Here is a 57149-nt window from a genome sequence, read left to right as displayed (position 1 = left end):
TCGCCGTCGATCTGCAGCGCGCGACCTTCGAACACGCCGTGGCGATCCTGACCGGCCGGCCGCCCTCCGAGTTCAAGCTCCCGTTCTCGCCGCTGCCGGTTCGCCCGCCCGCTGTGCCGGTCGGCATCCCCTCCGACCTCCTAGAGCGCCGGCCGGACATCGCCGGGTCCGAGCGGCTGGTGCAGGCACAGAGCGAGCAGATCGGCGTGGCGGTCTCCGCCTTCTTCCCGACGGTCACGCTCTCGGCCTCCGGCGGCTTTTCCGGAGCGACCAGCAACGGCGTGTTCTCGGCGGCCAACCGCGTCTGGTCGATCGCGGCCAACGGCAGCCAGGTGTTCTTCGACGGCGGCGCCCGCGCCGCGGTGCTGCAAACGGCACGGGCCGCCTACGAGGCGGCGGTGGCCAATTACCGCCAGACGGTGCTGACCGCCTTCGGCGAGGTCGAGAACGGTCTGGCCGGCGTGCGCATCCTGGCGCGGCAGCAGGCGAAGCAGGACGAGGCCGTGGCTTCGGCGCGGCGCGCGGTCGAGATCGCGCTCAACGAGTACCGGGCCGGTACGCAGAACTACACCACCGTGGTGACCGCCCAGGCCCTGCAGATCAACAACGAGATCACCGCGCTGCAGATCCGCCTCAACCGCTTCACCACGGCCGTGGCGCTGATCCGGGCGCTGGGCGGCGGCTGGGATGCCCGCTCGCTGCCGACTGGCGAGGAATTGAAGGGCGTGCGCCTGCCGATCGACGGAGGCTCCGCCGTTCGCACCGACGAGTAGGGGAGAGGTCCAAACGGCGATCCGTCCGGCGCTGCGAGCAGGGCAGCTCAGCCGGAACAGGGATCGTCAGCCTCCTGTTGAAACCGGGACTCCAGCGGTCGGCCAGGCGCCGGCCGACAGACCCGGATGATCGATGCCCGACGCTCGCGTTCACGACACGCCCGATACGCCGCCGGCGCCGCCCTGCACCCTCGTGATCTTCGGAGCCGGCGGTGACCTTACGAAGCGTCTGCTGATGCCCGCCCTCTACAATCTCGCCGGCGGCGGGCTGCTCGACCAGAAGTTCTCCGTCCTCGGCGTCGATCACAACCCGCTCACCGACGACGGCTGGCGCGACGACCTGACGGGGACGATGGAGTCCTTCACCAAGGACACGTCCGCCGAATTCCACGCGGAGCGGATCGACCCGCGGTCCTGGGGCTTCATCCGCGAACGCCTGCACGTGATGCAGGGCGACTTTTCCCAGGAGGCCACCTTCAGGGATCTTGCCGGGCGTCTGACCGGAAACGTCGTCTTCTATCTCGCGGTCTCCGCCCGCTTCTTCGGGCCGATCGTCAAGGGCCTCGGCAAGGCGGGCCTGCTCAAGCAGGGCGACGGTGCCTTCCGCCGCGTCGTCATCGAGAAGCCGTTCGGCGTCGATCTCGCCTCCGCCAAGGCTCTCAACGAGACCATCCTGGCTCAGGGCGACGAGAGCCAGTTCTACCGGATCGATCACTTTCTCGGGAAGGAGACGGTCCAGAGCATCCTGGCGCTCCGCTTCGCCAACGCCTTGCTGGAGCCGATCTGGCGATCCGAGTACGTCGACCACGTCGAGATCACCGCCGCCGAGACGATCGGTGTCGAGGAGCGCGGCCGCTTCTACGAGCCGACGGGCGCGCTGCGCGACATGGTGCCCAATCACCTGTTCCAGCTTCTCACCATGGTGGCGATGGAGCCGCCGGGCTCGTTCGACGCCGAGGCCGTGCGCGACGAGAAGACCAGGCTTGTCACGGCGATCCGTCCGGTCTCGCCGCAGGACGCGGTGCGCGGCCAGTACGCGGCGGGCCGCGAGGAGGGGAAGGCCGTGCCGGCCTACCGCGACGAGCCGGACGTTGCGAAGGATTCGCGCACCGAGACCTACGTCGCCCTCAAGCTCGCGATCGACAATCCGCGCTGGTCCGGCGTGCCGTTCTACCTGCGCACCGGCAAGCGGTTGGCGGACCGGCACACGGCGATCACGGTGCATTTCAAGCCGGCGCCCTTCACGCTGTTCCGCGGGGCCGACGGCGATGAGCCCGCCTCGAACGTCATGCGCCTGAACATCGATCCGGAGCCCGGTTCCTTCACGGGCCTGAACGTGAAGCGGCCGGGGCCGCAGATGCATCTTGCCGCGATCGAGAGCGGCTTCCGCTACGCCGATTTCTTCGACCCGGCTCCCACCGTCGGCTACGAGACGCTGCTCTACGACTGCATGATGGGCGACCCGACCCTGTTCCAGCGCGCCGACACCATCGAGGCGAGCTGGGCCGCCGTCGATCCGCTGATCAAGGCCTGGAAGGACGCGCCGGTGTGCCTCTACCCGGCCGGCAGTCCGGGACCGAAGGAGGCGGAGGAGCTGTTGAGCCGGGACGGGCGCGCTTGGCTGCCGCTGGGGAAGAAGTAGGTCGTCACGCCGTCGTCGCGAGCGTCGGCGAGGCAATCCAGCGGCGCGATTGATCCGGACGGGTCGCGCGTTGGATTGCTTCGGCCTCGCCTCGCGAGGACGAAAGGAGCGTCAGCCCGCCTGCGCCTGCAGCTCGCGCAGGATCGCATCGCCCATCTCGGCGGTGCTGATCGGGGTCTGGCCCTCGCCGACGATGTCGCGGGTGCGGGCGCCGGCGGCCAGGGCGCGGGTAATCGCGCCCTCCACGAGGTCGGCGGCCTCGCCCAGACCGAAGGAATAGCGCAGGCACATGGCGAGCGAGCCGATCATCGCGATCGGGTTCGCGAAACCCTTGCCGGCGATGTCGGGCGCCGAGCCGTGGACCGGCTCGTAGAGCGCCTTGCGGGTGCCGCGGGCGTCGACCGCGCCCAGCGAAGCCGAGGGCAGCATGCCGAGCGAGCCGGTGAGCATCGCCGCGACGTCCGAGAGCACGTCGCCGAACAGGTTATCGGTCACCAGCACGTCGAACTGCTTGGGACGCCGCACGAGCTGCATGGCGCAGTTGTCCGCCAGAACGTGCTCGAGCTCGACCTGTGCGTAGTGCTCGGCATGGACCCGCGTGACGACCTCCTTCCACAGGACGCCGGTCTTCATCACGTTGTTCTTCTCCGCCGAAGCGACCCGGCCAGAGCGCTTCTGGGCGAGGTCGAAGGCGACGTGGGCGATCCGCTCGATCTCGGCGGTGGTGTAGACCTGCGTATCGACCGCCCGCTTCGAACCGTCGTCGAGCGTGGTGATCTCCTTCGGCTCGCCGAAATAGACGCCGCCGGTGAGCTCGCGCACGATCATGATGTCGAGGCCCTCGACCAGCTCGCGCTTGAGGGCCGAAGCGTCGGCGAGCGCGGGGTAGCAGATCGCGGGGCGCAGATTGGCGAACAGGCCGAGATCCTTGCGCAGGCGCAGCAGGCCGGCCTCGGGGCGGATGTCGTAGGGGACACCGTTCCACTTCGGCCCGCCGACCGCGCCGAGCAGGATCGCGTCGGCCGCGTCGGCGCGGGCCAGCGTTTCATCGGCGAGCGGCTTGCCGTGGACGTCGATGGCCGCCCCGCCGACGAGGTCGCGCTCGGTCTCGAAATCGGCCAGGCCGGCGCGCTTGAGCCAGCCGACCACCTTCTCGACCTCGGACATCACCTCGGGGCCGATGCCGTCGCCGGGCAGGAGCAGAAGCTTGTAGGTGGTCATGGGGCTGAAATCCGAGCTGATGGCACGCGCCACGTCGCCCGCGCTCTATCGGCGCGGCCCAGCCCCCGCAAGTCCGTCTCTGAGCCGGTGCGCTTGTCTTAGCCCGTCCGCTTGTCTCAGCCCGTCCGCTTGGCCGAGCGGAACGGGCGCAGCATCCACGCCATGCGCCCGACCTCGTCCTCGTCCACGCGCTTGCCGGACCGCACGGCGCGCTCGGGGGCGGAGGATCCGATCTCGTGGACGATCTGTCCGAGGAGGGGCGGGATCTCCTGACCGTACTCATCGAGGAGGACGGCAGCATCCAGCAGGGCCTGAACCTGATCGTCGGGAATCGGACGGCTCATGATCTGCGCGTCGAGTGCCTGATCGGCCAGCAACGTCGCGAGGCGGGAGACCTCCGACAGACCGGCCGGTGCCGAGAGACCGCTGCTCATCGATGGAATGCCCTCTCTATCGAACGGACTTCCAGGATAATCCGGCTTGGTGAGCCAATCCTTTCACCATGTTCGCTTCCCGCGTGCCGAAATCGACCTGATCGTGATGGGGACGTTCCGCCGGACTGCTTTCCGAGCGCGGTCCGGAAGGGCTAAGGTTCGGCCGTGCAGACACCACGCTTTTTCCACTCCGCCGCCCCAGAACGCGGTTCCCTCACGCCCGCGGCTCAGTCCGTTTCACGCGGGACGGCGATCGCCGCTGCGGCGTTGGCCATGCTCGCGGCGCTGGCCGGCCCCTCCTGGGCTGGCGCGCCCCGCGGTGGCAGCAGTGCCTGTTACGTCACCGGCGGCGGCGCCCTGGAGATCTGCCGCTCGGATGATGAGGCCGAGGGCGTCTACGCCGTCCCGCCGCCCTGCCGGTTCGTTCACGACGTGCAGATCATGCGGCTCAAGGATGCCGGCGCGCCGGGCCCGCTCCAAGTGATCTATCGGGCCGAGCCGCCGCGGGGCAGCGGTCGCCGCGGCGAGGATTCCTGCCCGACCGACCTTCGCGCCACCGATCCCGCCGCGGGCGGCGCCGTGCGCATCGGTCGGCAGATCGAAGCACTTGCCACGGTCCTGCCGCCGACCGATCCGCGCTTCTGGAGCGAGGGGCTCAAAGGCTCCGGTCCGACGCGGGCCGAGCAGCCGCGCCGCCGCAGCCGAGCCAGCCGGCAGGCCCGGAGAGAGGCCCGCCGGGCGGCGCGCGAGGCGCGGCAAGGGGACAGGCAGGCGGAGAAGATGACCTTCCGCGCCCAGGCGCCGACGCCGGAGGACGACCCGTCCGGCAACGCGATGATGGTGGCCGGGCGCGACTGGGCCGGCGACCCGTACTACGCCATCCTCGCCACCGCGACCGAACCTTCGGAGGAAGGGCGCCGCCGGGTGCTGGTCCAGGCGCGAACCTACGATTTCCAGAGCCTCGATCTGCGCGTCGAAGCCGATCCCGGCACCGAGTGGCGCCCATTCGGAGCACCGCCCGCGGAGGAAAGGGGGCGCCGCCGCGGGCGGGCGCGGCCCGCGGCGGCAAAGCCCGCACCGGTGCTCGACGACACCGGCAAGCCGATCGTCGGCAACTGCGCCGCGCCGGATTTCGAGGCGCGCGGCCTGACCGGTTCGATCAGCGTGGTCGATCGCGTCTACCACTACTTCTACACCGACGTGGTGCCCGCCGATTGCGAGGCGCCGCGGACCAAGCGGCGCATGGCTCTGTATCTGCGCACGAGCCGCGATCCGCTGGCGGAGCGCACATGGTCGGCGCCGGTCACGCTGATCGAGAGCCTGCCCGCCGAGACCGAGATCCGCGTCGCCAAGGCGCGCGGCATGGACCGCTGGGCCGTGGCCTACACCTGCTCGCGGCCGGTCACGGCCTCGGGCGGACCCGTCGCCGACATCTGCCTGCACTACACCGCCGACCTCTCGCCCGGCAGCATCACGGCCCTCGCGCTCTATGCGGAACCCGTGGCGGCTGGCCACTCGACGGCCTATCTCGGCCTTCGCTCCGGCGGCGATGCGCTCGGGCGCTTCACCCGTGACGGTTTCGGCTGGATGACAGACCGCTACGGCAACCTCGATGCACCCACGATCTACCCCGACAAGGGCGGCTTCCTGACTTGGCTCGACCGCCGCGCGCCGCGGATCGACGGCAGCGACACCTCCTCCCTCTACGGCCGGCCGGTCTTCTGGGCGACCTGGACCGTGCGGCCCCGCGCGGCCCAGCCCTGAACCGCTGACGATTTCGGCGGTAGATTCGACAGAGGGATGAGCGGCGCGTGCGCCGCCGTCGATGATGGGAGACCTCGGGCGGCCTTGGCCGGGTCGGACATCCCATCGGTGCGGGCGATGCGCGTCGAGAGAGGTCCTCGCAGGCACGTCAGGAGCAAGCCATGACGGTCACGACAGTCGAAGCCCTGGCCGAGCGGCGGGGCGCCGACGTGCTGGTGGAGGTGCTGCGCTCGGAGGGTGTGCGCTACGTCTTCGGCAATCCCGGCACGACCGAGCTGCCGCTGATCGACGCCCTGACGGACGCGCCCGACATCGCCTACGTGCTGGCGCTGCAGGAGGCGAGCGCAGTGGCCATGGCCGACGGCTACGCCCAAGGGGCGCGCCGGCCGGGCTTCCTCAACCTGCACACTGCCGGCGGCCTCGGCCACGGCATGGGCAACCTGCTCAATGCCCAGATCTCCGGCACCCCGCTGGTGGTGACGGCGGGCCAGCAGGATTCGCGGCACGTCATCACCGATCCGCTCCTGTTCGGCGACCTGACCACCATCGCCGCTCCGACGGTGAAGTGGGCGCGTGAGGTGACGAACGCCGACCAGCTCCCGGTGCTCCTGCGCCGCGCCTTCCACGATTGCGCCGCGGCGCCCTCGGGCCCCGTTTTCCTGTCGCTGCCGATGGACGTGATGGAGGCGAAGACCGCCGCGCCGCTCGGGGAGATCTCGGTCATCGACCACCGCGCCGTGGCCGGATCCCTCGACCGACTGGCAGACCATCTCGCGGCGATCGCGCCGGGACGACTCGCCCTGATCGCCGGCGACGAGGTCGATGCCAGCGACGCATCGGCCCAGGCGGTGCGGCTCGCCGACCTTCTCGCGGCGCCGGTCTACGGCTCGTCCTGGCCGGCGCATATCCCGTTCCCGACCGCCCACCCGCTCTGGATGGGCAACCTGCCGACCAAGGCGAGCGGCATCGCCGAGATCCTGGGCCGCTACGACGCGGTGTTCGCGCTCGGCGGCAAGTCGCTCATTACGGTGCTCTACACGGAAGGCTCGGCGGTGCCGCCGGGCACGGAGGTGTTCCAGCTCTCGGCCGATGCCCGCGACCTCGGCCGCACCTACGCCACGCGGCTCTCGACGGTGGGCAACGTTCGCGCCTCCCTCGACGTGCTGCTGCCGCTCCTGGAAACCCGCCTCGCGCCGCGGGCCGAGACCTATGCCCGTCTGCGCGGGGAGGCGGTCGCCGCCTACGATGCACGCCGGGCCGCCCTGGAGGCGCGGGCGGACGCCGCCTTCGCCGATCCCGTCATCCATCCCCTCGTCGCCGCCCGCGAGATCGCCCGCGCCGTCGGATCCGACATCGCCATCGTCGACGAAGCGCCCGCGACGCTCGGGCATCTGCGCACGATCCTGCACAGCACCTGGACGCGGCAATATTCCTCGATCCGTGGCGGCGTGCTCGGCTGGGGCATGCCGGCCTCGGTCGGCTTCTCCCTCGGGCTCGATCGGGCGCCCGTGGTCTGCATCGTCGGCGACGGCGCGGCGATGTACTCGCCCCAGGCGCTCTGGACCGCCGCGCACGAGCGGCTGCCGGTGACCTTTGTCGTCATCAACAACGCCGAGTACAACATCCTGAAGCAGTTCATGAAATCACAGACGCACTACGCCTCGGTGCGCGCGAACCGCTTCATCGCCATGGATCTGACCGAGCCGCGCATCGACTTTCTGGCGCTCGCCGCGTCGATGGGCGTGCCCTCGCGGCGGATCGAGCGGGCCGGGGACGTCGCCGGGGCGGTCGAGGCCGGCATCCGCTCGGGCGAGCCGAACCTTGTCGAAGTGGTCGTCAGCGCAGCGTGAGGGTCCGATGCCGCCGACCCTCGTCTTCGACACGGATTGCGTGCTCTGTGCCGCGACCGTGCGGATCGTGCTGACACACGAGCGCGACGATCGCCTGCACTTCATGGGCGCTTGGTCGCCCGAGGGGCTGGCGCTGGCGGCCCGCTACGGCTTCACCGCCGCGGATCTGAACGGCACCTTCCTACTGATCCAGGACGGCCGGGCGCTCACACGCTCCGATGCCGCGCTGGAAGTGGCGCGGCATCTCAGGGCGCCGTGGCGCTGGGTTAGGATGTTCGGCACCGTGCCGAAGCCGCTGCGCGACCGCCTCTACGGCCTCGTCGCGCGCTCCCGCTACCGCCTGTTCGGGCGGCGCCAGGATTGCGTCCGCGTGCCGCCGGACCAGAGGCATCGCTTCCACGGGGTGCAGTCGGCGGATCCGTCGCGCCCGTAGGGCATCGTCCCGAAAGGTGGTTGCCGGCTTTCGGGAAAAGACGATGCATCATCAATGCTCTAGGCGAAAAGATCAGGCCTTGCGCGCCACCGTGAAGCGGGCGGCGTCCTTGAGCACCTGCGCCCGCGAACCCCATGGGGCCACCGCCTCTTCGCACAGAGCCACGAGCCGGTCGCACTCCGCCCGCGCTCCGTCGAGGCCGAGTCGGTCGACCAGCGTCGCCTTGCCGGCATCCTTGTCCTTGCCGGTGGCCTTGCCCATCGCCTCCGGAGAGGCTTCGCGGTCGAGAATGTCGTCGGCGACCTGGAAGGCCTGACCCAGCGCCTTGCCGTAGCGCAGCAGCGCTGCCCGCTCGTCGGCATTCGCGCCGCCGACCAGCGCGCCGGCCTCGACGGAGAAGGCGAGGATCGCGCCGGTCTTCATCGCCTGCATGCGCAGGGTGTCGTCGATATCCATGCTGGCCGGGCCGAAACGGCCCTCGGCCGAGAGGTCGAGGAGCTGGCCGCCGACCATCCCGCCGAGTCCCGAGGCGCGGGCGAGCCCGAGCACTAGTTCCGCGCGGATCGCCGGATCGGGCTGCCAGCGCGGATCGGCCGTCACCTCGAAGGCCAACGTCTGGAGCGCGTCGCCGACGAGGATCGCAGTCGCCTCGTCGTAGGCCTTGTGGACGGTGGGCTTGCCGCGGCGCAGGTCGTCGTCGTCCATCGCCGGCAGGTCGTCGTGGACGAGGCTGTAGCAGTGAACGAGTTCGACGCCGGCACCGGCGGCGAGGGCGGCATCCTCGGCGCCGCCGAGCATCCGCGCGGTCTCGATGGCGAGGAAGGGGCGCAGGCGCTTGCCGCCGCCGAGCACAGCGTGGCGCATCGCCTCCATCAGTCGCGGCGGCCGGGCGATCTCGCCGGCCTGCAGGGTGGGGCCGAGCCGTTCGACGAGAAAGGTCTCGACGGTGTCGGCGACCTGAGCGAGCCTGTGGGTAAAGTCACCCGTGTAGGCGTCCGCCTTGACCGAGGGGTGGGAAGCCTGCGTTGAGGTCATCGGAAGGGGCCTGGATCGGGGAGGGGCGGACGCAAGGTGGCGGTGCCGGAGGAGAGTGACGCGGAACGGCACGGGCGCAACCTGCGCAGGATTCCGGCGTCGAAGCCCCTCGCGAGGGCCTCCGCGGCGCGCAATCCCACTTCGAGGCGTCGAACCGGGCTGCGGCGCGCCGCCACCCTGATCACCCTCGCTCCCATTGCCATTCTAGCCTTCACGCTCACGCTCGCGCTCGTCTATAGCGTGGCGACCCCGCCCTCAACCCTGATGCTCGGCCGATGGTTGACGCTCCAGAGCGTGCAGCGGGACAGCGTTCCCCTGGAGGCGATCGCCCCGGCCCTGGTTCAGGCCGTGATGGCGTCCGAGGATCAGCGCTTCTGCCTGCACAACGGCGTCGATTGGGGAGCGCTGCGCGAGGTCGTGGATGACGAGGAGGGCCCGAGCCGGGGCGCATCCACCATCACCATGCAGACGGTCAAGAACGTCTTTCTCTGGCCGGGCCGTTCCTACATCCGCAAGGGCCTGGAGATCCCGCTCGCGCTGATGGCCGATGCCGTCTGGGGCAAGCGACGGACGATGGAAATCTACCTCAACGTGGCCGAGTGGGGCGAGGGGATCTTCGGGGCCGAGGCCGCCGCCCGCCACTGGTTCCGCAAAAGCGCCCGCGACCTGACCCGAGGCGAGGCCGCGCTGCTCGCGGCTGCACTGCCGAACCCGATCCTGCGCAGTGCCGGCAAGCCGACCCGCGGCGTAAGGGCAATCGCCGGCCGCATTCAGAGCCGGATGGGGCAGGTGGACGGACTGATGGGGTGTTTGAAGCGCTGAGCGTCAGCCATCTTCCGCCTCGCACAGCCGCGTCACCGCCCGCTCATAGGCCTTCGCATCGAACTTTTTCAGGGAGTTCTCGCTCTGGTAGCGCACGCTGCCGAAGATCTTCCGGGTCTGCCATGGGCGGTCGTGCAGGCCGAATATCCAGGCGACGTTGGTGAAGGAGTTCGCGTCGCGCCCGTCGAGGAAGTAGCGGTTGTTGAGCCGCAGCGTCCGGGCGAAGGCCTCTTCCGGCGAGGGCGACCATTCGAGGATCTTCTTGCCCCAGTACATGCGCAGCTGGTTGTGCATATAGCCGGTCTCGCGCATCTCGCGCATGGCGACGTTCCAGTAATGGTCGTGGGTCTTCCCCTCCGCCAGTTCCTCCTCGGAGTAGAGCTTGGGGCGTGCATCGTCGGCATGCTCAGCGAGCGTCTTGCGGGCCCATTCCGGGACGGCGCGGGCGTAGTCGTCGTAGCCCTCCGTGTGGAAGACGTGGTTCATCGCGAGTTCGCGCCGGACGATCAGCTCCTCGAGATAGGCCGAGCGGTCATCACGGTCGCCGTCCTGGGCGGCGCGGATCGCGAGCGCGATCTCGACCGGCGAGATGTGCCCGAAATGCAGAAACGGGCTCATATGCGAGGCCGCCCCGGCCTCCGGCTTGTTGCGGCCGGCGCCGTAGCCGGCGAAAGCATCCTTCAGGAATCTCTCGAGGCGCCCGCGTGCCTCGGCGTAGCCGCCGCGGAACCGCTTCACCGGGCCGACCGTGGTGTCGAGCGTCAGCTTCGCGAGAAGCCTGTCCGGGTCCGAGAGGTCGAGGCCGCCTTTCAGCTTCAGCCTCTCGGGCAGATCCTCGGCCCGATGCTCGACCTTCCTCGGTGCCACCGGTTCGAGATACTCGTCCCACAGCCTTTGCAGCTTCGGGCGCAGGGTGCGCGCGGCGTATTCGTGCTTGGTCGAGGCGGTCTCGACCGGTACCACCACGTCGCCCTCGACCTGGACGATCCGGCACTTCGCCTTCCGTCCGATCTCGGCGTACCAGCTTTTCTGGATCGCGAGATAGCCGCGGTCGAGCACCAGAAGGGCTGCCTGTCCCGACAGGTCGATGGCGACCTCTGCGGGGGTCGCCCGCCGCAGGAGGAAGGCGATGCCGCGCGCGTCCAGAGCGGCCGCCGCGTCGGAAAGCCCCTGCAACAGGAAGGCGTAGTGCCGGGCATTGGCCTCGGGGAACCCGTTGGCTCCGTCGAGCAGGCCGAAACAGACGAGAAGCGGGAGGCGGAGGCGGTTGGCTTCCTCGATCGCCAGTTCCAGCGCCGGATTGAACGGGACGCGCATGGCTTGCTGCATCAGGTACAGCACGTAGTCCGCGCCCTCGCGCGGCGGCACGTCGTTCAGGACCCGGATGCGGGCCGGTTGGATCGTCATCGCTCGAAATCGCCCCGTCTGGACCTGTCCCGCCTGACTTCACCGGGGCAGCCCGCCGAATCGGTTCTGCGGAGTGACTCGGGCTCTGCCCGCCGAGACGCGAGGCGGATCGTGCGTTGGGGCAGGGAATGCGCGAGCGCAGCAAACGTTGCAGCGGCATCGCGCCGCCGCAGCCGACCGGCCCGGAGCAGGCTCGGCGGCCAAGCAGAAATCACGAGACGGTTCAGGGATCTGGCAGGCGGCGAAAGCAGGTTGTCCGGCGCCGTCTATTGCGACGCTTCCCGTGAGCACTGCATTCGGGCCGTGGGAGCGGATGCGGCATTTGAGTGACAGACCCGGTGCGACGTGTGCCTGCACACGCGCAAACGCGATCATTGCCGACCAAGCAGCTTGAAAAATTCCGGGTGAAGTTCAATTTGTGCATTGCGGGAACGCGGACGGCGTCCGCCTCCCGCTGCCCTCCTTGGGCGTTTCCTCCCTAGACTCCGGGCCGCTCTTCACGAGCGGCTTTTTTTTGTCCGAAGACCATGGCCGCTATCCGCGGGCGCGGGCGCGGATCATGAAGTTGTCGTAGGTGTACTCGGCCACCTGGAACCAGAGGTACTCCTCGTTCCGGAAGGTCTTCATTGCGTCGTAGATCCGCTTGAAGTCCGGGTTCTTGGCCGAGAGGTCAGCATAGACCTCGTTCGAGGCCTTGAGTGCCGCTTCCATGACGTCCTGAGGGAAGGGGCGCAACTGCGCACCACCCGAGACGAGCCGGCGCAGGGCCTGCGGATTGCGCGCGTCGTAGCGGGCCTGGACATCGGCGTTCACCTGGGCCGCCGCGCCTTGCAGGACGGCGCGGTAGGTCTTCGGCAGACCCTTCCAGGCCTCCGCGTTGATCCAGAAATGCAGGAGGGCGCCGCCCTCCCAGAAGCCGGGATAATGGTAGATCGGCGCGACTTTCTGGAGGCCGAGCTTCTCGTCGTCGTGCGGACCGATCCACTCGGCCGCATCGAGTGCCTTGCTCTCCAGCGCGGCGTAGATCTCCGGCCCCGGCGTCGCCTGCACCGCTGCGCCGAGCTTGGACAGGACCGTGCCGCCGAGCCCGGCGACGCGCAGCTTCAGCCCCTGGAGGTCGCCGACAGTCTTGATCTCCTTGCGGAACCAGCCGCCCATCTGCGCCCCGGTATTGCCGCCGGGCAGCGCCACCAATCCTTGCTTCGCGAAGATCTCGGCGAACAGTTCCGCCGCGCCGCCCTGGAGCCACCACGCGTTCTGGCCGCGCGCGTTGAGCCCGAACGGCATGGCGGAGGCCAGCGCGAAGGCGGGATTCTTGGCCATGCCGAAGCTCGCGGGTGCGTGGCCCATCTCGGCCTTGCCGCTGCCCACCGCGTCGAGCAGCCCGTCGGCGGGGGCCATTTCGCCCGCGGCCGAGACCTGGATCTGGAAACGCCCGTCGGTCGCCTCGGCGACCGCTCTCGCGAGACTCTCCGACGCGCCGAACAGGATGTCGAGGCTGCGCGCGTAGGCCGAGTTCAGGCGCCATCGCAATTCGGGCGCGGATTGCTGGGCTTGGGCGGGGCTCGCCAGCGCTCCGGCGGCACTCAACCCGGCGCCGAGTCCGGCGGTCAGCAGGGCGCGGCGCTGGAGCGGCTTCGGCTGGGGCATTGGCTGGGGCTTTGGCTGGGGCTTGGGCATGGATCTCCCGGCTCGTCCCGATAGGCTCGACCGCCCGTCCAGGGGCCGAGCGTTGCCTTACACGTGATGGGCGCGATCCGGAAACCGGGGCATGACCCGTCGCTTCCCGCGCGGCGCCGTGATAGCAGCCTCGGCGTGAACACCGAGAAACTCAGCCTCCACACCGTCTGCGGCCTCGACGAGCTCGTCGAGCATCAGGCCCGCGGCGTCAGCCACGTCCTGTCGATCCTCGATCCCGATCGGGCGGATCCGGAGGCGTTCGGCGCCTACGGCACCCATCGGCGCACGATCCTGCGCTTCCACGATGCCATCGAGCCGGCGCCGGGCATCGTCCTGCCGGAGCGCGCGGACATCGAGACGATCCTGGCCTTCGGGCGCGACGCCATCGCCGATGGCGGCGAGATCCACATCCTCGTCCATTGCCATGTCGGCATCTCGCGCTCGACCGCGGCGCTGGCGACCCTGTTCGCCGAGGCCGAACCCGAGACGCCGGCCGAGGACCTGATCGCCCGGCTCCACGCCCAGCGCGAGAAGGCGTGGCCGAATGCGCGGATGATCGCCTTCGCCGACGAGATGCTCGGACGCCAGGGTAGCCTCAGCGAGGCCGTGCGCCGCCTTCACGGCCTGCAACTGCGCAAGCGACCCCATCTCGATCAGGTGATGCGCGACCTCGGCCGCGGCGCTGAGGTCGACGCGGCGCTTCGCGACTGATCCTCGGCCGGGTGTCTCCCGCGAGGCGCGCGCCGTCGCGGCCGGAGGCGGAACGGCCGGTGCCCCGACGACCCCCCAGACACTCTCAGTTCGATTTGGCCGGGGTGAAGTTGCCGTCGCGCCAGACGTAGAGCACGTAGCCCTGGGCGGTGATGTCGCCCTTGGCGTCGAAGCCGACGGAACCGAGCACGAGGTCGAACCGCTCGCTGTGCAGCGCCTTGGCGATCGCGGCGGGTTCGGTGCTGCGGGCGAAGTTGCCGGCCTCCACCAGCGCCTGGAGCGCGGCGTAGCCGTAGATCATGGAGCCGTCCGCCTCGATGCCCTGGGCCTTGAAGGCGGCCACCACCCCTTGCGCCTCGGGTTTCCGGCTCGGATCGAGATAGAAGGTCATGAGGACGCCGTTGCTGGCCGGCCCGGCGATCTTGGCGAAGTCGGGCGTGGCGATGGCCGATGTCCCGAACCATTGCGGTCGAAACCCCCGCTCGGCCGAAATGCGGACCAGCCGCCCCATCTCCTGGGCATCGCCGCCGTAATAGACCACGTCGATTCCCGCCGCCTTCAGCCGGTCGGCGAGGGCGGCGTCGTCCGCGTCGGTCGGCTGGAAGGCCGTGGACAGGGCCTCGTTCACGCCGATGCGGTTCAGGTTGTCCTTCGTCGCCGCCGCGAGGGTGCGCGAGGCCGGCGAGAGGTCGCTGAGGATGGCGATCTTCCGGTCGCGGAACCGCTCCGCGAGGATTGCGGCGGAGAGCTTCGCCTGGTCGTCGTCCCGGCCGCAGACGCGGAAGATCGTCGGCAGGCCGCGGTCGGTCAGCTTGGCGGCGACGGAGGCCGCGGTGATCATCACGATCCCGTTGGCGGCGTAGACGTCGGAGGCAGCCAGCGACGCGTTCGAGCAGACATGGCCCACGACGAGCCGCACGCCCGAATTCACATAGTGGTTGGCGACCGCCACAGCCTGATTCGAGTCGCAGGAATCGTCCTGCACGTCGAGCACGATGGGCTCGCCGTTGATCCCGCCCCGGGCATTGGCGTCCTTGGCCGCCGCCTCGACGCCGCGCAGCACCTGCTCGCCGACGCTCACGTAGGGCCCGGTGCGCGGCACCGCGACACCGACCTTCACCTCCGCCGCGGCCGGAGCGGCCGTGAGGAGCCCGGTCAGCAGCGCGAGGGAGGCCGAAGCGAGGGCGAGGGGGCGTCGGACCGTCATGGCGCCTCTTTCCCAGCCCGCTGCCTCGTTGCCAAGGTCTGCCGGTCCGGACCGTTGTCGTCTGTCAGGACCATCGTCCGGTGCCGGATCCCGATCGGGAATCGGCACGGCCGCGCATCCGACATCATATTCGATGCATGGAATGACGCGGGCTGGACCTTTGGCAAGTCGGGATCTCGGTGAAACAGGTGAGACTTTCGCAGAGTGGGGCCCGGTGCGCCGGCATCTGCGACCCCGGACAAGGATCCTATCGGGTGACGGTGTAGAGCGAGGCGCCGGCGGCGACGGGCGCCGTCACGGTCGAGAACACGCCCAGAACCTTGCCCAGCTCCGCGAACGGCGCGCTCGACACGTAGACGAGGTCGCGGTTGCGCATGCGGAAGCTCTGCGACAGGAACAGACCCTGCGGATCGCGCAGGTTCACCCGGTACACCACCGGCACCTGAGGCGAGGCCAGCAGCGGCGAGTTCGGCCGCAGCCGCCGCACCACCGCCGCCGGCTCGTAGCGGAAGATGAACACGCCTTCCGGGTCGGCCTGGAAGTCGCGCAGGCCCGCGGCGCGGGCCAGCGCCTGCGACAGCGTCAGCCCTTCGGCCGAGAACGGCACCTCGGTGGTCGAGCCGAGCGCGCCGACCGCCAGGAAGGTCTGCGGATCGCGCACCAGCGTCAGCGTGTCGTCCGGGCGCACGAAGATGTTCTCGCGCGGGTTGGCAACCACGGTGCTCATCGGCACGGTGACGGTGCGGTTGCCGCGCGACAGCCGCACGAAGGTCTCGGCTACCGGCGTGCGCACGCCGCCGGCCTGGGCGATGACATCGAGCAGGCGGTCGCCGCGGCCCGAGAGCGGCACGCGCTTGCCCGTGGCCGCCTCGCCGGTGACGGTGACCGATTGCGAGACCGGTTTGGTGACGGAGACGAGCACCTGCGGCTGGATCGCCTTGCCGGCGAGCTCGGTCTCGATCAGCGCCTGGACGTCCTGGGTGCGGCGGCCGACGACCTTGATGCGGCCGGCATAGGGGACAGTGATGCCGCCGTCGGGCCCGACGACCTGTTCGGGGATCGTGGCGGACTTGGATCCGGCGGAGAAGCGGTCGGCGACGAGCGGGCCGGAGAACAGGCCGCCGGCCCCGGCTTCCCAGACCTGGACCGCAACCGAGTCGCCGATGCCGATCACCGGTTCGACCGAGGGGCGATGATCCCCGAAGGTGACGAGGAGGCTGTCGAGGGGGCGGGTCCGCAGGGACTCGACGATGGCGGGGGTGACGTCGATGATCTCGTAGCGGGCGAACAGGCCCTCGGCGGTGGCGATGTCGGCGCCGCTCTCGATCGCCGAGGTGGTCGGCCCCGCCGCCGGCAGGATCGAGCACCCCGACATGGCGAGAGCGCTTGCCAAGATCGCCAGGGTCGTAACGCACTTCGTGGAGGATGCCGTCCGGGGCTGGGCGGACCGTGCCGTCACGTTAGCCCCTTTTCCCATAGCCGCGCAGTGACTGCGATCCATTGAACACGGGCCCCGGCCTGACTCTTGATTGACGCGCACGATGCGCCGATGGCCGGCGAGCGCTCACGCAGCAATGCGTCACCACCGTGGCACAGCCACGCTTATCCCCTCAATCCTGCTTGTTTCAGGGCGAGGGCGTCCCGCAGGACACAGCCGAGCTGTGCCGCGGTGAGATCGATCCGAGCCGGCGGGCCGCTTTCGCTGCGGCCGAACCGGAACAGGGCGTAATCGGTCGCGAGGGGGCCGGAAGCCGGAGGCCGGCAATCTGGCAGCGAGGGGGCGTGGTCGCCGAACACGCAGAGCACCGCCCTTCGGCCGGCGAGCCCGTCGATCAGCCGCTCCACCGCATTACCGGTATGGGCGACGTGGTGAAAATACTGCGCCAGCGGCTCGTCGATGCCGGCGAGGCGCCCCGGATTCCAGGGGCCGTGATTCTCCATGGTGACGGAGAAGACGAAGCGGCGCCGTCCGGGCGCGGGGTCCCCGCCCGGCGCGATCTCGGCCAGGATGCGCTCGGCGACCGCGACATCGGCGATATAGGGACCGATCCGGGCGGCACCGGAGAAATCCTCCTCCATGACGAGGCGGTCGAAGCCGAGCCTCCGGAACACCTGCGCCCGGTCGAAGAAATCGCGGTGGAATGGATGAACGAACACCGTCTCGAAGCCGGCGGCGCGGGCGAGCCGGGCGAGGCTCGTCGGCTCGTCGCCCTTGCGGGCAAGGTAGGGGTCGTAGCGACCGAAACCGAGACCGTCGGGGTCGAGACCGGTCAGGACGGCGTGCTCGGAGCGCATGGTGTAGGCGCCGTGCGCCGGGACCGCGAGCCGGCCGTACTGCGCCGCCTGCGCCCGGATCCGCCCCATCACCGGAAGATCCGGACCGCCGATCCGGGCCGGATCGAGGAAGGATTCGAGCTGGACGACCACGACGATCTCGTTGTCGCCACCGCTTCCCGCGCTTTCTGCGCTTTCCGGAGAGGGGCGCACGTCCGCCTCGCCGAGACGGCGCAGCCCGTACCCCATCATGGTCGCGATCAGCCCGTAGCGAGCGACGTCCCGGGTGAGATCGGGTCTCGGGAAGAGGCGGCGCAGCGCCGCTTGGCCGGGTTTGCTCAGGCCCGCAACGACGAGCGCCGCCAGCAGGGCCGGCAGGCCGAGGATCGCCAGGGCGGCCGCCCCTGCCCCGTCCGGCAGAGCCGTCGGCTCAAGGGCGTACCACGCGATGACCATGGCGAGACCGAGCAGCAGGGGCCCGGCGATCCGAAGGTCGCTGAGCGGCAGGGTATAGTAGAGCTGCGGGTGGCGCGGCACCTGAGCGAGCAGAGCGAGGTCGCTGAACACCACCGGCTCGCCGATCACCTGGCGCTTCAGCCGATCCACTACCGAGAGAATTGCGAGCGTCAGCAGGCAGGACGAGGCGGCGAGCCAGGGGCGCCACGAGAACTGGAACCAGAACAGCGTGACGAGCGCGTATCCGATGAACCGGATCGCCAGATCGGCGGGCCGAAGACTCGGGCGGCGCGGCGCAGCCACCGCCTCAATGGCGAAGGCGCCGATGAGCGCGACCGCCAGCGGCACGAGCGTCGTCGTGAGGCTCATGCCGGCTTCAACGGCCGGATTCGCTGCGCACGCCGCGGCGGGCGCGCAGGCGGCGCAGGATGGGATTGATCAGGGCGTAGCGCAGCCGCATCGTCGCGTGTCGCGCCGTGCCCAGAGCGAGGCGCGAGGGCGGCGTGGCGGCCCGAGCCTCGCTGAGACGGTCGAGCAGCTGCTCGGGGGTGCAGGGCTTCATCGCGACCGGATCGAGATAGAGCGGGTAGAGGATGAGTGCGCCCGCCACCAGTTCATCGAGGGACAATCTGCGGCCCCGCCCGGCACCGGGCGCCAGATCCTCCGTCAGTCCCCATCCCGCGTAGAAGGGGCGACCGTGGACGGCGACGGTCAGGCCCCGGATCAACGCCTCGAAGCCGGCCAGCGAGGTCATGGTCTCGACGTGGTGGCAGCGGTCGAGCAGATCGACGATGGCGACCCCGCCCACCACGCGGTCGGCGAGCCGACGCACCTCGTCCTCAGGGATCGCACCGGGCCGGAAGCCAGCCTCGACGTCGGGATGCGGCTTGTAGAGCAGGAAGGCGTCCGGATTGCGGGTGCGGGCCGCCCGTAGGAGGGCGAGATTGCCGCGCACCTGGGGCGAACCGGTCAGAACCGAGGCGTCGTCCTCGACCTGTCCCGGCACCAGCACGATCCGCCGGTCGGTTGGCCAGTCCTCGCCCCCGCCCTCAAGGCCGACATTGTACTTGCTCAGGCGGCGCGCCACGATCGATTCGCGCAAGGCGCCGGCGCGGGCGGTCAGACCAGCCGGAAAATCGGCCTCCTTCAGCGTTCGGGCCAGCCGGCTCTCGACCCGCGGGTCGTAGTAGATGCCGAGGTCGTCCACGACGATGGACGCACCCGGCTTCAGGCTGGCGCCGAGCCCGACGGAGCGCAGAAATCCGTCCTCGATCCGCGCGAAGGGGATATCGGCCTCCGCACAGAGGCGCGGAAGCTGTTCCGGGCAGCGGGTCGCCCAGGCCTGGATCCGGCCGCCATGGCTGAGGGCGAGGGCCACCGCCTCCTCGGCGGTCATGCTGTGCAAGGGGGAGCCCGCCGGCCCGGTGGCGAAGACATCGAGCGCCGCTCGTTTCCAGCCGGACACGCCGACGAGGACAACGCGGCGGTCGTTGCCGAGGAAGCGGTCGCGCAGCCACGCCACCCGCTCCGCCGCCTCCGCAATCGGGATCGGTCGCCGCGTCCACGGGTCGAAGCCATGCACGCCCAGGCCGTAGCGCAGCGCCAGGAATGCCGCCTCGTCGGTCGGCCGCGGACCCGCGGCGGGATCCGGGCAGAAGATCTCGAAACCGGCCAGCGCCGCCTCGCAGGCCGCCTCCCAGCGAGCCACGTGGATCCGCGCGGCGAGCGGAAACAGCGACCAGGGATCGGCCGGAGCCGCGATCAGCGTCAGGCGCGGATCGACGGGCGCTGCCTCTCGCGGGCAACCTTCGGAGCCGGCGGCGACGAAGCGCGTCGTCGGATTATCGGCGAGAAGCCGGCTTATGAACACGCGCAACCTTCGCGGTGACGCGGCGGTGTCCGGATCGATCAGGGCGAGGGCCGGCGGCGTCTCGCCGGCGAAGGCGCTCCGCACGGCGTCCGGGATCGGGCGGGGAAAGCGGTTGAAGCCCGAAAGCCCGCGCGCGCGCAGGAGATCGCTGAGATCCGGTGACGGCGTCTCTCCGCCGATGGGCCGCCCGCCGTAGCGCAGGCGAAGGCTCGAAAAACCGGCCTCGGGCGAATCGTAGGGACTGAGGAGCGGGCCCGGTGCTACCCGAAGGGCCCCTCTGCCGTCGATCGCACCGCACGAGGACCACAAGGCCGGCGGGCCGGGTGAGCGGAACGTCAGCGCGACTCCCGTGGCCGCCTCGACCTGCCCACGCAGATGCCGAACCGTCCGCCCGAGCGGCAGGAAGGAGCGGGGCAGCCCGGTATCCCCGTGCGGCTCGATGTGGCGCAGGTCGATCATGGCGGGTCGATCATGGCGAGGCCCGCTCCATAGCCCAAGCGTGGGCCGCGGCACTAGCCACTCCGGACATGGCCTGCGCTCCCTGCGCCGTGACACGACCGCGAGCGGATTTTGCGATGCACTTTTCAGGGGATGGAATTGAACCGGACACACAGGAGCCGCAATCGGGCGCGAGACGATGGCTGACCGAACGTCGCAGGGGCTGCGTGACGGATCGGCAACGAAGGCCGCAAATTCTCTCGGCCAACCTGCGCGACGATTGTCGTCCGCGAGGCTGTCGTGAGAGTTGCTCAGCCGGACGACGCAACGCAGATCGCTTCACGACGAGGAATTGAGCGCCTGGGAATGTCGCAGCCTCGTGCCCATGCCATAGGCCGCCAAGGCGCCACGTTCCTGTTCCTGCAGGGGATCGCTTCCCCGTTCTTCTCGGTGCTCGGCACGGCCCTGCGCGAGCGCGGCCACGGGGTCCGGCGGATCAATTTCTCCGCCGGCGACTGGCTGTTCTGGCCCCATCCGGCGGATCATTATCGCGGCAAGCGCGAGGGTTGGGAGGCTTATCTCGAAGCCTATATCCGCACGCACGCCGTCACCGACATCGTGCTGTTCGGCGATTGCCGGCCCTACCATCAGGCGGCAGTACAGGTCGCCAAGCCGATGGGCGTGCGTATTCACGTGTTCGAGGAGGGCTACGTCCGACCCTACTGGATCACCTGCGAGGCCGGCGGCGTGAACGGCAACTCGACCCTGCCCAAGCGGGCTGAGGAGATCCGGGACCTCGCCCGCAAGCTGCCGCAGCCCGGCCGCGCCATGCCGCTGACCGGGGACATGGCACGACGCAGCCTCTGGGACATCAGCTTCAATATCGCCAATATCGGCTTTCCCTACCTCTATCCGGGGTTCCGCACCCATCGGCCGAATCACATCGCCGCCGAATATGCCGGCTGGATCCGGAAGTTCGTCCGCCGTCGGCGCACCCGCCGCGAGGCGGCGCGGGTGAACGAGATCTATCACGCGATCAACGCCGACTACTTCCTGCTGCCGCTGCAGCTCGACAGCGACTACCAGATCCGTGTCCACTCGCCATTCCTCGGCGTCGAGGGGTTCATGGACCGGGTGATCGCCTCCTTCGCCAAGCATTCCCAGGCTCCGACCCGGCTCCTCGTAAAGCTGCACCCGCTCGACAGCGGCATCATGAATTGGCGCAAGCGCGCCCGCCAATCGGCCAAGCGCCATGGCTGCAACGACCGTCTCGACTTCATCGACGGCGGCGACCTGCCGAAGCTCATCGACGGCAGCCGCGGTGTCGTGCTCGTGAACTCCACCGTCGGCATGCTGGCCCTCGAGCGCGGGCGGCCGACGCTGGCCTTCGGTTCGGCGGTCTACAACCTGCCGGGCCTGACCCATCAGGGGGACATCGACACCTTCTGGCGCGATCCGCAGGCACCGGATGCGAGCCTGATGCAGGATTTCCTCCGCGTGGTCATGCACCGGACCCAGATCAACGGCGGCTACTTCTCCCGTTCGGCGATCGAGCGCGCGGTGGCGGGAGCCGTTCCGCGCCTCGAGGCGGCGCTGCCGTCCACGGCACTCGTTGCCGCCCGCGATGCTTTCGAGCAGGCCAGTCGGGGCGGAAACCTCTCTCCCGCCTATTGACCGCCAGCCTTCGAAGCGGGTTCAGGCCGCTTCGGCCGAGATCCGGCCCTTTGCGGAAAGACACGCCTCCTTGCCCGTCATCCTCATCACCGGCGCCTCGAGCGGCATCGGCGCGGCGCTCGCGCGCTTCTACGCGGCGGCAGGTGCGAGCCTCCTGCTCACGGGCCGCGATCGGGAGCGGCTTGAGAGCGTGGCGCAGGACTGCCGGGCACGAGGCGGCGAAGTCCGCACGCGGCTGCTCGACGTGCGCGAGCGCGAGGCGGTCGGCACCTGGATCCGTGAGACCGACGCGGCGACGCCGCTCGATCTCGTCATCGTCAATGCCGCGGTGAACGGAGGGCATCCGTCCGGCGGCCTGGAAACCGAGGCGACGGCCTTCGAGACGGTGGACATCAATCTGATTGGCGCGCTGAACGTGATGCTGCCCTGCGTGACCCTGATGAGCGGGCGCGGCCGGGGGCAGATCGCGCTGATCTCTTCGCTCGCGGCCTACGCGCCCCTGCCCGACGCGCCGGCCTATAGCGGCGCCAAGGCGGCTCTCCTCGCCCACGGCCTCGCGCTGCGGCAGAAGCTGAAGCCGCTGGGTGTGCGCCTCAGCGTGGTGACGCCCGGCTACGTGAAGACGCCGATGGGCGGGGTCATCAAGGGCTGGCGCCCGCTCGAGATGAGTGCGGACGAGGCCGCCGGCCGCATCGCCCGCGGGTTGGAACGGGACCGGGACGTCATCGCCTTTCCGGCGATCCTGGCGGCGCTCGCCCGCGGGGCGCTTCTGGTGCCGGAATGGCTCCGCAGCGCCGGCCTGCACGGCTTCCGCTTCCGCAACCGGCAGCGGCGATGATGGCCGCGCCGCGGATCGCCCTGTTCGCGCTTGAGGCGCTGCCGAACGCCCGCGCCGTGCGGCGCTTCGTGGCGGATCACGCGGAGGCGATCGCCTTTGTCGGTCTCTCCAACGCCGAGCGGCCTGCGAACGGCGGGCTGGTCGGGCAGGTCCGGCGCCATCTCGCCCGGTCCGGTCCCGGCTTCCTGCCCTATCTCGGCGTCAATTTCGGGCTGCCGGACCTGCTGCGCCCGCTAGCGCCGCTGACTCAGCGCCTTGCCGGCAGCGCCGGGACGCCCGAAGCGACGCCCCTCGCCGGCCTGTGCCGCCGCCTCGGCATCCCGACCTTGCGCATCGATGACGTCAACGGCGCGGAGGTGGCGCGGGCCTTCGCGGCGCACGCGCCCGACCTGATCGTCACCTTCCATTTCGACCAGATCTTCTCGGCGGCGACGCTGGAGCGGGCGCGCCTCGGCGGGATCAACCTGCATCCGAGCCTGCTGCCGCACCATCGCGGCCCGGTGCCGACGATCCACGCGCTTGCCGATGGGAAGCAGGAATTCGGCGTCACCATCCACCGCCTCGCCCCCGCGATCGATGCCGGGGACATCCTAGCGCAGGAAGCAGTCGCACTGCCCGAAGGCATTACGGCCACCCGCGCCGCCTTGCGCCTGCACGAGCACGGCCGGCTGCTGCTTGATCGGGTGCTCGACGAGATCGCCTCCGCCGGGGTGATCCCGGCCGGCCGGTCGGTGCCGGTGCTGCCCTATCGCGGCTTTCCCGATCGGGCACTGCTCGCACGAATGCGCCGGGAGGGGCGGCGCCTCACCGACGCGCGGGATTTGCGGGACGCGCTGACGCTGTCCCACAAGGCGTGAGGCTTTACGCCCGCAGGGCGGCGTCGAGATCGTCGATGAGATCCTGCGGATCCTCGATACCGATCGACAGGCGCACCACCTCCGGACCGGCGCCGGCCGCCCGCTTCTGCTCGTCGGTGAGCTGTCGGTGCGTGGTCGAAGCGGGATGGATCACGAGCGAGCGGGTATCGCCGATATTGGCGAGGTGGCTGAAGAGCTGGAGGTTCGAGACGAGCTTCACGCCGGCCTCGTAACCGCCCTTGAGGCCGAAGGTGAAGACGGCGCCCGCGCCCTTGGGCGTGTAGCGCTGCGCCAGGGCGTGGTAGCGATCGCTCTCCAAGCCCGGATAGCTTACCCACTCCACGAGCTCGTGCCCGCTAAGGAAGCTCGCCACCTTCAACGCGTTGTCGGAGTGGCGCTGCATCCGCAGCGGCAGGGTCTCGATGCCGTTGAGGATCAGGAAGGCGTTGAAGGGTGACAGCGCCGGCCCGAGATCGCGCAGACTGAGCACCCGCACGGCGATGGCGAAGCCGAAATTGCCGAAGGTCTCGGCGAGCACCATGCCGGCATATTCCGGGCGCGGCTGCGACAGCATCGGGTAGCGCTCGTCGCCCTGCCACTGGAAGGTGCCGCCGTCGACGATGAGGCCGCCGATCGAGTTGCCGTGGCCGCCGAGAAACTTGGTCGCCGAATGCACGACGATGTCGGCTCCGTGCTCGAACGGCTTGATCAGGTACGGCGTCGCCATCGTGTTATCGACGATGAGCGGGATGTTGTGGCGCTTGGCGATGGCCGAGAGGGCGGCGATGTCGGTGATCACGCCGCCGGGATTGGCGATCGACTCGCAAAATATTGCCTTTGTGCGCGGGGTGATGGCGCGCTCGAACGAGTCCGGATCGTCCGTATCCGCCCAGACCACCTGCCAGCCGAAGTTCTTGTAGGAGTGGTTGAACTGGTTGATCGAGCCGCCGTAGAGCTTGTTCGCCGCCACGAACTCGTCGCCCGGCTGCATCAGCGCGTGCAGCGTCAGGAACTCGGCGGCGTGGCCCGAGGCGACGGCGAGGGCCGCTGTGCCGCCTTCGAGCGCCGCGATGCGCTCTTCCAGCACCGCGTTCGTCGGGTTGGTGATGCGGGTGTAGATGTTGCCGAAAGCCTGGAGCCCGAACAGCGAGGCGGCGTGGTCCACGTCGTCGAAGACGAAGCTCGTCGTTTGATAAATCGGCGTCGCCCGCGCGCCGGTGGCCGGGTCGGGGGTCGCGCCGGCGTGGATCGCGAGGGTGTTGAAGCCGGGCTGGCGGTCGGTCATCGCGGAAACTCCTCAAGGCGCGTCGTTTACGCCCGTGCTCTTCCGCGGTGCAAGCACGGCAGTTGCATGTGTGTCCACACGGAAGCCGGAAACGGCTGGTCGCGCAGAGGCCCACCGTCCGCTGCGTGCGCTCGGGACATGGTGCTCCGCGGTAACGATGGCCGGGGATCGTGAAGCGCCACGCGATGCATCAAGCGCGGCAGTCTGGACATGTTCGCATCTGGCATGTCAGAGAGCCGCGCAGGAAATAAAACGGCAATCCGGTGACCCACGGTCGCATTGATTGCCGCGGCGCGATGGTGTCTCCCCTAGCGCCGGGTTTCGAATTTGAAAGCCTCCAAGGCGCGCATGGCCGAGCCCGGCCGTGAGCGTCGCTGCGAGAGGCTCGGCGCGACGGCTGACGGGAGGGCTGCACCTTGGCGGACGAAGGGCCTCAGGGCACCAAGCGAGATTTCCTCTTCCTCGCCACGGGCGCGGGATTGGCCGTCGGGGCCGGCGCGGTGGCGTGGCCCTTCGTGGCCTCGATGGCGCCCGACGCCGCGACCGTCGCGGCCGGCGCGCCGCTCGACGTGGATCTCAGTCCGATCCAGGACGGCCAGATCGTCAACGTGTTCTGGCGCGGCAAGCTGATCTTCGTGCGCAAGCTGACGGAGAAAGAGGTCACGGACATGAAGGCCGTGCCCCTCTCCGACATGATCGACCCGGCCACCTTCGATTCCCGGGTGAAGAAGGGTCACGACCAGTGGCTCGTGAGCTACGGCAACTGCACCCATCTCGGCTGCGTGCCGATCGGTCATTCGGGTAATTACGAAGGCTGGTCCTGCCCCTGCCACGGCTCGCAGTTCGACGCCGTCGGCCGCGTGCGCCGCGGCCCGGCGCCGACCAACCTACCGATCCCGCCCTACGCCTTCGAGACCGACACGAAGATCAAGATCGGCGAAGAGGGCGGCAAGGCGGTCGCCTGACAACAACGGGACACGAGAAGCCGGAGCGGGCAAACCGATGAGCAGCGCACACGCGACCTCGACCTACGTACCCAAGAGCCGCCTCGCGAAGTGGTTCGAGTCACGGCTGCCGCTGGTCGGGCTGGTGCACTCGTCCTTCGTCGCCTTTCCGGTTCCGCGTAACCTCAACTACTTCTGGACTTTCGGCGCGATCCTGATCGCGTTTCTCGGAATCCAGATCATCACCGGCGTCTGGCTGGCGATGCACTACGATCCGAATGCGAGCAACGCGTTCGAGAGCGTCGAGCACATCATGCGCGACGTGAACTACGGCTGGCTGCTGCGCTACGCGCACGCCAACGGCGCGTCGATGTTCTTCGTAGCGGTCTACGTCCACATCTTCCGCAACCTCTATTACGGGTCCTACAAGGCCCCGCGCGAGGTGCTCTACCTGCTCGGCGTCATCATCTACCTGCTGATGATGGCCACCGCCTTCCTCGGCTACACCCTGCCGTGGGGCCAGATGAGCTTCTGGGGCGCCACCGTCATCACCAACATCCTGGCGGCGATCCCGGTCGTCGGCGACACGATCCAGAGCCTGCTCTGGGGCGGCTACTCCGTCGGCAATCCGACCATCAACCGCTTCTTCTCGCTGCACTTCCTGCTGCCCTGGATGATTGCCGGCGTCGTCGTCCTGCACGTCTGGGCGCTGCACGTGACGGGCCAGAACAACCCCGCCGGCATCCCGATCAAGTCGAGCAAGGACGCCGTGCCCTTCACCCCCTACGCGACGGTCAAGGACGTGTTCGCGGTGGTGGTGTTCATGATCCTGTTCGCTTGGTTCATCTTCTACCAGCCGAACTATCTCGGTCACGCCGACAACTACGTCCCCGCCAACCCGTCCGTGACGCCCGCGCACATCGTGCCGGAATGGTACTTCCTGCCTTTCTACGCGATCCTGCGCGCGGTTCCCGATAAGCTCGGCGGCGTCATCCTGATGTTCGGCGCGGTGCTGATCCTGGCCTTCGCGCCCTGGCTCGACACCTCGCGGGTCCGCTCCTGCAACTACCGTCCGGTCTACCGGGTGTTCTTCTGGGTCTTCCTCGTCAACGCCATCCTGCTCGGCTGGCTCGGCGCCAAGCCCCCGGAGGGCGGCTACGTGCTCGCCTCGCGGATCTGCACGGTCTACTACTTCGCCCACTTCCTCATCGTCATGCCGCTGGTCGGCCTGTTCGAGACGCCGGATCGTCTGCCGGGCTCGATCCTCGAGACCGTAACCGGTCCGGGCAAGCAGGTGAGCGGATCCGGCCTGCCCGCGGGTGCCGCGGCCGAACCGGCCAAGCGCGCCTAAGGGCCAGAGGGAGAGAACAACGATGCGCATCGCACGTCTCGCCGCCGCGGCCCTGCTCGCGGCCTCCCTCGGTGCCGGCTCGGCGCTGGCCGAAGACGGACACGGCACCAATCCGCCGCGGGAGAAGTGGAGCTTCGCCGGCATGTTCGGCCGCTTCGACCAGGCGCAGCTCCAGCGCGGCTTCCAGGTCTACAAAGAGGTCTGCGCCAACTGCCACTCCATGCGGCTCGTGGCCTTCCGTAACCTCGCGGAGCCGGGCGGTCCGGGCTTCACGGAAGGGCAGGTCAAGGCACTCGCCGAGACCTACAGCGTCAAGGAGCTCGACGATTCGGGAGCCGAGAAGGAGCGTCCGGCCCGTCCGGCCGACCGCTTCCCGCCGCCCTTCCCGAACGACAAGGCCGCCGCTGCCGCCAACGGCGGCAAGGCGCCGCCGGACTTCTCGGTGCTGGCCAAGGCCCGCACCTACGAGCGCGGCTTCCCGCTCTTCGTCTTCGATGCGCTGCCCTTCACCGGCTATTCCGAGCAGGGCGTCGACTACATCCACGCGCTCTTGAACGGCTACGAGGAGGCTCCGAAGGGCTTCACGATGCCGGACAGCGGCTACTACAACAAATACTATCCCGGCCACGTGATCGCGATGCCGAACCCGCTCAGCGACGGTCAGATCACCTATCCGAAGAACGACAAGGGTGAGCCGGTCGTGCCGGAGACCGTCGATCAGTATTCGCGCGACGTCTCGGCCTTCATGGCTTGGGCGGCCGAGCCGCACATGATGGCTCGCAAGGCGCTGGGCCTTCGCGTGATCCTGTTCCTCATCGTGCTGGCCGGTCTGCTCTATTACGTGAAGAAGCAGATCTGGAAGAAGGTCGGCGGCGAGGTGCACGGCCTCCAGCCCGAGCTGCACAAGACCTACTGACCGGATCACCGGATCGGACGGACGAACGGGCCCCTCGCGGGCCCGTTTGCGTGTCGAGGGAGGCCTGCGGTAAAGGTCGTTCATCGCCGGACGTGCCGATCCGCGCGCATTCAAAACGTCATTGCCGATCCTTATGCCCGGTCCCGCGAGGAAGTCGCGCGGTGGGGGCTGCGCGAGTTTCGGCCATACCACAAGGGATACTTGCATGACGGCAGCGGTTCTCGGCGTGATCGGCGGCTCGGGCGTCTACGACCTTCCCGGCCTGGAGGATGTCCGCGAGGAGACGATCGCCTCGCCCTGGGGCGAACCCTCCGACGCGCTGCGCATCGGCCGCATCGGTCAGACCAAGGTGGTGTTCCTGGCCCGCCACGGTCGCGGCCACCGTTTTTCGCCCACCGGCATCAACTACCGCGCCAATATCGACGTGATGAAGCGCGCAGGCGTCACCGACATCGTCTCGCTGTCCGCCTGCGGATCGTTCCGCAACGAGCTGCATCCCGGCCTGTTCGTGCTGGTCGATCAGTTCGTGGACCGCACCTTCGGCCGCGCCACCTCGTTCTTCGGCAATGGCTGCGTCGCCCACGTACCCTTCGCCCACCCGGTCGGGCCGGCGCTGCAGAAGCGTATTGCCGCCGCTGCGGAAGCCGAGGGCATCTCGGTGCATAAGGGCGGCACCTATGTCTGCATGGAAGGGCCGCAATTCTCGACCCTCAGCGAGTCGAAGCACTACAAGGCCGCGAATTTCGACGTGATCGGCATGACCAACATGCCGGAGGCCAAGCTCGCCCGCGAGGCCGAGATCACCTACGCCACCATCGCCATGGTGACGGATTACGATTGCTGGCACCCGAGCCACGACAGCGTCGACGTGGCCTCCGTGGTCGCGGTGGCCCGGGCCAATGCCGGCAAGGCGGCCCAGCTCGTCGCCCGCGTCGCCCGCGACTTCCCGGCGGAGCGCGAGCCGTGCCCCGCGGGCTCGCACCGGGCGCTCGATGGCGCGATCATGACGGCGCCTGCCCACCGCGATCCTGAGCTGGTGGCGAAACTCGATGCCGTGGCCGGACGGGTGCTGAACGTCTAACGCGCTTCTTCGACGGACCGTCGAAGCGGTCGAAAACGCGTTCCCCTCTCCCCACCTGAGAGAGGGGCTCTCGCGGTGATGGTGGGTGTCTACGGAAAGCCTCAGCGGGCGCAGCCGGCGGCGCGTTCCTGGCGCTGGATGTCGGCGATGTCGGCGCGCTGGCGTGCGGAGAGCGGCACGTCGGCCAGCTCGTCGTACTTGCAGCCGGCATTGCCGAAGGCGCGGATCGCGCGCTCGGTGCGGAAGCAGTAGCCGGCATCCTTGTAGATCGCGTTGCGCTCGCCCCACAGCTCGTCGCACGGGAAGGCCGCCAGAGCGGGCGAGGCCGTGATCGACAGGAGAAGCGCAGCGGTCAGTCGACGCATGAAACGGGCTCCGATCCACCGGAGCACGGGCGTCCTCAGGCGGGCTTGAGGGTCAGCGAACGGCTCGGCTCGCGGCCGAACCCCTGGATCTCGAGACGATCGCCCGCGATCTCGACGACGGCGAAGGCCGAGCTGTCCGGCGTGTCTACCATGCCGTGGAAGTTGACGTAGTGGATTCCGTCGCGCTCGGCGTAGTTGCCCGCATGATTGTGGCCGTTGAAGTAAGCCATCACGTGCGGCTGGCGGCCCAGAAGCGTGGTGATCCGGTCCGCATCCCAGAGATTGTGCGGGTTGTCCGGGGCGACGGGATAGTGGTTGAGCACGACGACACGCTCGCCGGCCGCCCGCGCCGCCTGCAGGCATTGCTCCAGCCACGCGAACTGGACATCGCTCAGCGAGCCGTTCCACGGTTTGGCGTTGACGAGGCCGGTCGCCTCGGCCCGCTTCAATCGCTCCGCGGCCAGCGTCCGGCGCGGATCGTTCGGCGGAGGTCCGAAAAGCGACACGTCGCTGCCGTCCAGCACCATGAATCGCGTCCCGCCGGCCGCGAAATCGTAGTACGCGGCGTCCAGCCCGAGCAGGCTCGTCACCCGGCCACGGTGGTCGGGCGCCACGTCGAAATCGTGATTGCCGAGCACGAAACGGGTTTCGTGGCGAAGCGACCGGTAGATCGGCAGGATCCTGTCGTAGCTTGCCACGTCGCGGTCGATGATGTCGCCGAGCGTTACGACGAAGCTCAGGTCTTCCCGGTTCAGGGTGGCGACCGCGGCCCGCAATTTGTCGAGACTGTTGGCGTAGTACCGGCCGAGGGCCGGGTTCGGCGGCGCCTCGGCATATTGGGGGTCCGCGATCACGCCGAAGCGCAACCGGCGGTCGGCAGCACTGGCCTTGCCGGCGATGAGCGCGGCGCTGGCGGCGAGGACGGAACGGCGGGACAGCATGGCGGCTCCTCTCGGCCCAACGAGCGCGGAAGGCTGGCCCCGCCGCATGACCGCCGGATGACGGGCGCGTCGGTTCATGGGGGGCGAGCGCCAAAACCCTTCCCCCGATGGGGCATTCCACACTACAAGGCGGGCGCGGCCGGTCATCGAGGCCCGCGACCGTTCCAGGATCAGACAACCAGCACGCGATGCGTACAGCCAGCATCAGCCGCCGCACGGCGGAGACCGACGTTTCCGTTTCGATCGATCTCGACGGCACCGGCAAGGCCGAGATCTCGACCGGGATCGGCTTTCTCGACCACATGCTGGAGCTGTTTGCCCGGCACGGTCTGTTCGACGTGACGATCAAGGTCGAAGGCGACCTTCACGTCGATCAGCACCACACCGCCGAGGATACCGGCATCGCGCTCGGACAGGCGGTGGCGAAGGCGCTCGGCGACAAGCGCGGCATCGCCCGCTACGCTGACATCCACCTGCCGATGGACGAGACGCTGAGCCGCGTCGCGATCGATATTTCGGGTCGGCCGTTCCTGGTTTTCCGTACGAGCTTTCGTGTGGAGAAGATCGGCCAGTTCGACACGGAACTGGTGCGGGAGTTCTTTCAGGCTTTCGCGATGAATGCCGGAATTACGCTGCACGTCGAGACGCTTTACGGCGAGAATGCGCACCACATCGCCGAGAGCGTGTTCAAGGGTTTGGCCCGGACCTTGCGGAAGGCGGTCGCCATCGACCCGCGCGAGGAGGGCCGCGTTCCCTCGACCAAGGGATCGCTCTGAGACCGTTTGAGGAGGAGCGAGGATGCGGACCTACACGCTGCACGTTCCCGAGGGCTCGGTTCGCGGAGATCCCCGCGCGCTGGAGCAGGCGCACCTCGTGCGCGACGGCTTCTCATGGGGAGCCTTCGCCTTCACGGTCCTGTGGTTCGTGCGTCACCGCCTCTGGCTGGCGTCGCTCCTCGTGCTGGCCGGGCTCGTCTTGCTCGCGTTCGCCGGCCGCGCGCTCGGCCTCTCACCCTTCGCGGCACTGGTGGCCACGGGGCTGGCGAGCCTGCTGATCGGCATGGAGGCCTCGAGCCTGCGCCGCTGGACCTATGGCCGCCGCGGCAAGCCTGCGCGGGACGCGGTGATGGCGGGCTCGCAGGAGGAGGCCGAGTTGAAGGCCGCCGCCCGCTGGCTCGATGCGGACACGATCCCGGGGGGCATCGCGACGGGGGCCGATATGACGGCCGTGGCGCGCCCGACCCATCGGCGCGGCGACGACGCCGTGATCGGCCTTTTTCCCGCGAGCGAGGGTGGACGGTGAGCGAACAGACCGTCGCGATCATCGATTACGGTTCGGGCAACCTTCACTCGGCGGCCAAGGCCTTCGAGCGCGCGGCCCGCGAGGCCGGGCTCGACGACACCCGCATTCTCGTCACGGACGTGCCGGAGGCCGTCACCGGAGCCGACCGCGTGGTGCTGCCCGGCGTCGGCGCCTACGCCGATTGCCGCCGCGGCCTCGACGCGGTGCCCGGCATGGTCGAGGCCATGACCGAGGCGGTGAAGACACGGGGCAAACCGTTCCTCGGCATCTGCGTCGGCATGCAGCTGATGGCGAGCCGCGGCCTCGAATACGAGGAGACGGCGGGGCTGAACTGGATCCCCGGCGACGTGGCCCCGCTCGAGCCGGCCGACCCGGCTCTCAAGATCCCGCATATGGGCTGGAACACCCTGCATCTCGACCGCGAGCACGCGCTGCTGCGCGACATCGAGATCGGGGAGGGCGGGCTCCACGCGTATTTCGTTCACAGCTTCGCGCTGCGCGCCGCCGAGCCGGCGGACGTGGTCGCCCATGCCGAGTACGGCGGTCCGGTCACGGCGATGGTCGCGCGCGACAACATCGCCGGCACTCAGTTCCACCCCGAGAAGAGCCAGCGCCTCGGCCTCGCGCTTCTCGGCAACTTCCTGCGCTGGCGCCCCTGAGGGCGCCCGCTTTCCGACACATCGTTTCCGGCGAGTCCACGCGTGATCCTGTATCCGGCCATCGACCTCAAGGAAGGGCGCTGCGTCCGCCTCGTTCAGGGCGACATGGCCCAGGCCAAGGTTTTCAACGACGATCCCGCGGCACAGGCCGAAGCCTTCGAGATGCAGGGCTTCTCCTGGCTCCACGTGGTGGATCTCGACGGAGCCTTCGCCGGCGCACCGCGCAACGCCGCCGCCGTCGACGCGATCCTGGCTCGGATCAAGCTGCCGGTGCAGCTCGGCGGCGGCGTACGCGAGATGCGCACCCTCGAAGGCTGGCTGGAGAAGGGCGTGAGCCGGGTCATCATCGGCACCGCGGCGGTGCGCGACCCCGCCTTCGTGCACGAGGCGGCCCGCCGCCATCCCGGCCGGATCGCCGTCGGCATCGACGCCAAGGACGGGCGCGTCGCGGTCGAGGGCTGGGCGCAGACCTCCAGCATGACGGCGGAGGAGCTCGGGCGCCGCTTCGAGGATGCGGGCGTCGCCGCCATCATCTACACCGACATCGCCCGCGACGGCATCCTGAAGGGCCTCAACATCGAGATGACGCTGGCCCTGGCCTCGGCCGTCAAAATCCCCGTCATCGCCTCGGGCGGCCTCGCCTCGATGGCGGATGTCGAGCGCCTGCTGGAACCCGATTGCGCCGTGCTCGCCGGCGCCATCACCGGGCGCGCCCTCTACGACGGGCGCATCGATCCGAAGGAGGCGCTGGCCGCGATCGCCCGCGCCAAGGGAAGCGCCGCATGATCGCCAAGCGGCGACCGCCGGTCCTGTCAGCCTGAAGGCCTCTGAGCGTGCTCAAGACCCGCATCATCCCCTGCCTCGACGTGAAGGACGGGCGCGTCGTGAAGGGCGTGCAGTTCCTCGAACTGCGCGACGCCGGCGATCCCGTCGAGTCGGCCAAGGCCTACGACGCGGCCGGCGCCGACGAGCTCTGCTTCCTCGACATCACCGCGAGCCATGAAGACCGGGGTACCCTGCTCGACGTGGTGAGCCGCACGGCCGAGGCCTGCTTCATGCCCTTGACCGTGGGTGGCGGGGTGCGCACCGTCTCCGACGTCCGCACGCTGCTGCTCGCGGGTGCCGACAAGGTCGGCATCAACACGGCGGCCGTGAAGAACCCCGACTTCGTCGCCGAGGCGGCGGAGAAGTTCGGCGACCAGTGCATCGTCGTGGCGATCGACGCCAAGCGCGTCTCCGTGCCCGGCGAGGCCGAGCGCTGGGAGATCTTCACCCATGGCGGGCGCAATCCGACCGGCATCGACGCGGTGGAGTTCGCCCGCAAGGTGTCCGACCGCGGCGCGGGCGAACTGCTCGTCACCTCCATGGACAAGGACGGCACCCGCTCCGGCTACGACCTTGCGCTCACCCGCGCCATCGCGGACGCGGTGAAGGTGCCGGTCATCGCCTCCGGCGGTGTCGGCGGCCTCGACGACCTCGTGGCGGGCGTGCGCGACGGCGGCGCGAGCGCCGTGCTGGCCGCCTCGATCTTCCATTTCGGCCACCACACCGTTGGCGAGGCCAAGAGCCACATGGCCGCCGCCGGACTTGCGATGCGGCTCGATCCGTAACGGGTAAGCGGTGGGCGGGTGTTCGCGCCCCTTGACCGGGGGGCAGAGCCTGCGCAGGGTCCGAAGCGCCGGTATCCGATCATGCGATGCCGCATGTACGGGTTTCCGTTTGCGCATCTGATGACCAAGTTCAGCCTCGACGATCTCGCCGCCCTCGTGGACAGCCGCGCCGGCACGCCTCCCGAGACGTCCTATACGGCAAAGCTCCTCTCCGAGGGTCCGGCCAAAGCTGCCAAGAAGCTCGGCGAGGAGGCGGTCGAGGCCGCCATCGCCGCCGTGCAGGGCGACCGCAAGGCGCTCGTGTCGGAGGCGGCGGACGTCCTCTACCACCTCGTCGTGACGCTGAAGGCGGCCGGCGTGCCGCTCAACGACGTGATGTCGGAGCTGGGCCGGCGCACGGCGCAGAGCGGGCTCGCCGAGAAGGCGGCGCGGAGGCATACATGATCGGCGCCCCGATCCCGTCGGCCGGGATCGAACCGGAAGAGCGCCAGAATCCGGTGACCGGCCAGGGGCCGAGCCGCCTCTCGCCCTACCGGATCTTTTCGCGCGAGGAGTGGGCCCAGCTTCGCGCGGACACCCCGCTGACGCTGACGGCCGAGGATATCGGCCGGCTGCAGAGTCTCAATGATCCGATCTCCATCGAGGAGGTCGTGGCGATCTACCTGCCGCTCTCGCGCCTGCTCTCGCTCTACGTCGCGGCGACGCAGGGGCTGTTCAAGGCGACCCAGCGCTTCCTGCTCGCCGAGCACGAAGCCAAGGTGCCCTACATCATCGGGCTCGCCGGCTCGGTCGCGGTCGGCAAATCGACGACGGCGCGGGTGCTGAAGGCCCTGCTCGCCCGCTGGCCCAACACCCCCAAGGTCGATCTCATCACGACCGACGGCTTCCTCCATCCCAACGCCGAACTGCATCGCATGGGCGCGATGGAGCGGAAGGGGTTCCCCGAGAGCTACGACAGCGCCGCCCTGCTGCGCTTCCTCGCCGACATCAAGGCCGGCCACAAGCGGGTGTCGGCACCGGTCTATTCCCACCTCGTCTACGACGTGGTGCCCGGTGAGGAGCAGGTGATCGAATCGCCCGATATCCTGATCGTCGAGGGCCTCAACGTCCTCCAGCCGGCCCGCCTGCCGCGGGACGGCACCGCGATCCCCTTCGTCTCCGACTTCTTTGACTTCTCGATCTATCTCGACGGGCACGAGGACGATCTGCACCGCTGGTACGTCAATCGCTTCCTGCGCCTGCGCCAGACCGCCTTCCGCGATCCGCTCTCCTACTTCCGCAAATATGCCGAGGTCGCCGAGAGCGAGGCGCTGGAGATCGCCGACCGCCTCTGGACCACGATCAACCTGCCGAACCTGCGCGACAACATCCTGCCGACCCGCCAGCGGGCGAGCCTGATTCTGGCCAAGGGGCCGAGCCACCGCATCGAGAGCGTGGCGCTCCGGCGGTTGTGAGCGACAAGCAAGCGAGCGCCGCGCGGCTGCCAACCGTCTAACGGCCGATGGGTCGGCTGCTTCCCGAAATCAGGATCGCGGTCACGGATGACGGTCTCGACCGCGAGCTCTTCGATGGCTCGCTTCGGGTACGTGAGATCTGGCTCCCGCGCCACGCGCAAGGCCTCCACTGTCAGACTCTCGGCGGATCGCCTTGCCCAAGGCTTCGAACGCGGCGGCCGTCTCTCGGAGAAAAGATCGCGGTAGACCGAAGCGAAGGGCGACGCTCGTCACAGCGCCAGCGGTCTTCGATTCTTCATGCGTCGACAATCCGACGCCGGCCGATGCGCAGCATGGCCAGGTCGCCAAGGACGGTGGGCGGACGTGGATCGCGGCTCCCCGTGGAAAACACTGGGGACAATCCGCCAAACGGCTCAGCTTGCCCGCAAATTGCCCCCGCTTGCCCTGGGGATGCCACAACCTCGGCCGTGTTTGCGCCACATCCTCGGGGCGTAAGTGTTGCCCATACGCCGCTGGCGCCATCACGAAGAGTGAGCGACGACAACGATGCAGGGCCGTACGATCGGATCTCCGCGTACCACCTCGATGCCGCGCAAGAGCGGGCGTCCTACCCCGTCCTCCGACGTCATCACTCTCAATCATCGGACGGCCCGCGATCACGGCAGCCGCACGGCGCTGGTGCGGTCCATCCTCTCGATGACCCTTCTGGCCGGGGGCTTGAGCGCGGTTCTGCTCAATGCCGGCACCGATCTCGGCCGGGCCGAGGCCTCGACCAAGGTGTCCGACCTGGCCATGCCGAAGCCGCGGCTCCAGGCGCTGGCGCCCGAGAGCCCGGTCCCGTCGGTGCTGGCGGCGTCCGCGAGCTTCCACCCCGTCGGCGACCTCGACACGGAACTCGGCACCAACACCGTCGACCGCGTCTCCTACGACTTCCTGCTCTCCCAGACCTCGACCGGCGATCCGAACGACATCCTCGAGTTCGGTCCCATGAAGATCCGCCGCCACCTCGTGCAGACGATCGTGAAGGCGGCCCAGGCGGTTCAGACCGATCCGGTCCTGCTCATGGCCGTCGCCGACAAGGAATCGAGCTTCATCACCGCCGTTCAGGCCAAGACATCGTCGGCCACCGGCCTGTTCCAGTTCATCGAGCGCACCTGGCTCGGCGTGATCCGCGATTTCGGACCCAAATACGGGTACGAGAAGGAGGCCGCTTCGGTCGTGCCGGATGCCAACGACCGGCCGTCGATCCAGGATCAAGCCGAGCGCAGCCGTATCCTCGACCTGCGCCGCGATCCTTACCTCTCGGCCGTCATGGCCGGCGAAATGCTGAAGCGCGACGCCGCGCGTATCGCCCTGAAGATCGGCCGCGAACTGTCCCTCGGCGAGGTCTACCTCGCTCACTTCCTCGGGCCGGACGACGCCGAGAACTTCCTGTCCCAGGTGGTCGACAAGCCGACCGCCGCGGCGGCGACCCTGTTGCCGGGCCCGGCCCGGGCCAACCGCTCGATCTTCTTCGGCGGCACCACCGGCCGGGGCCGGCATCGCAAGCCCGCCAGCCTCTCGGTCGCCCAGGTGCACCAGAAATTCGAGGCGATGATGAGCACCCGCGGCGACCGCTATCGGGATGTGCGCAGCGTGGCCGGACTCGTGACCCTCGCAGATGCCGAGGCGGCGCAGTAGGGTCGAGGCCGCGGCCCTCCGCCGCGCGGCAGCCCTGCATCGGTGAAAATCTCCCTTCGACGCAACTGAGCGGCCCCCGCCCGCTTTGTTGTGCTGTGCGGCGCCTCGGGCCTTCGCGTTCCGTGAAAGGCTCTCTGCCGCCCGGATGCGCGAGAGAGGATCGTTTCGCCTTGAACGACTCGTTTCGAGACCGATCGCATCGAGGGTTCGTCGATGATCCTCTCCTGCCCGGGATGAAGCTCGATCAGATCGGGCAGGCCCTGGCCTCCTGCTACGACAATCTCGTGGCCGAGGGCATTCCCGATCATCTGGCCGCCCTGGTTCGGCGCGTGGATCATGCCGAACGCTCCCGGTCCGCGGAAGCCGAGCGTCCGGATGCCCGTATCGCGCTGGTGGTCGAGGATGAGCGCGACACCCGCGAGTTGGCCGAGAGCGTCTTGGAAGAGACCGAAATGCGGGTGATCGGCTGCGACAGCGCCGAGCACGCCTTGAACGTCCTGCGCGAGCGGGGCGGAGAGGTCGCTCTCGTTTTCGCCGATATCCGGCTCGCCGGCGCCATGGACGGACTTCAGCTCGCCCGCGCCATCGCGACACTCTGGCCGCGGACCCGGTTGGTGGTGACATCCGGCGTCGAGCCGGAGCCTGGCGTCGCGTTGCCGGAGGGGGCGGTGTTCATCCCGAAACCGTGGCGCGCCCTCGACGTGCTGGTCGAGGCCGAGCGTGCCACCCGTGATCCGTCGCCCCCCGTGAGCTGATCGCGTCGAGCGATCCCTGGACCGGGAGCGGCTCACGCCGAAGGCGCAAGGTCAGGACGAACAGAGCTGTCCCGATCAGGTCCGGGATAGCCGTGCCGGCATCGAAGAGCGCCCGTTCGCTCTGCTCCCGAAGGTCGTTGTCGTTCTTCGCACCATCAGGGCTCGTCCGTGCCCGACTTGTTCGAAAGCGGCTTGGAGGCGGGTGATCGGCGACGGTGGGCTCGTCGGCACGAGCGTGAGGGATCGAGACCTTTCCGACCTCTCGCTTCAGCACGCCGCGCTCTGTCCAGGTCGGCCCGCGCGCATGGTTCAGATCCTCCGCAATAGCGCTCGTCACGCTCTCGATTGCCCCCTGCCATCAGGTCGCATCGATGGCGCGGAACATCGCGCTCCTTTCAGGGTGCAGAGGATTCGACCCATCAACCTTTCAGCATGGGCTGCTGGTCGAGGCGCTTAGGCTCCGATCGTCAGTCGAGGCGATCCGAGGCAAGGAAGTATGACTCGGGCGATGGGCGATACGAGCCGATGAGCTCTTTCGATTTCCGATGGGTGCCTTGCCTCTTCTTTCGAGGTGCCGCGAATCGGCGGATCCCGACAGATGTCGGCCGAAGACTGCTCCAGAGCTGAGGCCGATAGAGCAGCTCGACCCCCGGAAAGGCCCAACAAGGTCGTCAGCCGCCCGCGAGGGGGCAATCCGGGAGTAACCGCGGCCGAACGGTCAAGCTCATGTGAGCCCCCGCACGGCCGAGTCGTGGAAAATCCGTAAACAGCAGGGAACCGAGCAAGCACAGTCACGCTTGTAACAGCAAAGATTACTGCACAGGTAGGCACCTGCGATGAAGACCTTGGCATCTGTTCTCGCCGGCGTTGTCGGCGTCTGTGTACTCGCGACCAACGTCGCCAGCGCCGCCCCCTACGATCCGTTCGGGTCCGACGGGGACGATTATTATCAGGAGCAGTCGTCGCCGGGCGGCTGGCCGGTCTACGATCCCTACGCCACGCGGCGCGGGTCCAGCGCCCGCGGCTACGAGCAGGGCTACGGTGAGGCCGAGGCCGCTCAGGCTCAGGTCGCTCGAATCCCGCGCGAGATCGTGTCCTACAATTCTCGTTACGCCCCGGGAACCATCGTGGTGTCGACCGCCGAGCGGCGGCTCTACTACGTGCTTCCGGGCGGGCAGGCGGTCCGTTACGGCGTCGGCGTCGGTCGCCCCGGCTTCACGTGGAGCGGCGTGAACAAGATCACGGCCAAGCGCGAATGGCCGAGCTGGACGCCTCCGGCCGCCATGCTGGCGCGTCGTCCCGATCTGCCGCGATACATGGCCGGCGGTATCGAGAACCCGCTCGGTGCCCGTGCGATGTATATCGGTCGGTCGGAGTACCGGATCCACGGCTCCAACGAGCCCGATACCATCGGTCAGGCGGTCTCCTCGGGCTGCATCCGGATGACCAACGAGGACGTGACCGACCTCTATTCCCGCGTGAAGGTTGGCGCCACGGTCGTGGTCAACTGACCCTCTCGATCAGACGAGGCAGACGACGGGAGCTTCGGCGGGAATTTCCGCCGTGGCTCCGGTCGCGTTTCATCGCCTTGCCGGCACCCCTCCGTTCCGGATCCGACCGCTCGGGTCGGATCGCTACGGCGCAACGCGGCCGACGGCCGTCCGCGGGCCGTTCAAGAAGGAGACCGGCATGTCGCAGAAGCAGCGGGCGCCGAGGGGGCGGGGGCCCGGCAGGGGGCAGGAGAACGGCTGGAGCCCGCTGATGCCGGATTGCACGGCATCGCAATTCAGGCCCATGGCCCGGCGCGGCGGGCCGCCCCACTCCCGATGCGCGCGGGCGCGCGGGGGCGGCGCATCGTAGCCCTCGTCGTAGTACTGCGCGTGTGCGGGCGCGAGGCTTCCGGCCGCGAGGGCGATCAGGGCTGCAAGGCCGAGGGTGCGAACGGAACGCATCGTGTGCAGAACCTCCTGTGGGCCGCCCGCTCATAGCCGGCAAGGCGGGGAGCCTTGCTTTGCCCGGGCGGCGGAAAAGAGGCGAAGCGGACGGCGCACGGCCGAAATGGCGCTGAATGCAGGAACGGCCCACTCCGTCGGGAGCGGGCCGTCGATATCGGAAGAAGGCCGGGCGGCAATGCCCGATCGTGTCAGGACGTCGCCTTCTGCGCGTCGTTGGCGTTCTCGCGAGCGGTCTCGACGCCCTGCTCGTAGGCCTGCCGGGCCTCGGCCGCACCCTGCTGCATCGCGCTCTTGGCGTTCTCGGCGCTCTGCTGAAAGGCGCTCTGGGCGAGACCGCCGAACTCCTTGGCCTGAGCCTGAATCGCCGCGAATTGCGCGCGAACGAATTCCGCCTGGTGCTGCATCGCCTCCTGCACGTCACGGGCGCGCACGAGCTTCTGAGCGAGGTCGAACGCGGCGTTGACGTTCTGCTCGGCGTACTCGAAGCCGCGGGTCGAAATGCTGGTGGCGTTGCTGCGGGCGAGGTCCGTCGAACCCTGAACCGTGTCCGCCGTCCGGCGGGCGGCACCGATGAAGGAGTCGAACGCCTTGCGAGCCTGCTCGACGCTCTTCTCGGCGAAGTCGCGCATCTCGGTGGGGATCTCGTAATTCGGGGTGTTCATGCTTGTCTCCTCTGTCTCGCATTGGACGCTCGTTGTGCGGCGCACAATGTGCAACGCAAAATAGCGCAAGGGTGACACTTTTTCCACCCCGCGAGGGGCGATTAAGGTTACCAGTTGATAAACGTGTGTCGGCAGGTTTCAGTGTCCACGTCTGGCGGCAGTTAAGTTACACGGAGCTGTGTGTTCATGCCCCGATCGACCGTCGGCAGGGCTGTGAAGGGGCGTATGACCAGGGTTCGGATGGCGGACCGCGCGGCGCAGGATCTTTCTCCCGGAGACGACTCGGGTGTTCGCGCCGCGGTGGCGCGGTGGCGCTGCGACGCGTCGATCGCGCATCTCGTTCGCGAAAGTGCCCCGCTACTGGTGCTCGATCGAGCCGCGGTGCGAATTCTTCACGCCGACGGTGCGGCGATGGCGTTGCGGGCCGGCATCGCCGACGCGCAGGGCGTGGTCTTGCCCGCTCTGCGTCTCTCCGCGCAGATCGACCGCGCGGGTTCTCTCGATACGCGGCCCAGGATGGTCCGCCTGCGATTCGATCCGCGCGGCGTCGCGCCTCCGGTCGTCGTGCTGGCTGCCACGGCCGAGCTCGAGCCGGGGCATTCCGTTCTTCTCCTCGCGCCGATCGGGACTCTTCCGGCTCTGCGGCCGTTTGAACCCGCGCCGGCCAAGATCGATGTGCCGCCCGAGGTCACGGTTTCTGCCGTGGCGACGCCCGAGGCCTCCGCCGACACGCCCGCCTCGGAGCCGGAGCCCGCTGCGACCGAGACGGCCGAGTGGCCGGCCCGCCTGATCTGGCGCAGCGACGCCGCGGGGGTGCTGACCCATGTTTCGCGCACCCATCCCGATCTTTCCGAGGCCTTGGTCGGCGGTTCTTGGTCGGGGCTCGCCGCCGACGGAGCGATCGACGGCACGGCACTGATCGAGGCGCTCTCGGCCCGCAGGACCTTCCGCACACTCCCGCTCGTCGTGCGCGGGCGCGCCTACGAGCATGCCCTCGAAGTCTCGGGCGCTCCCGCAGGCCGTGCCACGGATACCTTCTCCGGCTTTTCCGGCTTCGCGATCCTCGGCGAACGCCATCCGCGTCCGATCGGGGCCGAGACACCGGCACTGGATCATCCGCAGGAGGCGGAGCCCGTCCGTGAACCGGAAGCAGATTCCAGCCTGTCGGTGAACGAACACGCCGCCTTCCGCGAGGTCGCGCGCATCCTCGGGCTCCGGTTCGCCCCCGACGAGGCCGCCTCGGACGAGACGCCGACGCCGGCGCGGCCGGATGCCCCGGCGGGAAGCTCGGTGATGCCGTTCCCGACGCCGCCGGCGCGGCTCGCGGAGAACGAGCTCCGAGCCCGCGCGGCCCTGGCGGAACTGCTCGAGAGCCTGCCGCTGGGGGTCTTGGTCTATCGCGGAAGCGAGCTGCTGTTCGCCAGCCGCGCCTTCCTCGACCTTACCGGCTATCCGGAGCTGCCAGCCCTGCGCCAGGCAGGTCTCTCGCACCTCTTCCGCGGCCTGCCGCCGAGGGACCGCGAGATCGTGGGACCGGTTCCCTTCGCCCGACCCGACGGGAGTACGGTCGCGCTCCTCGTCGATCGGTCCGGCCTCGTCTGGGATGGGGCGCCGGCCGAGATCTGCCTCGTCCGCGCGGCGGCTGCCGCAAGTGCTGGCCAGCCTCCCGCCGTTCCGCCCAATGACGCCCGGTTGCGGGCCGAGAAGGTGCTGGACAGCCTTGAGGAGGGCGTGGTCACCCTCGATGCCGAGGGTCGGGTCGTCGGCTTGAACCCGAGCGCGGCCGAACTCGTCCACGCGCACCCCAAAGAGGTCGTAGGGGGACGATTCGCCGACCTGTTCGCCCCCGAAAGCGCGCCGGCCCTTGAGACGGCGGTGACCGCCTCCCGCCGCTCGGGTGCGAGCGAGATCTACGAGGTGGCGCCGCGGAGCGGAGCGGCGGCTCTGCGCCTTCGCATTGCCCGGCTGTTGGGGGAGGACGCGCCGGGATATTGCGCTAGCCTGCGCGAGATTCGCGACGAGGACCCGGTGCCTCCAGTCCCGGCCGCGCGTGAGCCCGCGCGCCGACAGGAGCCGGCGGCAGAGGCCGCCTGGAAGGCCAACGCACTCGCTCGGGTCAGCCGGGAAATTCGGCCCTCGCTCAATGCGATCCTCAGCCTCACCGACATGATGCTGTCCGATCGGTTCGACCGGGCGGATGCGGAGCGTCTGGAAGCCTATCTGCGCGAGGTGCGTCTCTCCGGAGGGCGGATCGCCAGTCTGATCGACGATCTGCGCGATCTCGCCGATATCCAGGCGGGCCGCGGCAAGCTCACCTTCGCCGATCTCGCCCTGAACGATCTGGTCTCCTCCTGCATCGCCGCGCAGCAGGCGAAGGCGGCGCGCGATCGCATCGTCCTGCGGACCAGCCTCGCTCCCGATCTGCCGATCATGAGGGCGGACGAGCGCTCGATCCGCCAGGCGATGCTGACCGTGCTCGGGAACGCCATCCGCGTGACCGAGGCCGGCGGACAGGTGATCATCTCGACGACGCTCGCCGAACGCGGAGAGCTCGCCCTGCGGGTGCGCGACACCGGTACCGGCATGACCGAGGACGAGCTCACGGGTGCTCTCGAACCGTTCCGGGCCGATGTCGGTCCCGAGGCAGAAGGGGAGGAGCCGGGCTTCGGGCTGACGCTGACCAAGGCGCTCGTCGAGGCCAATCGCGGCCGTTTCCGCATCTCCAGCCGCAAGGATGAGGGCACTCTCATCGAGATGCTGTTTCCGGCCGCCTGATCCCGCCGCAGGCAGCCGATTCAGGCGCGTTAGATCGCCCGCCCCGATGCCAATTCTTATGAAGTGGCAGGCCTTTCGCTGTCTTGCCGCCGCAAGCGGGTGGACTGTGCGGCGCCTCCAATAAATTACAGCTGCGCGTGCTTGCGACGAATTTCAGAGCTCGACTTTTTGGTGCTTGCCGGGTGTCTTCGACTGCGCTTATGAGTTTTTAGGAAGCCCCGGCTGCGCGGACCTTCGCGATACGATCGGGCACCGGCAGGGAAGAAACCTTATGAGCGAGAAGGTCATCGACGTTCAGGATGCCTGGAAGGAACGGGCGCTGATCGACGACGCCAAGTACAAAGAAATGTACGCGGCCTCCGTCTCCGACCCTGAGACGTTCTGGGCCGAACACGGCAAGCGAATCGATTGGTCGACACCCTTCAGCAAGGTCAAGAACACCAGCTTCGCGCCGGGCAACGTCTCGATCAAATGGTTCGAGGACGGCAAGACCAACGTCGCGCTCAACTGCATCGACCGCCATCTCGAGACCCGAGGCGACCAGACCGCGATCATCTGGGAGGGCGACGACCCCAACGAGTCGCAGCATATCACCTACCGGCAACTGAACGCGGAAGTGTGCCGGATGGCCAACGTGCTGCGCAATCGCGGCGTCGGCAAGGGTGACCGCGTCACGCTCTACCTGCCGATGATCCCCGAGGCCGCCTACGCCATGCTGGCCTGCGCGCGGCTGGGGGCCATCCACGCCATCGTCTTCGGCGGCTTCTCGCCGGACTCGCTCGCGAGCCGGATCAAGGGCTGCGGCTCGAAGCTCGTCATCACCGCCGACGAGGGCCTGCGCGGCGGACGCAAGGTGCCGCTCAAGGCCAATGTCGACGAGGCGATCAAGCGCCTCGACCAGGACCTCGTGGACCACGTCATCGTGGTGAAGCGCACCGGCGGCAACGTGGCGATGGAGCCGGGCCGCGACGTCTACTATCACGAGGCCGCCGAACAGGTGACGGACGAGTGCCCGGCCGAGGCGGTCGATGCCGAGCACCCGCTCTTCATCCTCTACACCTCGGGCTCGACCGGCCAGCCGAAGGGCGTGGTGCACACCACCGGCGGCTACCTCGTCTACGCCTCGATGACCCACCAATACGTCTTCGATTATCACGACGGCGACATCTACTGGTGCACGGCGGATGTCGGCTGGGTCACCGGCCACAGCTACATCGTCTACGGCCCGCTCGCCAACGGCGCGACCACGCTGATGTTCGAGGGCATCCCGACCTATCCGTCGAACTCCCGCTTCTGGGAAGTCATCGACAAGCACAAGGTCAACATCTTCTACACCGCACCGACCGCGATCCGCTCGCTCATGGGCGGCGGCGAAGGACCGGTGAAGAAGACCTCCCGCGCCTCCCTCCGGGTGCTGGGTTCGGTCGGCGAGCCGATCAACCCGGAGGCGTGGGACTGGTACTATCGCGTCGTCGGCGATTCCCGCTGCTCCATCGTCGATACGTGGTGGCAGACCGAGACCGGCGGCATCCTCATCACGCCGCTTCCCGGTGCGACCAAACTCAAGCCCGGCTCGGCGACCCGGCCCTTCTTCGGCGTGCAGCCGGTGATGGTCGATGCCGAGGGCAAGGAGCTCGATGGTCCTTGCGAGGGCAACCTGTGCATCAAGGACAGCTGGCCCGGCCAGATGCGCACCGTCTACGGCGATCACGAACGCTTCGAGCAGACCTACTTCTCGACCTACAAGAATCTCTACTTCACCGGGGACGGCGCACGCCGTGACGCGGACGGCTACTACTGGATCACCGGACGCGTCGACGACGTCATCAACGTCTCCGGCCACCGCATGGGTACGGCCGAGGTCGAGTCCTCGCTCGTTGCGCATCCGAAGGTCTCGGAAGCGGCCGTTGTCGGCTATCCGCACAACGTGAAGGGTCAGGGTATCTATGCCTACGTCACCCTCAACGAGGGCGAGGAAGGCTCGGACGAGCTTCGCAAGGAGCTCGTCACCTGGGTGCGCAAGGATATCGGTCCGATCGCGTCGCCCGACCTGATCCAGTTCGCCCCCGGCCTGCCCAAGACCCGGTCGGGCAAGATCATGCGCCGCATCCTGCGCAAGATCGCCGAGGACGATTTCGGCTCGCTCGGCGACACCTCGACGCTGGCGGAGCCGGCCGTCGTCGAAGATCTGATCGAGAACCGGCAGAACCGCTCGGCCTGAGCCGGTCGCCCTGCCGCGTGAGCGCGGCAGGGCGATCTTCGACGTTTTGTGATCCTCCCGGCAGGTGGCACCGGTATGGGCTCCGGCCGGATACGACCGCTCACGCGATCGTCATTCCCGCCAAGGGCGAAAGAAGGCGAGATCGGGCAGAGACTTAGCGTCTTCGCCGTTGCATCGGGCGCGGTGACGGTTCAGAAGTGCCCGGGCCGGAACGAGGGGGCCGGGCGGGCTCCGCAAGGAAGCGGGACGACGAGACCCCCGTCGCGATCACCACCAAGACGAACAAAGCCGACGGCCTGCCGCGTGCCGGGCTGATCGGGCGGGAGGAGAGTCATGAGCACCAGACAGACGGCGCGGCCGTTCGCGACAGCGGATGCCCGCACATCGAACGGCGCGCTCGACATGCCCGAGCCCGATCACCGGCTCGACCGCATCGCCGAACACCCGATCTTCAAGACCCTGGTTCACGAGCGCACGCGCTTCAGCTGGATCCTCACCGGCCTGATGCTGTTCGTGTATTTCGGTTTCATCGGCCTCATCGCCTTCGACAAGGCGCTGCTCGCCACCAAGGTCGGCGGAACCGCTTCGCTCGGCTTCTACATGGGCATGTTCGTGATCGTCTTCGCCTTCCTGCTGACGGGCATCTACGTCGCGCGCGCCAACACCCGCTACGACCGCCTCTCGGCCGAGCTCGTCCGGAGCCTTGCCAAGTGATCCGTATCGCCCCCTTCCTCGGCGCCGCACTGATCGGCGTAACCCCGAGCTTTGCCGCCGGCCCCGATCTCGGTGCCGTGCAGCAGCAGGCCACGAACTGGCCCGCCATCTTCATGTTCCTGTTCTTCGTCCTGTTCACCCTCGGCATCACCTACCGGGCGGCGAAGGGTTCGAAGTCGGCGGCCGACTTCTATGCCGCGGGCGGCGGCATCTCGGCCCGCACCAACTCCCTGGCGATCGCCGGCGACTACATGTCGGCGGCGTCCTTCCTCGGCATCTCGGGACTGGTTTATTCCTCGGGCTTCGACGGCCTGATCTACTCGACGGGATTCCTCGTCGGCTGGCCGATCGTGCTGTTCCTGATCGCCGAGCGGCTGCGGAACCTCGGCAAGTTCACCTTCGCTGACGTGGCGAGCTTCCGACTCGACCAGACCGCCATCCGCATCATCTCGGCCACCGGCACCCTCGTCGTGGTGGCGTTCTACCTGATCGCGCAGATGGTCGGCGCCGGAAAGCTGATCCAGCTCCTGTTCGGCCTGCCCTACCTCTACGCGGTGGTGATCGTCGGCGCGCTGATGATCATCTACGTGGCCTTCGGCGGCATGAAGGCGACGACCTGGGTTCAGGTCATCAAGGCCTGCCTGCTTCTGGGCGGCGCGACCTTCATGGCCGGCGCCGTGCTCTACAAGTACGGCTTCAGCCCGGAGAAGCTGTTCGCCAGCGCCGTGCAGACGCACCCGAACGGCGAGGCCATCATGGCGCCGGGCGGACTCGTTTCCAATCCGATCGACTCGCTCTCTCTCGGCGTCGGCCTGATGTTCGGCACCGCCGGTCTGCCGCACATCCTGATGCGCTTCTTCACGGTGTCGGACGCCCAGGCCGCGCGGAAGTCGGTGTTCTACGCCACCGGCCTGATCGGCTACTTCTACATCCTCACCTTCATCATCGGCTTCGGCGGAATCGCCCTGCTGATGTCCGACCCGAGCTACTTCAAGCTCGGCGCGGACGGCACGACCTACAACAAGATCAAGGACATGATCGGCGGCACCAACATGGTCGCCGTGAACCTCGCCAACGCGGTGGGCGGGCCGTACTTCCTCGGCTTCATCTCGGCGGTGGCCTTCGCGACAATCCTCGCGGTGGTGGCGGGCCTGACGCTCGCCGGCGCCTCGGCGATCAGCCACGACCTCTACGCGCAGGTTTTCGCCCGCGGGCGGACCACGGAGCGGGCGGAGGTGAACCTCTCCAAGGCTTCCGCCGTCGGCATCGGCATCGTGGCGATCTATCTCGGCTACGTATTCGAGAACCAGAACGTCGCCTTCATGGTCGGCCTCGCTTTCTCCGTGGCGGCGAGCTGCAACTTCCCCGTTCTGGCCATGTCGATCCTTTGGCGCGGCACCACGACCTGGGGTGCGCTCATCGGCGGCCTCGTCGGGCTCGTGGCGGCGGTGGTCATGGTGGTGCTGTCGGATGCGGTGTGGGTGAAGACCTTCGGTCATCCGGCGGCCCTGTTCCCCTACGCGAACCCGGCCCTCTTCTCGATGCCGCTGGCCTTCCTGACGATCTGGGCCGTCTCGAAGATGGACCGGACCCATCGGGCCGCCCGCGAGCGTGCCGCCTTCGACGCTCAATTCGTGCGCTCGGAGACCGGCATCGGAGCCTCGGGCGCGCACGCGCACTGAGCCTCGTATACGAGCCGATCCTGGAGGGCGCAGCCGACGAGGCTGCGCCCTTTTTCTCGTCCGCCAGACCTTGGCCCGTTACAGGAGCCCAAATCCTGTCAACGACGCGCCTTTTGCTGCGATTTACCTATTGGGCCGTTTCGAGGCATGCGGTAACACAAGCGTGTACATGCGCCGAGCGCATGGAACGGGTCGAAGCCGGAGAACCGGACGCCCGCTCACGTGTGACCTGGAGGAACGACAGAGATGGCTGGGGCAACCGCAGTAGCGCGGCCCGGGGAGGCAGTCAGGCCAATGACTGCCGGCGAGAAGAAGGTCATCATGGCCTCCTCGCTCGGGACTGTTTTCGAGTGGTATGATTTCTATCTCTACGGATCGCTGGCCGCGATCATCGGAGCGCAGTTCTTCTCCGCTTACCCGGAGGCGACGCGCAACATCTTCGCGCTTCTGGCCTTCGCCGCAGGCTTCCTCGTGCGCCCCTTCGGCGCCCTGGTGTTCGGCCGTCTCGGTGACATGGTCGGCCGCAAGTATACCTTCCTCGTCACCATCCTGATCATGGGCATCTCGACCTTCGCGGTTGGCCTGCTGCCCTCCTACTCGACGCTCGCGGCCTACAATGTCGGCTGGATCGCCCCGGTAACGCTGCTGGCGCTTCGCATGCTCCAGGGCCTCGCCCTCGGCGGCGAGTACGGCGGCGCGGCGGTCTACGTGGCCGAGCACGCCCCGCCCGGACGCCGTGGCTTCTACACCGCCTTCATCCAGACCACGGCGACGCTCGGCCTGCTGCTCTCGCTGATCATCATCCTGTCGACGCAGGGCTACGTGAACAGCGCCTACCCGGCCACCACGGTGACCAACGCGGACGGCACCACGACCACGCTGACCGCCTTCCAGGTCTGGGGCTGGCGCATCCCGTTCCTCGTCTCGGTGGTGCTGCTCGCCATCTCGGTCTGGATCCGCCTGCAGATGCAGGAGAGCCCGGCCTTCAAGAAGATGAAGGAGGAGGGCACCCACTCCAAGGCGCCGCTCTCCGAGGCCTTCGGCCAGTGGAAGAACGCCAAGTGGGCGCTCCTCGCCCTGCTCGGTCTCACCGCCGGTCAGGCGGTGGTCTGGTACACCGGCCAGTTCTACGCGCTGTTCTTCCTGCAGAGCATCTTGAAGGTCGATCAGTTCACGGCCAACATCATGATCGCGTGGTCGCTGATCCTCGCCACCGGCGGCTTCCTGTTCTTCGGCAGCCTCTCGGACCGGATCGGCCGCAAGCCGATCATCCTCGGCGGATGCCTGATCGCGGCGCTCACCTACTTCCCGCTGTTCAACATGCTGACCGCCCAGGCCAACCCGGCCCTGCACGCGGCTCAGGCGAACGTGCCGGTGGTGGTGAAGACGAACAAGGACGAGTGCTCGTTCCAGTTCAATCCGGTCGGCACCGCCAAGTTCACCAAGGAGTGCGACATCGCCAAGGCGCTGCTCGCCCGCTCCGCCGTGAACTACACCACCGAGAACCAGCCGGCCGGTACGCCGACCGTGGTCAGCATCAACGGCAAGGACTTCCCCGTCGCCGATCCGAACTTCGCCAAGGCGGTGCCGGCGGCACTGACGGAAGCCGGCTATCCCTCGGCCACGGCCAACCCCACCGTGATCAAGGCCTCGAACCCGATCGACATCTTCACGGGCCAGAAGCTCGCGGTCGTCGGCATCCTGACGATCCTCGTCCTCTACGTGACGATGGTCTACGGCCCGATCGCCGCCGCGCTGGTGGAGCTGTTCCCGACCCGGATCCGCTACACCTCGATGTCGCTGCCCTACCATATCGGCAACGGCTGGTTCGGCGGCCTGCTGCCCGCCACCGCCTTCGCCATGGTGGCCCAGACCGGCGACATCTACTACGGGCTCTGGTACCCGATCGTGATCGCGCTCTTCACCTTCGTGATCGGCCTGATCTTCATCCCCGAGACCAAGGACCGGGACATCCTGGCCTGAGGCCTCCGGGTCTGACCGGCCTAGACGGAAAAGGCCCTGCCGAGAGGTGGGGCCTTTTTCCAATTCAGAGGCCGCGGCGCTCCCGGCGATGAACGCGTCGTGCGCGCCCGCTCAGTGGCGGAAGTGGCGCACGCCCGTGAACACCATGGCGAGACCCGCCTCGTCTGCGGCACGGATCACCTCGTCGTCGCGCATCGAGCCACCGGGCTGGATCACGGCGGTGGCGCCGGCCTCGGCCGCGGCGAGCAGGCCGTCGGCGAAGGGGAAGAAGGCGTCCGAGGCCACCGCCGAGCCCTTGGCCAGGGACTCGGGAAGCCCGAGGCGCTCTGCCGCTTCAGCGGCTTTCCGCGCTGCGGTGATCGAGGAATCGACCCGTGACATCTGCCCGGCGCCGATGCCGACCGTGGCGCCGCCCTTGGCGTAGACGATGGCGTTCGACTTCACGTGCTTGGCCACGCGGTAGGCGAAGCGCATGTCGGCGAGTTCGCTCTCGCTCGGTTTACGCTTGGTGACGACCTTCAGCTCCATGTCGTCCACGCTCATCGCGTCCCGGGCCTGGACGAGGAAGCCGCCGGCGACCGTGCGGATGGTCTCGCCCTTCGCCCGCGGATCGGCGAGGCCGCCGGCGAGCAGGAGCCGCAGGTTCTTCTTGGCGCCGATGATGGCCCTGGCCTCCTCCGAGGCGTCGGGGGCGATGATGACTTCGGTGAAGATCTCCACGATCTTTCGCGCGGCCTCTGCGTCCAGAGGACGATTGAGAGCGACGATGCCGCCGAAGGCCGAGGTCGGGTCGCAGGCCAGCGCCCGCTCGTAAGCCTCCAGCAGGCTGGCGCCCTCCGCGACGCCGCACGGATTGGCGTGCTTGATGATCGCCACCGCCGCCGCACGGGCGGGATCGAACTCGGCGACGCATTCGTAGGCCGCGTCGGTGTCGTTGAGGTTGTTGTAGGACAACTCCTTGCCCTGGAGCTGCCGGGCGGTGGCGATGCCGGGCCGCAGGGTGCCGGGCAGGCGGTAGAAGGCCGCCGACTGGTGCGGGTTCTCGCCGTAGCGCAGGCCCTGTGCGAGCGTGCCGCCCAGAGCCTTGAAGGTTGGAGCCTCGTCGCTGCTCTCGACCTCGGCGAGCCAGTTGGCGATGGCCGCGTCGTAGGAGGCGGTGCGCGAAAAGGCCTTCTGCGCCAGCCGGCGACGGGTCGCCGCGCTGAGCTGACCATCCTGAGCGGCGAGCTCGGCGAGGATGGTCTCGTAATCCGAGACATCGACCACCACGGCGACGTCGGCGTGGTTCTTGGCCGCCGCGCGGATCATGGCAGGGCCGCCGACGTCGATGTTCTCGACACAGTCGTCGTAGGCCTTGCCGGCCTTCAGCGTCTCCTCGAACGGGTAGAGGTTGACGATGAGCAGGTCGATGGCGCCGATCCCGTGGGCGGCGAGCGCTGCCTGATGCTCTGGATTGTCGCGCACCGCGAGCAAGCCGCCATGGACCGCCGGATGAAGGGTCTTCACCCGACCATCCATCATCTCGGGAAAGCGGGTCAGCTCGGAGACTTCCCGGACCGCGAGCCCTGCTTCCGTCAGCGCCCGATGCGTGCCGCCGGTCGAGACCAGCTCGACACCGCGACGGCTCAGCGCCGTGGCGAAGTCCGTCAGCCCGGTCTTGTCGGAAACGGAAAGGAGGGCGCGGGTGACCCGGATCTGGTCGCGCGGCATGGTATGGCCTGTGTCGTCGAACGAGGAAATCGCGCGCGCGGTAGCACGGAACCGACAGGGGCGGCCAGTTGGAGGTCAGTGTGTCCGATGACGAAAGCAACCGTTCCCAACGCCGCACCCTAAGCGGCCGTTAGATCTGCTCGATCCGCCAGCGCACGAGGGCGTCCGCGTCCACCGACAGGTGCAGGACGATCTGCGCAGTGCGCCGCGCGCCGACGACGCCTGCGAAATAGACGCTCTCCTCGATCGTCAGCGTCGCACCCTCCGCGGTAAAGCGCCAGCGCTCGCCCGTCGGCAGACCCAAGGTGACGCTGCCATCCTCCTGTGGTTGGGCGGCGACGGCGGTGTGGAGATGGAAGCGCACCGCGACCGGATGGGGACGCGCGCGGGCGCGCTTGCCCTCGCGACGGAAGGCATCCTCGCCCTCGAGCCGCACCGGGCTGCCGGAGAGGCGCCAGCGGCGCTCGTGCAGGATGCCGAACTCGGCGACGTAGCCGTCGTGGCGGGCGGCGAGGACGGAATCTCCGTTCTCCGTGCGCCGCTCGACCGCGACAGGGCCGGGACCGCGCAGCACGACGGGGCCACGGCGCGCCAGCAGCCAGCGTGCGGCGAGGCGGCCGATCCACCAATCTTCCGGCTCGTCGAGGAAGCGGCAGGAGGAGGTGTCGGCGACCGTCGCCGTCGAGTGCGCGGCGGTGCTGCGCGCCGCCCGGCGCAGCTCGCCGCCGCTCGCGGGGGCGCCGCAATTGACGACGATGCGCTGCGCCCCGCTCGTCAGCTCGAAGGAGAGACACCCGCCGCCGGCCTCGCGCGACTGGTCCATCGGCGGCGGCGCGCCGACATCGCAGACCATGACGACGCGGCCCGTCTCCATCCGGGCATAGCCGGAATGGGACGCATACATCAGCGGCTCGGTGCCGGATCCGTCGTAGACCAGCAGCGTGGCGAGATGGTCGGCCGCGGTGACGCCCATGCCGTTGAAGTGGCTGAGCGAGGCGTCGCCGTGGCGCAGAAGGCGTAGGGCCGGCAGCATCCGATCCACCGCGCGCAGGAGCGCTTCGGGCGGATCGACGCTGCGGCTGAGGAAGCTCTGGCGGAGCGGCAGCAGGTCGAGCAGCAGCTCCATCGCGAAACGCGGATCGCGGGAGCGGTGGCCGCCGTCGGGCAGGATCTGCGCGTCGAGTTCGCGGACGAGGATGCGGGTCGCCCGGCGCAGGATCGGCTCGATCCCCTCGCAGCAGAGTCCGGCATAGGTCAGCGCCACCGCCGCGAGCAGGCGCGATTGCGGCGGCGCCGAGCGGCGCAGCGAGCGTTCCAGTTCCCGCGCGCCCTTACCCACCGCCTTGAGGAAGGCTTGGTAGAAGGCGTGGTCGGCACCCTCCAGCACCAGCGGGGACTGGCACAGGAACGAGATCAGCCGCCGCGAGGCCACAGGCACCGGGCTGGCGCGGGCGGCCTCGCCCCTTCCGCTCATGAAGTCCGAGACGAAGGCCCGGGCGTTGGCCCGCGCCAGCGCCGTGTCGGCGGCGCGCAGGTGGCGCAGCCAGCCGAAGCCGTAGAGCGCGTCCGCCCATTCGGGGGAGGGGGGATCGTAATCGAAGGGGGAGCGCCCGCTCACGATCAGCGAGCGGCCGGCGAAGACGAACAGACCGGAATAGATGTCGTCGGCGAGCGAGGCGTCGCTGGTGCGCAGATCGTGCGGCGCGATGACGAGACCGGTCACCCGGGCCCGGGTGAGGATCTCGGGCCGCGCCGTGAGCCGCGCCGTCCGCTCGCGAACCGCGCGGACGATCTCGTGACCGAGCAGGCGGTAGAGCTGCCAGCGTTCGGGGCCCCTGCCCAAGCCGTATCCTCCGAGCCTTCGAGACGGGCCGTACGGGTGCCGTCCGGATCCCCAAGCGACCGGGGATCCGGCGGCCGGCTTCGGCCAAGCTTATGCGCGTCCTCTTAACCGCCCTTTAACGCTGTGTCGTCCTCTCGGCGGCCGGCATCCCCGGAATGCACCGCCGGCGAGAGGCGCGGAACGATGCCTCAGGCGGGACCGGTCTCGACGGGACGGGCCGGATCCGCCCCCCATTCCGACCACGAGCCGTCGTACAGGGCCCGCGGCTCCTTGCCCAACGTTTCGAGGGCCAGCGCGACGATGGCGGCGGTGACGCCCGAGCCGCAGGTGGTGATGACGGGACGGTCGAGATCCACCCCGGCCTCGGCGATCGCCGCGCGCAGCGAGGCCTCGTCCCGCAGGCGGCCATTGGCCTGGAGGGCGGCATAGTGCAGGTTCCGGGCGCCCGGCATGTGGCCGGGGCGCACGCCCGGGCGCGGCTCCGCCTCCTCGCCGCGGAAACGCGGACCGGAGCGGGCATCGACGACCTGGGCCGAGCCGTTGGCGAGCGCGCGTGAGACGTCGCTGGCATTCGCCACCGCGCCGTTGTCCAGCCGCGCGGTGAAGTGACGACGGTCGCGCGGGCGGCCCGGACCGTCCTCGGTCGGATAGCCCGCCGCGATCCAGGCCGGCATGCCGCCTTCCAACAGCTTGACGTCGCGCATGCCGAAGGTCTGGAGCATCCAACGCACCCGCGGCGCCGAGAACAGGCCCATCCCATCGTAGACGACGACCTGCGCCCCGTCGCCGACACCGAGCGCGCGCATCTTCGAGGAGAACACCTCGGGCCGCGGCAGCATGTGGGGAAGGTGCGAGTCGGTGTCGCTCATCGCGTCGAGATCGAAGCGGATCGCGCCCGGAATATGGGCAGCCCGGTACTCGGCCTCGGCGTCGCGCCCCTGGGCTGGCAGGTACCAAGAGGCGTCCAGTACGACGATGTCCGGCGCGCTGAGGCGCTGGTGCAGCCAGTCCACCGTGACGAAGGGCGATGCAGTCATGGATGTCCTCGCCTGTGCGCGTACCCGCGGGGAAGACACCACATCCGGCATTGGCGGGAATTCGGCAAGGGCGGGAAACGGAAACCCCCGCGTCACCGGGTCCCGCTCGCTCGGCGCCTTCCACGGACCTGCGGACGGCCCGATCTTGGGGTAAGCCCCATGCCAAGGACCACGCTCAGAGGCGAGGACACGAAACGACGTGCGAGAGACCTATCACATCGAGGTGCTCGGCCCTGACGAGGCCGACGCGCCGGGAGGCGTTCAGCAGCGGATCTCTGTGCGGACGTCGAGTCGGGAGGGGGCCGAGGAGCGCGCGCGACGTCTGTTCGCCCGAGCCCGTGTTCCGCAGCGCTCCGGCACCGCCGCGGAGGCGGTACGGGTGATCGACGGAGCCGGCATCGAAGTGTTCCGGATGAGCCGGTTCGACGAGGGCTGAGGCGTCACGCACGAAAGGCCCCGGCGCGCTCCGCGCCGGGGCTCGGTCCGTCGTCGACGATCCGGCGGCCGTTCGCCGGATCGCTGGCTTTGTGCCGTGACGGGGTCGTCAGGCGAAAGTGCCGTCGCCGAAGGTCTGTCGCCCTTCGACGGCACCATATTCGAGGTAGTGCTGCAGCGGATTGATGCCGGCCGCTGCCACGTCCGCGTAAGCCGCGAGGTACTGCTTGGTATCGAATTGAGCCGAGGGATCGCGGCCCTCCTTCCAGCCGTAGGTCAGGTAGTGCTCGAGAGGGTTGATGCCGGCCGCCGCCACATCCTTATAGGCGGCGAGGTAGCCCTGCGTGTCGAAGAAGGCATTCGGGTTGCGGCCTTCCCTCCAGCCGTAGTCGCGGAAATGTTGCTCGGCGTCGTTGCCGTTGTTGAAGACGTCCTTGTACTGGCTCAGGTAGAACAAGTCGTCGACCAGGGGGTTGCCGTCGCCCTGAACGATGGTTCGGTCGGCGAATGCGAAGATTTCGGTGTTCTTGACCGTGTCCGTGGAGTTCTGGCCGGTGATCACCGACAGGGTGCCTGCGGACGAGACGCCGGCATTGGCGAAGTTGAAGGCGAAGACGGCGGTATCGATGCCGAACGCGCCGTCGAGCGTGTTGCTGCCCGAACCGCCCGACATTCTGTCGTCGCCGAAATCACCGAAGACGACGTCGTTGCCCGCGTCACCGAACAGGACATCGTTTCCGAGGTCGCCGTCGACCAAGTCGTCGCCGTCGCCGCCGCGGACGGTGTCGTTGTCGTCACCGCCGGCGACGAAGTCATTGCCCTCGTCACCGAAGACGAGGTCGAAGCCCGCCTCGCCGACCAGGAAGTCGTTTCCGAGGCCACCGTAGAGAGCATCGTCACCGGGATTGCCGGCGGCGTAGTCGTCGCCATCCTGGCCGTAGATTGTATCGTTGCCGGCCTCTCCGATGATTTGATCGAAGCCCCCTGCGCCGAAGATCGTGTCGTTCCCGGGCCCGCCGGCGATGTAGTCGAGGTCGGCGCCGCCGGTAATGGTGTCGTTTCCACCCTGACCGTCGATCCGATTGAAGCCGCCCGGATCCGTTATGACGTCGTTCCCGAGAAGGCCGAGAATGATGTCGTCACCAAGCGTGCCGGTCAGAACATTGTCTGAGTCCGTTCCCGAAATCGTCGCCATTGGACATCTCCTGCGAGATCGGTTTTCGAGCCGATGACCGGGAATCCAATGCAGGATTGATGATGTTCCTTTCCGATGATTATTTTATATATCACGAGAGCGTTATTATGAATTGTTAATTGAGATATGTGATCTCTTTGTCTGGTATTTTAATGTTTGATTCAATTGAGCTTGACAGTATATCTCGATCGCCTTCGTCGCTTGGTTTGCTGACCGCGGAGTCCGTCATCGGAGCAGCCATCCTCGACCAACCCGCGACGATGCGGGAGCGGAATCGGCCGCTCGATCCGATGCGGGTGGAAGCGTGAGGCTCGCATTGACTTCGCAGGTGCAACGTCGCATATCGCACCTGCAGCGTCAGCGGCCATACGGGGTCGCTTGAGGGGGCTGCGTGACGGTTCGCGCCTTTCCCAGGTCGCGCCCCGGCCCCTCTCTTCAACGTGCATGCACCCCAGGCCGCCCCATCACGCGGGCAGCCTCCCGGACCGACGGACCTCACTATTTTTCCGAGCGCCTTGCGCCGGATCGCGGGTTCCGCTGCCTTGAAAGTACCGACTTGACTCAATTCACTGATTTCGGCCTCGCTCAGCCCGTGCTCCGCGCGCTGGAAGAAGCCGGCTACGTCACGCCCACTCCGATCCAGTCGCAGGCGGTTCCGCCGGCGATGGAAGGCCGCGACCTTTGCGGCATCGCCCAGACCGGCACCGGAAAGACCGCCGCCTTCGCTCTGCCGATTCTGCATCGCCTGTCGCTCGACAACCGCCGTGCGCCGCGGCGCGGTTGCCGCGTGCTCGTGCTCTCGCCGACCCGCGAGCTGGCGAGCCAGATCGCCGAGAGCTTCTCCGATTACGGCCGGCACCTGCCCTACACCAACACCGTCGTCTTCGGCGGCGTGAACATCAATCGTCAGGAGCGGGCGATCGCGCCGGGCGTCGATATCCTCGTCGCCACGCCGGGCCGGCTCATCGATCTCGTCGACCGCCGGGCGCTGACGCTGGAAGGCGTCGAGATCCTCGTCCTCGACGAGGCCGACCAGATGCTCGATCTCGGGTTCATCCACGCGCTCAAGCGGATCGTGAAGATGCTGCCGGCGCGTCGCCAGAGCCTGTTCTTCTCGGCCACGATGCCGAAGAACATCGCCGGCCTCGCCGACCAGTACCTGACCAACCCGGTGCAGGTGGCGGTGACCCCGGTAGCGACCACCGCCG

General features: G+C 68.5%; 49 protein-coding genes (2 of these 49 running past the window's edge). 31 read left to right on the top strand and 18 right to left on the bottom strand.

Features of this window, described 5'->3' with window-relative positions; translation table 11 throughout:
• Together HNR01_RS07945 and zwf are read left to right on the top strand one after the other, a co-directional pair.
• Positions 1-773 carry the 3' portion of an efflux transporter outer membrane subunit gene (locus HNR01_RS07945; protein ID WP_026105718.1) on the top strand. It extends 715 nt beyond the left edge of the window, so 773 of the gene's 1488 nt are visible here — the last part of the coding sequence; the start codon falls outside the window, past its left edge; it ends in the stop codon at positions 771-773.
• A 133-nt stretch (positions 774-906) separates the two neighbouring features.
• Positions 907-2415, top strand: coding sequence for a glucose-6-phosphate dehydrogenase (gene zwf, locus HNR01_RS07940; protein ID WP_017485795.1), 1509 nt, complete (start codon positions 907-909; stop codon positions 2413-2415).
• Positions 2416-2526: 111 nt separating this feature from the next.
• Here zwf and leuB read toward each other — a convergent pair whose 3' ends face one another.
• Together leuB and HNR01_RS07930 are read right to left on the bottom strand one after the other, a co-directional pair.
• On the bottom strand, positions 2527-3636 hold the full coding sequence (gene leuB / locus HNR01_RS07935) for a 3-isopropylmalate dehydrogenase (RefSeq protein ID WP_026105719.1): 1110 nt from the start codon (positions 3634-3636) through the stop codon (positions 2527-2529).
• A gap of 116 nt (positions 3637-3752) precedes the next feature.
• The gene (locus tag HNR01_RS07930; protein WP_017485797.1) at positions 3753-4070 is read right to left on the bottom strand and encodes a hypothetical protein; all 318 of its coding nucleotides are present in this window, start codon (positions 4068-4070) and stop codon (positions 3753-3755) included.
• Positions 4071-4343: 273 nt separating this feature from the next.
• Between HNR01_RS07930 and HNR01_RS07925 the strand changes: the two genes are divergently transcribed.
• From HNR01_RS07925 to HNR01_RS07915, 3 genes are all read left to right on the top strand, one after another.
• Entirely contained in the window at positions 4344-5834 is a 1491-nt protein-coding gene (locus HNR01_RS07925; RefSeq protein WP_017485798.1) for a hypothetical protein, read from the top strand.
• Positions 5835-5995: 161 nt separating this feature from the next.
• Positions 5996-7684 carry a thiamine pyrophosphate-binding protein gene (locus HNR01_RS07920; protein WP_183667297.1) on the top strand — a complete coding sequence of 563 codons (1689 nt, stop codon included), beginning with the start codon at positions 5996-5998 and terminating at the stop codon, positions 7682-7684.
• A 7-nt stretch (positions 7685-7691) separates the two neighbouring features.
• Positions 7692-8117: a thiol-disulfide oxidoreductase DCC family protein gene (locus HNR01_RS07915; RefSeq protein WP_017485800.1), complete on the top strand. Its 426-nt coding sequence runs from the start codon at positions 7692-7694 to the stop codon at positions 8115-8117.
• 72 nt (positions 8118-8189) lie between these two features.
• Here the strand turns inward: HNR01_RS07915 and HNR01_RS07910 are convergent, their stop codons facing one another.
• Positions 8190-9152 (bottom strand): polyprenyl synthetase family protein, encoded by a 963-nt coding sequence (locus HNR01_RS07910; protein ID WP_017485801.1) that lies wholly within the window; start codon positions 9150-9152, stop codon positions 8190-8192.
• Positions 9153-9188: 36 nt separating this feature from the next.
• Here HNR01_RS07910 and mtgA point away from each other — a divergent pair, with 36 nt between their 5' ends.
• A complete protein-coding gene (gene mtgA / locus HNR01_RS07905) occupies positions 9189-9974 on the top strand; it encodes a monofunctional biosynthetic peptidoglycan transglycosylase (RefSeq protein WP_183667296.1) in 786 nt (261 codons plus the stop codon).
• 3 nt (positions 9975-9977) lie between these two features.
• Here mtgA and HNR01_RS07900 read toward each other — a convergent pair whose 3' ends face one another.
• Both HNR01_RS07900 and HNR01_RS07895 read right to left on the bottom strand, forming a co-directional pair.
• Positions 9978-11381, bottom strand: coding sequence for a deoxyribodipyrimidine photo-lyase (locus HNR01_RS07900; protein ID WP_183667295.1), 1404 nt, complete (start codon positions 11379-11381; stop codon positions 9978-9980).
• Between the two features lie 534 nt (positions 11382-11915).
• Positions 11916-13061 carry a TRAP transporter substrate-binding protein gene (locus HNR01_RS07895; RefSeq protein WP_246417431.1) on the bottom strand — a complete coding sequence of 382 codons (1146 nt, stop codon included), beginning with the start codon at positions 13059-13061 and terminating at the stop codon, positions 11916-11918.
• A 135-nt stretch (positions 13062-13196) separates the two neighbouring features.
• On the opposite strand from HNR01_RS07895, the gene HNR01_RS07890 reads away from it, so the two are divergent.
• Positions 13197-13772: a tyrosine phosphatase family protein gene (locus HNR01_RS07890; protein WP_026105721.1), complete on the top strand. Its 576-nt coding sequence runs from the start codon at positions 13197-13199 to the stop codon at positions 13770-13772.
• An 85-nt stretch (positions 13773-13857) separates the two neighbouring features.
• Here HNR01_RS07890 and HNR01_RS07885 read toward each other — a convergent pair whose 3' ends face one another.
• The 4 genes from HNR01_RS07885 to HNR01_RS07870 form a co-directional block, all read right to left on the bottom strand.
• Positions 13858-14979 carry a branched-chain amino acid ABC transporter substrate-binding protein gene (locus tag HNR01_RS07885; protein ID WP_017485807.1) on the bottom strand — a complete coding sequence of 374 codons (1122 nt, stop codon included), beginning with the start codon at positions 14977-14979 and terminating at the stop codon, positions 13858-13860.
• Positions 14980-15226: 247 nt separating this feature from the next.
• Positions 15227-16354, bottom strand: coding sequence for a polysaccharide biosynthesis/export family protein (locus HNR01_RS07880; protein WP_183667345.1), 1128 nt, complete (start codon positions 16352-16354; stop codon positions 15227-15229).
• A gap of 227 nt (positions 16355-16581) precedes the next feature.
• Positions 16582-18078 carry an LTA synthase family protein gene (locus tag HNR01_RS07875; protein WP_183667294.1) on the bottom strand — a complete coding sequence of 499 codons (1497 nt, stop codon included), beginning with the start codon at positions 18076-18078 and terminating at the stop codon, positions 16582-16584.
• Between the two features lie 7 nt (positions 18079-18085).
• Positions 18086-20038 carry a capsular polysaccharide export protein, LipB/KpsS family gene (locus tag HNR01_RS07870; protein ID WP_183667293.1) on the bottom strand — a complete coding sequence of 651 codons (1953 nt, stop codon included), beginning with the start codon at positions 20036-20038 and terminating at the stop codon, positions 18086-18088.
• 345 nt (positions 20039-20383) lie between these two features.
• On the opposite strand from HNR01_RS07870, the gene HNR01_RS07865 reads away from it, so the two are divergent.
• From HNR01_RS07865 to HNR01_RS07855, 3 genes are all read left to right on the top strand, one after another.
• Positions 20384-21691, top strand: coding sequence for a capsule polysaccharide biogenesis protein (locus tag HNR01_RS07865; protein WP_183667292.1), 1308 nt, complete (start codon positions 20384-20386; stop codon positions 21689-21691).
• 70 nt (positions 21692-21761) lie between these two features.
• Positions 21762-22529 (top strand): SDR family NAD(P)-dependent oxidoreductase, encoded by a 768-nt coding sequence (locus HNR01_RS07860; protein ID WP_183667291.1) that lies wholly within the window; start codon positions 21762-21764, stop codon positions 22527-22529.
• Positions 22529-23386, top strand: a complete 858-nt coding sequence (locus HNR01_RS07855; protein ID WP_183667344.1) for a methionyl-tRNA formyltransferase — start codon at positions 22529-22531, stop codon at positions 23384-23386. The genes HNR01_RS07860 and HNR01_RS07855 overlap by 1 nt, the downstream gene beginning before the upstream one ends.
• Positions 23387-23390: 4 nt before the next feature.
• On the opposite strand, the gene HNR01_RS07850 is transcribed toward HNR01_RS07855, so the two are convergent.
• Positions 23391-24671 carry an O-acetylhomoserine aminocarboxypropyltransferase gene (locus HNR01_RS07850; RefSeq protein ID WP_017485814.1) on the bottom strand — a complete coding sequence of 427 codons (1281 nt, stop codon included), beginning with the start codon at positions 24669-24671 and terminating at the stop codon, positions 23391-23393.
• Positions 24672-25087: 416 nt separating this feature from the next.
• On the opposite strand from HNR01_RS07850, the gene petA reads away from it, so the two are divergent.
• From petA to HNR01_RS07830, 4 genes are all read left to right on the top strand, one after another.
• Positions 25088-25636 carry a ubiquinol-cytochrome c reductase iron-sulfur subunit gene (gene petA / locus HNR01_RS07845; protein WP_017485815.1) on the top strand — a complete coding sequence of 183 codons (549 nt, stop codon included), beginning with the start codon at positions 25088-25090 and terminating at the stop codon, positions 25634-25636.
• A gap of 37 nt (positions 25637-25673) precedes the next feature.
• Positions 25674-26966 (top strand): cytochrome b, encoded by a 1293-nt coding sequence (locus tag HNR01_RS07840; protein WP_153874062.1) that lies wholly within the window; start codon positions 25674-25676, stop codon positions 26964-26966.
• Positions 26967-26988: 22 nt separating this feature from the next.
• Positions 26989-27882, top strand: coding sequence for a cytochrome c1 (locus HNR01_RS07835; protein ID WP_153874061.1), 894 nt, complete (start codon positions 26989-26991; stop codon positions 27880-27882).
• Between the two features lie 205 nt (positions 27883-28087).
• Positions 28088-28963 (top strand): S-methyl-5'-thioadenosine phosphorylase, encoded by an 876-nt coding sequence (locus HNR01_RS07830; protein ID WP_183667290.1) that lies wholly within the window; start codon positions 28088-28090, stop codon positions 28961-28963.
• A 101-nt stretch (positions 28964-29064) separates the two neighbouring features.
• Here HNR01_RS07830 and HNR01_RS07825 read toward each other — a convergent pair whose 3' ends face one another.
• On the bottom strand, positions 29065-29328 hold the full coding sequence (locus tag HNR01_RS07825; protein ID WP_096485487.1) for a YARHG domain-containing protein: 264 nt from the start codon (positions 29326-29328) through the stop codon (positions 29065-29067).
• 35 nt (positions 29329-29363) lie between these two features.
• A complete protein-coding gene (locus HNR01_RS07820) occupies positions 29364-30269 on the bottom strand; it encodes a metallophosphoesterase (RefSeq protein ID WP_183667289.1) in 906 nt (301 codons plus the stop codon).
• 188 nt (positions 30270-30457) lie between these two features.
• Between HNR01_RS07820 and hisB the strand changes: the two genes are divergently transcribed.
• The 10 genes from hisB to HNR01_RS07770 all read left to right on the top strand — a co-directional run bounded on the left by hisB (position 30458) and on the right by HNR01_RS07770 (position 39240).
• Positions 30458-31045 (top strand): imidazoleglycerol-phosphate dehydratase HisB, encoded by a 588-nt coding sequence (gene hisB / locus HNR01_RS07815; RefSeq protein ID WP_183667288.1) that lies wholly within the window; start codon positions 30458-30460, stop codon positions 31043-31045.
• A 22-nt stretch (positions 31046-31067) separates the two neighbouring features.
• Positions 31068-31571, top strand: a complete 504-nt coding sequence (locus HNR01_RS07810; RefSeq protein WP_183667287.1) for a DUF2628 domain-containing protein — start codon at positions 31068-31070, stop codon at positions 31569-31571.
• The gene (hisH, locus tag HNR01_RS07805) at positions 31568-32230 is read left to right on the top strand and encodes an imidazole glycerol phosphate synthase subunit HisH (protein ID WP_183667286.1); all 663 of its coding nucleotides are present in this window, start codon (positions 31568-31570) and stop codon (positions 32228-32230) included. The genes HNR01_RS07810 and hisH overlap by 4 nt, the downstream gene beginning before the upstream one ends.
• Positions 32231-32272: 42 nt before the next feature.
• Entirely contained in the window at positions 32273-33016 is a 744-nt protein-coding gene (hisA, locus tag HNR01_RS07800) for a 1-(5-phosphoribosyl)-5-[(5-phosphoribosylamino)methylideneamino]imidazole-4-carboxamide isomerase (protein ID WP_017485824.1), read from the top strand.
• Positions 33017-33063: 47 nt separating this feature from the next.
• Positions 33064-33840, top strand: a complete 777-nt coding sequence (gene hisF / locus HNR01_RS07795; protein ID WP_017485825.1) for an imidazole glycerol phosphate synthase subunit HisF — start codon at positions 33064-33066, stop codon at positions 33838-33840.
• A 120-nt stretch (positions 33841-33960) separates the two neighbouring features.
• Positions 33961-34284: a phosphoribosyl-ATP diphosphatase gene (locus HNR01_RS07790; protein ID WP_183667285.1), complete on the top strand. Its 324-nt coding sequence runs from the start codon at positions 33961-33963 to the stop codon at positions 34282-34284.
• Positions 34281-35294 carry a type I pantothenate kinase gene (coaA, locus tag HNR01_RS07785; protein ID WP_017485827.1) on the top strand — a complete coding sequence of 338 codons (1014 nt, stop codon included), beginning with the start codon at positions 34281-34283 and terminating at the stop codon, positions 35292-35294. The genes HNR01_RS07790 and coaA overlap by 4 nt, the downstream gene beginning before the upstream one ends.
• Before the next feature lie 546 nt (positions 35295-35840).
• Positions 35841-36974, top strand: coding sequence for a transglycosylase SLT domain-containing protein (locus tag HNR01_RS07780; protein ID WP_017485828.1), 1134 nt, complete (start codon positions 35841-35843; stop codon positions 36972-36974).
• 233 nt (positions 36975-37207) lie between these two features.
• Positions 37208-37729, top strand: a complete 522-nt coding sequence (locus HNR01_RS07775; RefSeq protein ID WP_183667284.1) for a response regulator — start codon at positions 37208-37210, stop codon at positions 37727-37729.
• 836 nt (positions 37730-38565) lie between these two features.
• Positions 38566-39240: a L,D-transpeptidase gene (locus tag HNR01_RS07770; protein ID WP_017485830.1), complete on the top strand. Its 675-nt coding sequence runs from the start codon at positions 38566-38568 to the stop codon at positions 39238-39240.
• 123 nt (positions 39241-39363) lie between these two features.
• Here HNR01_RS07770 and HNR01_RS07765 read toward each other — a convergent pair whose 3' ends face one another.
• Together HNR01_RS07765 and HNR01_RS07760 are read right to left on the bottom strand one after the other, a co-directional pair.
• Positions 39364-39681 (bottom strand): hypothetical protein, encoded by a 318-nt coding sequence (locus HNR01_RS07765; protein ID WP_026105724.1) that lies wholly within the window; start codon positions 39679-39681, stop codon positions 39364-39366.
• A gap of 191 nt (positions 39682-39872) precedes the next feature.
• Positions 39873-40346, bottom strand: coding sequence for a phasin (locus tag HNR01_RS07760; protein ID WP_017485832.1), 474 nt, complete (start codon positions 40344-40346; stop codon positions 39873-39875).
• A 240-nt stretch (positions 40347-40586) separates the two neighbouring features.
• Between HNR01_RS07760 and HNR01_RS07755 the strand changes: the two genes are divergently transcribed.
• The 5 genes from HNR01_RS07755 to HNR01_RS07735 all read left to right on the top strand — a co-directional run bounded on the left by HNR01_RS07755 (position 40587) and on the right by HNR01_RS07735 (position 49721).
• Positions 40587-43121 (top strand): ATP-binding protein, encoded by a 2535-nt coding sequence (locus HNR01_RS07755; RefSeq protein WP_183667343.1) that lies wholly within the window; start codon positions 40587-40589, stop codon positions 43119-43121.
• A gap of 271 nt (positions 43122-43392) precedes the next feature.
• Positions 43393-45342 carry an acetate--CoA ligase gene (gene acs / locus HNR01_RS07750; protein WP_183667283.1) on the top strand — a complete coding sequence of 650 codons (1950 nt, stop codon included), beginning with the start codon at positions 43393-43395 and terminating at the stop codon, positions 45340-45342.
• 333 nt (positions 45343-45675) lie between these two features.
• Positions 45676-46056, top strand: a complete 381-nt coding sequence (locus HNR01_RS07745) for a DUF485 domain-containing protein (RefSeq protein WP_017485835.1) — start codon at positions 45676-45678, stop codon at positions 46054-46056.
• Positions 46053-47738, top strand: coding sequence for a cation acetate symporter (locus tag HNR01_RS07740; protein WP_183667282.1), 1686 nt, complete (start codon positions 46053-46055; stop codon positions 47736-47738). Before HNR01_RS07745 ends, HNR01_RS07740 begins: the two co-directional genes overlap by 4 nt.
• A 246-nt stretch (positions 47739-47984) precedes the next feature.
• Positions 47985-49721, top strand: coding sequence for an MFS transporter (locus tag HNR01_RS07735; protein WP_153874050.1), 1737 nt, complete (start codon positions 47985-47987; stop codon positions 49719-49721).
• Between the two features lie 111 nt (positions 49722-49832).
• On the opposite strand, the gene purH is transcribed toward HNR01_RS07735, so the two are convergent.
• The 3 genes from purH to sseA form a co-directional block, all read right to left on the bottom strand.
• Positions 49833-51431 (bottom strand): bifunctional phosphoribosylaminoimidazolecarboxamide formyltransferase/IMP cyclohydrolase, encoded by a 1599-nt coding sequence (purH, locus tag HNR01_RS07730; RefSeq protein WP_183667281.1) that lies wholly within the window; start codon positions 51429-51431, stop codon positions 49833-49835.
• Between the two features lie 130 nt (positions 51432-51561).
• A complete protein-coding gene (locus HNR01_RS07725) occupies positions 51562-53274 on the bottom strand; it encodes a heparinase II/III family protein (protein ID WP_183667280.1) in 1713 nt (570 codons plus the stop codon).
• A gap of 188 nt (positions 53275-53462) precedes the next feature.
• A complete protein-coding gene (gene sseA, locus HNR01_RS07720; protein ID WP_183667279.1) occupies positions 53463-54311 on the bottom strand; it encodes a 3-mercaptopyruvate sulfurtransferase in 849 nt (282 codons plus the stop codon).
• A gap of 199 nt (positions 54312-54510) precedes the next feature.
• On the opposite strand from sseA, the gene HNR01_RS07715 reads away from it, so the two are divergent.
• Positions 54511-54747, top strand: a complete 237-nt coding sequence (locus HNR01_RS07715; protein WP_017485840.1) for a hypothetical protein — start codon at positions 54511-54513, stop codon at positions 54745-54747.
• Positions 54748-54855: 108 nt separating this feature from the next.
• Here the strand turns inward: HNR01_RS07715 and HNR01_RS07710 are convergent, their stop codons facing one another.
• Positions 54856-55941 (bottom strand): calcium-binding protein, encoded by a 1086-nt coding sequence (locus HNR01_RS07710; protein WP_183667278.1) that lies wholly within the window; start codon positions 55939-55941, stop codon positions 54856-54858.
• A 556-nt stretch (positions 55942-56497) separates the two neighbouring features.
• Here HNR01_RS07710 and HNR01_RS07705 point away from each other — a divergent pair.
• Positions 56498-57149, top strand: partial view of a DEAD/DEAH box helicase gene (locus tag HNR01_RS07705; protein ID WP_017485842.1) — the 5' end (the start) only. 896 nt of this gene lie beyond the right edge of the window; 652 of the gene's 1548 nt are visible here — the first part of the coding sequence; its start codon is at positions 56498-56500; the stop codon falls past the right edge of the window.

The sequence above is a fragment of the Methylorubrum rhodesianum genome (genome assembly GCF_014199985.1).
In the GTDB taxonomy this organism is placed as follows: Bacteria; Pseudomonadota; Alphaproteobacteria; order Rhizobiales; family Beijerinckiaceae; genus Methylobacterium; species Methylobacterium rhodesianum.
Note: the sequence above shows the minus strand (reverse complement) of the source record. Positions and strands in the feature narration are given on the sequence as shown.

Bases quoted from the DNA above. Each gene is read 5' to 3' on its own strand.
- HNR01_RS07885 (WP_017485807.1), bottom strand. From the start codon at position 14,979: ATGACGGTCCGACGCCCCCTCGCCCTCGCTTCGGCCTCCCTCGCGCTG.
- sseA (WP_183667279.1), bottom strand. From the start codon at position 54,311: ATGACTGCATCGCCCTTCGTCACGGTGGACTGGCTGCACCAGCGCCTC.
- HNR01_RS07755 (WP_183667343.1), top strand. From the start codon at position 40,587: ATGGCGGACCGCGCGGCGCAGGATCTTTCTCCCGGAGACGACTCGGGT.
- HNR01_RS07775 (WP_183667284.1), top strand. From the start codon at position 37,208: ATGAAGCTCGATCAGATCGGGCAGGCCCTGGCCTCCTGCTACGACAAT.
- leuB (WP_026105719.1), bottom strand. From the start codon at position 3,636: ATGACCACCTACAAGCTTCTGCTCCTGCCCGGCGACGGCATCGGCCCC.
- HNR01_RS07930 (WP_017485797.1), bottom strand. From the start codon at position 4,070: ATGAGCAGCGGTCTCTCGGCACCGGCCGGTCTGTCGGAGGTCTCCCGC.
- HNR01_RS07710 (WP_183667278.1), bottom strand. From the start codon at position 55,941: ATGGCGACGATTTCGGGAACGGACTCAGACAATGTTCTGACCGGCACG.
- HNR01_RS07830 (WP_183667290.1), top strand. From the start codon at position 28,088: ATGACGGCAGCGGTTCTCGGCGTGATCGGCGGCTCGGGCGTCTACGAC.
- HNR01_RS07920 (WP_183667297.1), top strand. From the start codon at position 5,996: ATGACGGTCACGACAGTCGAAGCCCTGGCCGAGCGGCGGGGCGCCGAC.
- acs (WP_183667283.1), top strand. From the start codon at position 43,393: ATGAGCGAGAAGGTCATCGACGTTCAGGATGCCTGGAAGGAACGGGCG.
- purH (WP_183667281.1), bottom strand. From the start codon at position 51,431: ATGCCGCGCGACCAGATCCGGGTCACCCGCGCCCTCCTTTCCGTTTCC.
- HNR01_RS07820 (WP_183667289.1), bottom strand. From the start codon at position 30,269: ATGCTGTCCCGCCGTTCCGTCCTCGCCGCCAGCGCCGCGCTCATCGCC.
- HNR01_RS07735 (WP_153874050.1), top strand. From the start codon at position 47,985: ATGGCTGGGGCAACCGCAGTAGCGCGGCCCGGGGAGGCAGTCAGGCCA.
- HNR01_RS07780 (WP_017485828.1), top strand. From the start codon at position 35,841: ATGCAGGGCCGTACGATCGGATCTCCGCGTACCACCTCGATGCCGCGC.
- HNR01_RS07925 (WP_017485798.1), top strand. From the start codon at position 4,344: ATGCTCGCGGCGCTGGCCGGCCCCTCCTGGGCTGGCGCGCCCCGCGGT.
- HNR01_RS07850 (WP_017485814.1), bottom strand. From the start codon at position 24,671: ATGACCGACCGCCAGCCCGGCTTCAACACCCTCGCGATCCACGCCGGC.
- HNR01_RS07790 (WP_183667285.1), top strand. From the start codon at position 33,961: ATGACCAAGTTCAGCCTCGACGATCTCGCCGCCCTCGTGGACAGCCGC.
- HNR01_RS07900 (WP_183667295.1), bottom strand. From the start codon at position 11,381: ATGACGATCCAACCGGCCCGCATCCGGGTCCTGAACGACGTGCCGCCG.
- HNR01_RS07825 (WP_096485487.1), bottom strand. From the start codon at position 29,328: ATGCGTCGACTGACCGCTGCGCTTCTCCTGTCGATCACGGCCTCGCCC.
- HNR01_RS07810 (WP_183667287.1), top strand. From the start codon at position 31,068: ATGCGGACCTACACGCTGCACGTTCCCGAGGGCTCGGTTCGCGGAGAT.
- coaA (WP_017485827.1), top strand. From the start codon at position 34,281: ATGATCGGCGCCCCGATCCCGTCGGCCGGGATCGAACCGGAAGAGCGC.
- HNR01_RS07895 (WP_246417431.1), bottom strand. From the start codon at position 13,061: ATGCCCAAGCCCCAGCCAAAGCCCCAGCCAATGCCCCAGCCGAAGCCG.
- HNR01_RS07910 (WP_017485801.1), bottom strand. From the start codon at position 9,152: ATGACCTCAACGCAGGCTTCCCACCCCTCGGTCAAGGCGGACGCCTAC.
- HNR01_RS07745 (WP_017485835.1), top strand. From the start codon at position 45,676: ATGAGCACCAGACAGACGGCGCGGCCGTTCGCGACAGCGGATGCCCGC.
- HNR01_RS07760 (WP_017485832.1), bottom strand. From the start codon at position 40,346: ATGAACACCCCGAATTACGAGATCCCCACCGAGATGCGCGACTTCGCC.
- HNR01_RS07855 (WP_183667344.1), top strand. From the start codon at position 22,529: ATGGCCGCGCCGCGGATCGCCCTGTTCGCGCTTGAGGCGCTGCCGAAC.
- HNR01_RS07770 (WP_017485830.1), top strand. From the start codon at position 38,566: ATGAAGACCTTGGCATCTGTTCTCGCCGGCGTTGTCGGCGTCTGTGTA.
- HNR01_RS07765 (WP_026105724.1), bottom strand. From the start codon at position 39,681: ATGCGTTCCGTTCGCACCCTCGGCCTTGCAGCCCTGATCGCCCTCGCG.
- zwf (WP_017485795.1), top strand. From the start codon at position 907: ATGCCCGACGCTCGCGTTCACGACACGCCCGATACGCCGCCGGCGCCG.
- hisB (WP_183667288.1), top strand. From the start codon at position 30,458: ATGCGTACAGCCAGCATCAGCCGCCGCACGGCGGAGACCGACGTTTCC.
- HNR01_RS07840 (WP_153874062.1), top strand. From the start codon at position 25,674: ATGAGCAGCGCACACGCGACCTCGACCTACGTACCCAAGAGCCGCCTC.
- HNR01_RS07865 (WP_183667292.1), top strand. From the start codon at position 20,384: ATGTCGCAGCCTCGTGCCCATGCCATAGGCCGCCAAGGCGCCACGTTC.
- HNR01_RS07875 (WP_183667294.1), bottom strand. From the start codon at position 18,078: ATGAGCCTCACGACGACGCTCGTGCCGCTGGCGGTCGCGCTCATCGGC.
- HNR01_RS07915 (WP_017485800.1), top strand. From the start codon at position 7,692: ATGCCGCCGACCCTCGTCTTCGACACGGATTGCGTGCTCTGTGCCGCG.
- HNR01_RS07880 (WP_183667345.1), bottom strand. From the start codon at position 16,354: ATGTCGGGGTGCTCGATCCTGCCGGCGGCGGGGCCGACCACCTCGGCG.
- HNR01_RS07870 (WP_183667293.1), bottom strand. From the start codon at position 20,038: ATGATCGACCTGCGCCACATCGAGCCGCACGGGGATACCGGGCTGCCC.
- HNR01_RS07835 (WP_153874061.1), top strand. From the start codon at position 26,989: ATGCGCATCGCACGTCTCGCCGCCGCGGCCCTGCTCGCGGCCTCCCTC.